The organism is Flavobacterium jejuense (genome assembly GCF_006491595.2).
Classification (GTDB): domain Bacteria; phylum Bacteroidota; class Bacteroidia; order Flavobacteriales; family Flavobacteriaceae; genus Flavobacterium; species Flavobacterium jejuense.
In genome coordinates this window covers 1-57,671 of record NZ_VEVQ02000015.1, presented here as the reverse complement: position 1 = coordinate 57,671, position 57,671 = coordinate 1, and the positions used below count along the sequence as shown (strand labels likewise).

Sequence of the window (57,671 nt, the reverse complement as noted above, 5' to 3'; positions counted from 1 at the left end):
AGTTTTGGTGCTGTATTAACTTTACCTGGTATTGCTGGTATTGTTTTAACTATAGGTATGGCAGTAGATGCCAACGTAATTATTTACGAAAGAGCTAAGGAAGAATTGGATTCTGGTAGAACTGTTGAAGAGGCTGTAAATTATGCTTATACATGGAAAGGTGCGATGTCATCAATTGTTGATGCCAACGTTACTACATTTATTACAGCATTAATTTTATTCTTATTAGGAACAGGACCAATTAAAGGTTTCGCAACTACTTTATTAATTGGTATTCTAACTTCATTAGTAACTGCAGTATTTATAACAAGAATATTCTTAGATTGGAGTTTATCAAGAAATGAAAAAATTGCTTTCTCTACTTCTATTACTAAAAATTGGTTTAAAAACTTAAACTTTGATTTCTTAGGAAAAAGAAAGATTGCTTATATTGTTTCAGGTATTTTAATTGCTTTAAGTTTATTCTCTTTAGTTACAAAAGGCTTAAATTATGGAGTTGATTTTGTTGGAGGTAGAACTTATCAAGTACGTTTTGATAAAGCGGTTTCTGCTCCAGATGTTACTAAAGATTTAGTAGCTATTTTTGAAAGTGCTGAAGCTAAAATATATGGTAATGATAATCAGTTGAAAATTACAACTAAATATAAAGTAGATGAAGAAGGTGAAGGAGTTGATAAAGAAGTTAATGATAAACTTTATAATGGTTTAAAGAAATATCTTCCATCTGACTTAACTTATGATAATTTTGTGAACCTTTATGAAGGAAAGCAAGTAGGAATTATGTCTTCTTCTAAAGTTTCAGGAACTATTTCTAAGGATATTAAAACGAACTCTTTATGGGCAGTTTTAGGATCTCTTTTAGTAGTTTTCCTTTACTTAATGATTTCGTTTAGAAAATGGCAATTTGGTCTTGGTGCAGTTGTCGCTGTTGCTCATGATGTTATAATTGTATTAGGAATTTTCTCTTTTTGCTATACAATATTACCTTTCAACATGGAAATTGATCAAGCTTTTATAGCTGCAATTCTTACTGTTATTGGATATTCATTAAATGATACCGTAATTGTATTTGACCGTGTGAGAGAGTATTTAGATTATAATTCATCTACTGATTTTAAAGCTTTAGTAAATAAGGCATTAAATTCTACCTTAAGTAGAACAATTAATACCTCTGCAACTACATTAGTAGTATTAGTTGCCATCTTCATATTTGGAGGAGAGACAATTAGAGGGTTTGTATTTGCTATTTTAGTAGGTATTTTAGTAGGAACTTATTCTTCATTATTTGTAGCAACTCCTGTAATGAATGATACAATGAGTAAAAAAGAAGCTAAGAAAATGGCTGAATTTAAAAAAGAAGATTAAATTAATCTTACTTCAATATAAATATAAAAAAGACCTGTATATCAGGTCTTTTTTATATTTATAGGTAACCAAAATAGTATAAATTTACAATTAATAAAGTTTGCTAAGGCAAATATAATGTGTGAAAAGGTGTTAACTGATTACTAAAAAGAGTATATATGAAATTTAAATATTGTTTGCTTGGAGTTTTTTGTATTTTCCTTTCTTGTGATAAGAATCGTATTTATAAAGAATTTGATTCTAATTTAGAAAATAATAGATGGAACTCTAATGATAGTAAAGAATTTTCCTTTGTCATGAAAAAGGAAGAAATTGTAGATGTAATTCTTCATTTAGGTCATATCTATGATTTTCAATTTGCTTCAATTCCTTTGCAGATGGCAATTACTTATCCTGATGGTCATACTGAGTTAATTCCAATTAATTTAAAATTGAAAAATGAAGAAGGGAAAGACTTAGCAGATTGTTCAGGAGATATCTGTGATTTGTATTATACCGTTAAAAATAAAGTTCCTCTAGAAAAGGGTAATTATTTAATTGTTATTACTAACAAATTTAATGGTGCATATTTACCTAATATTTTAGGTGTTGGAATTCAAATTAATAAATGATTGTGTAATTAATCAATGCATACAATTTTGTTTTTAATTGCATAAAGTACTAAACCTATTCTTGTTTTTATTTCTAATTTGCAAAATAAATGTTCTCTGTATCCATCTATGGTCTTTGGACTTAGGCACATTTCATCAGCTATTTCTTTATAAGTTTTCTCGGTACAAGCATGTTTTATAAAAACAATTTCTTTATCTTTTAATTCATGTTTCTGATTATTATTATCTAAACGATTAACTAAAAGCCCAGAAACTAATTCGGTAAAGAAAAATCCTTTATCAGAAACTGTTTTTAAGGCTTCTTCAAAAATTTGAGGAGAAGTATCTTTCAATAAATAGCCTTTAGCTCCATTTTTTATCATTTTAATGATCGTTTCTTCATCGTCATTCACAGATAAAGCAATTACCTTTAAATCTTCTTTATTGTTTTTAATCCATTCCATGGTTTTTAAACCATCTAAGACTGGCATATTTACATCAAGTAATACAAGTTCTATTTCATCTGTGTTAATTTTATTTGCCTGAACACTATCAATGAACTCTTTTCCATTTTCATAATTGTTAACTACTATAAAATCACTAAAACTATTAATTAAATATTTTAATGATTGAGAAAACAATAAATGATCATCAATTATTATTACTTTTTTCTTTGTTTTCATCTTGTTTGTTTAAGTTGTATTTTAGGAATATTTCAGTTCCTTTTTCATTGGAATTTAAAGCTAATTTTGCGCCTATTAATTTAGCTCTAAATTTAATATTATTTAGACCTAAGCCTTTGTGACTTTGGCTTGAATCAAAGCCAATTCCAAAGTCTTTTAGCATAATTGTAAGAAAATTATCTTTACAATCAATACTCATTTCTATTTTTTTACTCGAAGAATGTTTTAAACTATTGTGAATTGACTCTTGAAATATGCGATAAAGAATTAATTCATGTTCTACATTTATTTTAGGAAAATCACAATTAATTTCTAAATCACAAGTTATATTTTTTAATTTTTCAATTCTTTTAAAGTCATTTTGAATAGATTCAATAAAGTTAGTATTTATTAGATTATCTTTATTAATAATTCTTGATAAAATTCGAATTTCATCTAATGATTTAGCCATAATGCTTTTTAATTCATCTAATTCGATTTTAGAAATACTTTCCTCTTTTTGGGAATACATATTTAATTGCATAATTGCAACAGATATAATTTGACCTATATTGTCATGAAGTTCTTTACTTATTTCGGTTAAAGTTTGGTCTTTAATTTCTACTCTTGTTTTAATAAGTTCAGATTGGAAATGAATTTCAGATTCCATTTTGTCTATTAAGAACTGTGTTTTTTTCTTTTGAAAGTAAAAAAACAGTACAAAAAGGACTATCAGTAGTGTAAAAAATACAATACTAAGTAAGATAATTAATAATTGTGTTTTTTCTCTGTCCATATAAAGCCTATTGTGAAACAACTATTCATTATTAAATTAAGCATGATAATGATAATCCAATAAATTGTAGTACCATACGTTTCAGATTCCAAAAACCACCATTTTAAGGTTAACATAAAAGGTAGAAATGGAACATGAAATAGGAGTGAACCTAGGATAAACCAAAAAAAGATTGATTTTTTATAATTTAGAATATTGCTAGAATTAAATAATTCAATTAAATATAATATCGATAAAATAACAAGAAACAGTACACTTAAAGCATAAATTTCTGGGATAATTTCTAAACCTATTTTATTTTGATTGTAAATTAGACTAAATATAGTTGATATAAGGTATAGTATGATAAAAGCGAAAGCAATTATTTTATTGGTATATTTTCTCATTATGCTAGATAAAATGAAATAATAAATTAAAAATAATATTAGTGTATAAATATCATAGATAAAGTAGTTTTGTAGACCAGTCCATTTAGGAAAGTATATTGCTGAAATTTCTGTAAATACGGATAATATTACTGATAATAAAAACAATTTAGATTTGTAATTGGGTAATTTAGACCAATTTAGTAAACCTATAATAGTTGTTATAAAAGCAAAAAGACCTGGGATATATCTTAAATTTTCTAGCATTAATTTTTTAATAATTTTTTAAAAAATTAATAGAATTAAAAGAAAACTCTTTCAATTCTATTAATTTGCTACTTTTTTAATATTAGTTTGCTGATGGGTATTCCATTCTTGGTGGTGGTCCCATATTACCATAGTTCATTGGTTGTATTTCTTCAATGTCTGGATTTAATTCTTGAGTTTGCATCATTGCTGGTAGGTTTAATACACCTCCTTTTTGAATGTCTACTTTTTTACCAGTTGGTGTTAAAAAAACAGTAGTCATATTTGCTTTGTCACTGTATTTTTCAGGATTATTGGAGTAAGCTCCTAAATAAAATCGGATACCATCAACATTATACCCTTTGTTTTTTCCTTCTTTTTTTATGTAATAAATATAATTTTCTAATTCTTCAAGCGAATACCAAATTGCATTTGCATCTTCCTTTTGAATCGTTTCAGAAATAAGACGATGTCTAGTGCGATTATAATTGTCATTTAATTCTCTTGCTTCTTTATTAGTAATTAATTGTCTTGGTTCATCACGCTTTGGTGGAACATCATTACAGGACTGAAAAACCAAAAGGGTAAACAAACTTGTTAATAGTAAATAGTTAAATTTTTTCATAATTGTTTTTAAGTTTTATGTTTATGGGACAAATGTATTTGTAATGTAAAAATGATACAAGGGGAAAATCACCCTTTTTTGATTGCATGTTTTTACTGCTTTTAAATTTCTAATTGTAATAAATTAGATTATTTTTACAAAAAAATAGTAGATGGAATTTAAGATTAAAGAAAAAATAGAAAAAGGATATCCTTTAGATTTAGGAAAACTAATTGAAGATTGTTTTGAAATATTTAAAAAGATATTTTTAATAGCTGGATTGGGATATTTATTGGTAGGAATAGTTTTTGGTCTTTTATATTTTTTTCTTTTAATGGCTGTATTTGGAATCTCAAATATTTCAAATTGGGTTGTTGAAATGCAAAATATCCAGACTGGAACTACTTACATAATTTTTACATTTTTACTAACTATTATTCTAACAGCTTTATATGCACCTATCAATGCTGGTTTCTTAAAATTGTGTTTGTTGGCAAAGAAAAATCAAGAACTTAATTTAGGAGTTTTATTTGATTATTATAAAGGGAAACATGTTAAAGATATAATTATTGGTTCCATTATTGTTTCTTTAACAACAGTAGTTTTTAATACGCTATTTCAAATGATTAATTTTTCAATATTTGGATTTTTGGTGCAAATTGTAATTACTGTTTTTACAGTTCTATTTCTTCCATTGGTTATTTTTGCTAATCAAAATTATTCAGATGCTTTAAAAAATAGTGTGTCTTTAGTTGCTAAAAATCCTTTTTATATTGCTTTAGCTTTATTGATAGCTTTTATTGGTATTTTTGTTGGGCTAATTGCTATATGTTTAGGAGTTATATTTACTGCACCAGTATATTTGGCTATGAATTTCTCTATTTATGATAATGTAGTAGGGTTTGAAGAGCGGAGTGTTATTGACGAAATTGGTCAAATTGAAGAATAGTTTACTATAATTGTTGTGTTTATTTTATTAAATTTGAGGATATAAAAAACGATATACTATGAAATGGAAAGGTAGACGTCAAAGTGATAATGTTGAAGATAGGAGAGGAATGTCTTCAAAAGGGAAAGTTGTTGCAGGTGGCGGACTTATAGGTATAATAATACTATTACTCCAGGTTTTTGGAGGAGAAACAGGTCAAACTATTGCTCCTGTTTTAGAGCAAATGAATCAATCTAGTACGCAACAAGAAACAACTCAACGTGAATTAACACCTGAAGAAGATGCTTTAGGGCAGTTTGCAGCTACTGTTTTAGCTGATACAGAGGATATTTGGACTAAAGTATTCAATGACAATCAAATTGGTACTTACGAAAAACCGAAAATGGTATTGTTTACAGATGCTGTTCAAACAGCTTGTGGTAGTGCAAGCGCAGCTTCTGGTCCATTTTATTGTCCTGCAGATAAAAAAGTATACATGGATTTAGCCTTTTTTGAAGAATTAAGAACTAGATTTGGTGCTAAAGGTGGAGATTTTGCCATTGCTTATGTAATTGCTCATGAAGTAGGTCATCATGTGCAAACTTTATTAGGTACCTCTCAAAAAGTAAGACAAGCCCAACAAGGAAAAAGCAAGGCAGATGCTAATAAATTATCGGTTTGTTTAGAATTACAAGCCGATTTTTATGCTGGACTTTGGGCTCATTATAATAAAAAATATTTAGAAACAGGTGATATTGAAGAAGCATTAAGTGCTGCACATGCTGTAGGTGATGATGCTATTCAAAATAAAATGCAAGGACATGTAGTGCCAGATTCTTTTACACATGGAACATCAGAACAACGAATGAAATGGTTTATGAAAGGATATAACTCTGGTGATTTAAGGCAACACGATACTTTTAAAGAAGAATTGTAAAAAAAAATATCCCAAGTGTAAGCTTGGGATTTTTATTATTAATAATGAAATCAAAATCTCTAAAATATATCGCTTTAATAGTTTTTGGTATTTTGCTTATTAAAAATTATTTTCCGTTTGGAGACTATTGCAAAGGATTCATACAAGGACTTCAATTAATTTTATTTGGAGGGATTTTTGTTCTTTTATTTTCAATTCTTACAGTTGTAAATTTATTTCAAGTATTTAAAAAGAGAGCAAAATTTGATATTGTTCCAATGCTAATTTTTATTTTATTCTCAATGTCTCTAATTTTTTTAATGGAATTAGATCATAAAAAATTTTGGGTAAAGTCAACTTGGAAAGGAAGTATTCAGTTTGAGGATAGACCCCAAAGTGGTATGTTATTTTTGTATAAAAACAATACTTTTGAAGCGACACATAATTATGCCGATTTTAGTTGTACTTATGTTGGTGATTATGAAATCAAACAAGATACTTTGTTGTTGATTAGGGAAACAATCATTACAGATACTGATAGTTTGTTTGCCAATGTATATGTTTTTAATACAAATAAGACTAAATTAATTCCTATTCTACAAACTGAATTTAAGATTATTGAAGAAGACTTGTCTAAATAAAGGCTCCATTAATCATTACTTTTTCAATCAGGTTATTACCAAATTCATACGGTAATTGATAATAAGAGGTTAGTGGTTTAGTTAAGATAAGATTAGCTTTTTTCCCTTTTGTAATACTTCCATGAGTTTTACTAATTCCCATGGCATAAGCACCATTAATTGTAGCAGCATTAATAGCTTCTTCTGGAGTCATTCTCATTTTAATGCAGGCTGTTGCTACCACAAAATTCATGTTTCCTGATGGAGTAGTACCAGGATTATAATCTGTAGCTAAAGCTAAAGGTAAGCCAGCAGTTATCATTTTTCTTGCAGGTGTATAAGGTATACTAATGAAATAAGAGCAGCTAGGTAAAGCCACAGGTATAGTTTTACTGTTTTTGAGAGTTTCTATGTCTTCATCTGTAACAATTTCTAAATGATCTACTGATAAAGCTTCATTTTCAATACATGCTTTAATTCCTTGAATAGAGGTAAATTGGTTTACATGTATTTTTGGAATTAAATTATATTTTTTTCCAGCTTCCATTATTTTAATGGTTTCTTCAACAGAAAAATAACCTGTTTCTAAAAATGCATCAATATAGTCGGCTAAATTTTCTTTGGCAATTTTTGGTAACATTTCATCTATAATTAAATCAATATAAGCTTTATGATTTTCTTTGTAAATAGCAGGAAATGCATGAGCTCCAAGAAAAGTAGCTTTTATGGGCAAACTATAATTCTCTTTTAATCGTTTTATCACACGTAGCATTTTTAATTCTCCCTCAACAGTTAATCCATAACCTGATTTAATTTCGATAGCTCCAGTTCCCAATTGCATCACTTCTTCTAAACGTAATTTAGATTGCTCATAAATGACCTCTTCTGATGTTTCATTTAAATTTTTAGCCGAGTTTAGTATTCCACCACCACGATTAGCAATTTCTTCATAAGATAAGCCATTAATTCGGTCTACAAATTCCTGAATCCTATCTCCTGCATAAACAATGTGAGTGTGACTATCTACCCAAGTGGGTAAAATCACTTTTCCAGTTGCGTCAATTATTTCTGTATTATCTGGTTTAGGACAATTCTCCATTGCACCAAAATCTTCAATACAATCATTCTTTATTAATAAATAAGCATTATCAATTTTTGGCAAAATAGCCATATCTGAACCAGAAACGATTTCGATTTGTGTAGTTCTAACTTGTAATAATTCTTTTATATTGATGAAAAGGGTTTGCATGGCATAAATTTTTGGTAAAAATAAGTACGATTTTTTAAAAAAACTTACCTTTATCATTAAAACTAACTATTTTGAGAAAAATACGCTATAAAAAAGGAAGAAAAGTAAATACATTACCTTTAGAATATACAGGTATTTATACAAAGAGTGTAACAGAAATGCAGCTTTTTGTTTATGATGAAAATAAAGTGGAAGAATTGCAAAATATTTCTACAAAGAAGTTTAATGAGGTAAAAAGTGCATCTATAAATAATTGGCTAAATATTCATGGTTTAAATGATACAGAGTTAATAAAGTCTTTGGCTGAAACTCTAGAGTTGAACACAATCATAGTTTCTGATATTTTAAATATTTCAAGAGGTACTCGTTTAGATGAGCTAGATGATACGTTGTTTTTTAGTGTGAAATCTATCTTACCAAATGATGATGAAGATACAATTTTAATTGAACAAATTAGTTTTTTACTTCAAGATAATTTAATTGTATCTTTTCAGGAAAAGAGAGGTGATTTTTTTACCCATATAAGAGAACGTTTAAGACAAAATACAGGAATTGTTCGTAAAAAGAAAGTAGATTACTTATTGTATCTAATGCTAGATTCCATTATTGAAAATTTTTACGTAACAATTGAACATAAGGAAGATAAAATAGAAGCCTTATTATTAGCTTCAAAAACTTCCGATAGCCCGGAAATAATGGAAGAGATTGAACAATTGAGAGAGATTTTTCATTTGTTAAAACGTTCCATTACTCCTTTGCGTGATGCTTTGTTCACAATTAAAACTATCAAAGAAGATGATGAGTTTAATTGTATAGAAACTTCTAATTATATTTTTTTTGGTAGGCTACACCAAAAATCATTGGAACTTTTGGAACAAATCGATTATGATATGAAAACCTTAGATAGTGCCAGCAATTTTTTCTATACTGCTCAAAGTCACCGAATGAATGAGGTGATGAAAACCTTAACTGTTATTTCATCTGTGTTTTTACCACTAACTTTTATCGTTGGTTTATATGGTATGAATTTTAAATATATTCCAGAATTGAATTTTAGATATGGTTATTTCATTACTTTAGGTGTCATGTTTGTTTTGGTGTTACTCATGTTGTATTATTTTAAAAAGAAAAGATGGTTTTAATTAAATCATTTCTTTTGGATTAACCCAATGATCGAAATCTTCAGCGGAAACATACCCTAATCTAATTGCTTCTTCTTTTAAAGTAGTTCCATTTTTATGTGCTGTTTGTGCAATTTCAGCTGCTTTATAATACCCAATTTTAGTATTTAAAGCAGTAACTAACATTAGTGAATTGGTTACTAATTCTTCAATTCGTTTGGTATTAGGTTCTATGCCTTTTGCACAATTTTCGTTAAAAGATTGGCAAGCATCTCCCAATAATCGTGCAGATTGAAGGAAATTAGAGATAAGCATTGGTTTAAAAACATTTAGTTCATAATGGCCTTGAGTAGCTCCAACCGTTATAGCAACATCATTTCCCATTACTTGAGCACAAACCATCGTTAAAGCTTCACATTGTGTTGGATTTACTTTCCCAGGCATTATAGAAGAACCTGGTTCATTTTCTGGAAGTAATAATTCACCTATTCCAGAGCGAGGACCAGAAGCCATCATTCGAATATCGTTGGCAATTTTATTTAAAGAAATAGCTATTTGTTTTAAAGCTCCATGACTTTCCACTATAGCGTTGTGAGAGGAAAGTGCCTCAAACTTATTTGGTGCCGTTTTAAATGGATGACCAGTAAATTTTGAAATGTGAGAGGCTACTAAAATAGCATATCCTTTAGGAGTGTTTAAGCCTGTACCAACAGCAGTTCCACCAAGAGCTAATTCTGATAAACTTTCTAGCGATTTTTTTAGGGTTTTTAATCCGTTTTCCAATAGTTGTGTGTAGCCAGAAAATTCTTGTCCTAAAGTAAGAGGAGTCGCATCCATTAAATGGGTTCTTCCTATTTTTACAATATCTTTAAAATCTTTTGACTTTTTTTTGAATGTATTTTTTAAATTTTCAATTGAAGGAATGGTGTTTTCAATTAGTATTTTATAAGCTGCAATGTGCATTGCTGTTGGAAAAGTATCATTAGAAGATTGCGATTTGTTTACATCATCATTTGCTTTTAAGATAGGTTCTTCACCAATTTGTCTTTTACTAATCAACTGTGCTCTATTGGCAATCACTTCATTCACATTCATATTAGATTGTGTCCCTGAACCAGTTTGCCAAATTACTAATGGAAAATGTTGGTTTAGCTGGTCTTCCAAAATCTCTTCACATACTTGAGCAATTAAATCTCTTTTTTCAGTAGATAAGACCCCTAATTCTTCATTGGTGTATGCGGCTCCTTTTTTTAAATAAGCAAAAGCTTTTATAATCTCAAATGGCATAGAAGCTTGTGGACCTATTTTGAAATTATTTTTTGAGCGTTCTGTTTGTGCACCCCATAATTTATCATTTGGAACTTGAACTTCTCCAAGGGTATCTTTTTCAATTCGAAATTTCATGATGGTTGTTGTTCTTTTTTATAAAATTACAATTAAACCAATTTCTAAAGAAATAAAAACTGTTATTATATTGCTAAAAAAAATAATTCCTATTATCTTTGGCAAGAATTCATAAATTCCGGAAAACATGTTTGAATTTGATCAGTACTTAGGTTTTTTACTTTTCTTAACCATTTTAACGATAGGTTTTTGGTTAATGTTCTTTTTAGCTTCATTTGTACCTTATTGGTTAGGTGGTGCTATTTTCGAATTAATCAAAGAGAAAAGAGCAAAAAAACAAGCCGAAAGAGAATAATAATTCTTTTTCTTAGAAATAAAAAAGGGATGCAATTTGCATCCCTTTTTTATATTAGATTTATCCCATAAATTCATCTCCACCACCATCATCACCTCTTCTTTGATTGTCTCTCTCATTTTTCTTTTTATTGAAACGATAAGTAAAAGAAAGGTTGATTTGTCTTTGTCTCCATTGAAATTCAGAATAACTGTTTACTGTAGGTAAATTAACTTCTGAACGTCTTTTTCTTGAATTAAATAAATCACTTACGTTTAAAGCTATTGTGGCTTTATCTTTTAAGACATCTTTACTAAATGCTAAATTTACACTTGTCATAGAATAACGCTTTCCTTGAGCGCTATTTTGAGGTGCATAATAAGTTGCATTAGTTTGCCAATCAATTTTATAAGGTAAAGATATTTTAGATGAAATTCTAGTAAACCAACTTGTAGCTGTATTATCAAAATTTTGTACTACTAATTCATTTAATGAATTAGTATAACTGTAATCTCCTTTTGTTTCATTTCTAAATAAATTAAAGTTGTTATTTAATTTCCACCATTTAAAAGGAGAGTAATTCACATTAAATTCAAAACCAGCTCTAATTTCTGTAGCTAAATTGATAGGAGTAGATTCAATAACGGGAACTCCTTCTACAAAAAGCCCTGATTCTCTTCTAATAAATTGAAAAGAATCATCTGTCATGTTTATATATGCAGAAGTATTAAAGGTTACTTTAGTCCATCTTTTTAAATAACCTAAGTCAAAAGCGTTAGTATAAGCAGGATTTAAATCTGGATTCCCTCTAAAAATATTGATTCTACTAGAATAACTAGAAAAAGGATTTAAAAAACGACCTCTAGGTCTATTAATTCTTTTGCTATAACTTAAACTCATACTACTAGTTTCGGAAAACTCATAGTTTAAAGTAGCAGTAGGGAAGAAGTTGTTGTATTTTTTAGTATTGTAATCATTTGCAGAAATTGAATTTACTTCAATATTACTATCTTCAAAACGTACTCCGAAAAAATAAGAAAATTTATTAATTTTTGATCCATACTGCATGTATAATGCATTAACATTTTCTTTATATTCTAATAGGTTAGAGTAGATATCATTTCTTACCCAATTACCAGATGCATCTAATGCATCAATTTCAAAGTCAGTTAAATTCTTTTGAAAACTACCTCTATAACCTGCTTCAAACCTTGATTTTTCACCAATTGGCAATACATAATCTGTTTGGAAAAGATTACGGCTTTGGTTTTGTGGATTCAATGTTCTTTCTGTAAAAAAGGAATTTGGTTCACCAATAATCTGATCATAAATAATTGAATTTTCTTTATCTCTATTTTGAGAGAAAGACATGTCAACGGTTAGTTTATGGTCTTCTTTTTTAAAATTCTTAGTAAAATTAGTAGCATATTCAAAAGTAAAATCTTTACTTTTTTCATCATTAAGACGGTTTTGTGTAAAAGTAGGGTTTCTGTTTGCATCAAAATTGTAGAAGAAAACATTATCTGGATTCTCACCTCTTCTATTTTGTATAGTTAAAGAGTTAGTCCAAGTTGTTGTTTTATCTAAAAATAATTCGATACCAAAGTTAGAATTGTATCCTTTGTTTAAACGTTCATTGGTTCTTCTTTCGTCTAGAAAAATACTATTTGGATTGGCAGAAGCACTTATGTATTCTGAATTAGTTAATGAATTTCCTTTTGAGGTTCTATAATTATAACCAATATTTGAAAATAAATTAAACTTTTCGCTTCTATAATTTAAACTAGAGTTTGCTCCATATGTTTCAGGATTACCAGCTGATAATACAAACGATCCGTTTAAACCTTGTGCTTTACCTTTTCTTAGAATAATATTGATAATTCCACCACCACCTTCAGCATCATAACGTGCAGAAGGATTTGTAATTACTTCTACTTTTTCAACAGCGTCGGCTGGTAGCATTTTTAATGCATCTGCTATATTGATACCAGCTAAACCAGAGGGTTTGCCATCAATTAATATTTTTACATTTTCATTCCCTCTTAATGCTACTGTTCCTTCTGGATCTACTGTAACTGAAGGGACATTGTCTAAAACATCGCTTACAGTTCCACCTTTTACCATCATGTCTTTACCAACATTATAAACGCGTTTGTCTAATTTTATTTCAACCGTAGAACGTTCAGCTATAACTTCAACACCAGCTAATTGAGCAATATCAGCTTCTAGGTAAATAGTACCAAAATCTGTATTTGTATTATAGGTTGTATTTTTAACTTCTACAGTTTTGAACGATATGTATTCGAAACGAACATTATAGGTTCCAGCGGTTACTTCAAAACTAAAGTTACCATTTAAATCAGTTACACCTCCATTCAATCTTTCAGGATTTTTTGCGTCTTGGAAAACAACAGTTGCATATTCTAAAGGTAAAGTGGTTCCTTTTTCAAAAATTTTTCCAGAAATTTTTATTTTTTTAACATCAGGTTTTTGGGCTAAAACCATTGTAGTAAATAGGAATAGGGCGAAAATTTGTAGTCTTTTAAGCATGGTTAATTTATATTTTTCCTTATAAGACAGCAAATTTAGACTTAGGTTTAAGCTACATTTCCCAATTGTTTGTTAAATATTTCCTATGATTTTGTTAATCATCTCTTTTGGTCGTGCAATAATAGCCTTACCCTCATTAACAACAATTGGACGTTCAATTAATTTGGGGTGTAATAACATTGCTTCAATAATAGCAACGTCTGACATGTTTTTCCCTTTGTACTCTTGTATCCAAATTTTTTCTTTGGTTCGAACTAATTCTAGAGGCTTAATCTCTAATTTTTGAATCACTTCAGTTAATTCTTCTTTAGTAAAAGGTTCATCAATATATTTTCTAATAGCATAAGGTTTTTTAAGTGCCTCTATTTCAGCTAAACCTTCTCTAGATTTAGTACATCTTGGATTGTGGTAAATAGTTATCATGAGTTATAATTTTATACAAAGAAAATGATATTATAGTTTGTAGCAAAATATGTAACTTTATACCCTATCAAAAAAAGTAAAAAATGTATCTAGATCAAGTTAAAAATTTCAAAGCACATCCAATTTTATATTTTGTTTTACCAGTAGCTTTCCTTTTATTAATGGTGGTAAACTATATTTTTAGTATGGGTATAGATACTAATGATGTAATTGAACAAACAATCAATCAAATAGGAGTAAATGGTGCTTTTATTTTAATGATTTTCCCTTTGTCGATTGGTGTGTTTGTAGTTTGGTTTTGGGTAAAATTTGTTCAAAGACAATCTATTACAAGTTTAACTACATCTAGAAATAAAGTCGACTTCAAACGTATTTTCTTTTCATTTTTTCTTTGGGCTAGTATAACTATAATAATGACGGTTGTTGCCTATTATGCAGAGCCTGAGAATTTCGTTTTTAATTTTAAACCACAAAAGTTTCTCATTTTTTTAGTGATAGCAATTATTTTAATTCCACTACAAACAAGTTTTGAAGAGTACCTGTTTAGAGGGAATTTAATGCAAGGGTTAGCTTTAGTTACTAAAAGTCGAATTATTGCTCTTTTAATTCCTGCTGTAATGTTTGGTTTAATGCACTTGGCTAATCCTGAAGTGGGTAAAATTGGTCCTGTTATTATGGTGTATTACATTGGAACAGGTCTGTTTTTAGGAATATTGACTTTAATGGATGAAGGACTAGAATTAGCCTTAGGTTTTCATGCAGCTAATAATTTGATTGGAGCTTTATTAGTTACTGCTGATTGGACAGCTTTTCAAACACATTCTATTTTTAAAGATGTTTCTGAGCCTTCTGGTTCATTTGAAATTATAATTCCTATCTTTATTATCTTTCCATTACTTTTATTTGTTTTTTCTAAAGTATATAAATGGAATAACTGGAAAGAAAAACTATTAGGTACAATTTCTACTAATTAATCTAATTCTTATTACTATGGAAGCAACAGCAACATTAGATACTTTAACACATAAAAAAATTCACAATCGGTTTAAATTAAATGGTTTTCATTTAAATTATGAAGATATGTGTCGTGTAGCTTATAGTTTTATAAAAGAAGGAGATGATTATGAAAAACACATTGGTAATTTTTTGTTAGAATGGTTAGATGATGATTTGTATATTGAAGTTGAAACTTCTGGAACAACAGGAAAACCAAAGTTAATTCGCTTAGAGAAACAAGCTATGATTCAGTCTGCTTTAGCTACGGGAGATTATTTCAATTTGGAGCCTGGAAATAAAGCTTTATTATGCTTGTCTGCCAAATATATAGCAGGAAAGATGATGTTAGTAAGAGCAATGATACTTGGTTTAGAATTGGATATCAGTACAGTCGATAGTAATCCACTAGCTTTTAATGATAATAAATATGATTTTGCTGCCATGGTTCCATTGCAAGTAGAAAATTCATTGGATAAAATAAAAAATACTGAAAAAATAATAATTGGAGGAGCACCAGTTTCAAAAACCTTAATTGAGAAATTAACAAAGAGAAAAGTAAATGCTTTTGAAACTTATGGTATGACAGAAACGATTACTCATGTAGCAGTCAAAAAAATAGGAACAGATAGTTTTAAAACCTTACCTCATATTAATCTTTCCAAGGACGATAGAGATTGTTTGGTGATTCATGCTCCAAAAATTTTAACTGAGGATGTTATTACAAATGATGTTGTTAATTTAGTTTCTGAACATGAATTTCAATGGTTAGGAAGAATTGATAGTGTGGTGAATAGTGGTGGTGTGAAATTATTTCCAGAGCAAATTGAAACTAAGTTGCAAGACTTTATTACTGACCGTTTTTTTATTGCAAGTGAATCAGATGAAAAACTAGGACAGAAATTAATATTAGTTATAGAATCCAAAGAAAAAGAAATAGCTAAAAATATTTTCAACCATTTAGAAAAATTTGAAAAACCAAGATCCATCTATTTTGTCACAAAATTTGTGGACACAAAAACGGGAAAGTTAAATAGAAAGCAAACTCTAGATAAGATTGTAAAATAAGTAGAAGTTATTGCAAATTAGATTGGATAAAAAAATGATTCGTTAAGACTTTAATATCATTATAGTTGGTAATCAATTCACCTGCTTTTTGCCATTCATTTGTTGCGTTTAATCGTACTTTTCTATCTCCAATCATAATGTCAACTGGCATTTCAAAGTTAGGCTCATCTGTAACCCATCTGTATTGAAAACGTTTTTTGTAGCCTTTGATTTCTAATTTAGGAATTGTAGTATATTTCAAATACTGGTTGAATATTGGTGTTAAATTGCGACCAGTTTCTTTATTGAAAAAATCAATTACTGTTTGTGTGTCTATGATTTTCTTTTTGAAGGTATTGGAATATTTTAAAAGAATAGACCACCATTTGTTGTCATTATTAACTACATGTCTTAACGTATTTAAAAGTAAAGCTCCTTTATAATACATGTCACCACTTCCTTCATTATTAACTCCAAATTGTCCTATGATAGGTTTGTCATTCTGAACATTTCTTGACTGACCATTAATGTATTTCATAGCAGCTTCATAGCCTTTCTCGCATTCAATAAAAACCGTTTCACTATAGGTTGTAAAACCTTCATGAATCCACATGTCAGCAATGTCTTTACTAGTTACGCTGTTACCAAACCATTCATGACCTGTTTCATGAATAATAATAAAATCAAAATTCATTCCTTCACCAGTTCCTGATAAATCTCTTCCTAAATATCCTTTTTTGTATTTATTTCCATATGCAACAGCACTTTGATGCTCCATCCCCAAATAAGGAGTTTCCACTAATTTATAACCATCTTCTGCAAATGGATATTGTCCAAATTTAGTTTGAAAACATTCCATCATGGGTTTAACATCTGCCTTAAAATGTTCGATAGCTTTTTCTCTATTTTCTCTTAAAACATAATAGTCAAGGTCTAAATCTCCCAATTCATCATGAATATGAATATAATCGGCAATGTTTACAGTTATAGTGTAGTTGTTGATAGGGTTTTTAACTTCCCAATCCCAACGTGTATAGTCTTCACCAACAGCTTCTTTCTTGAGAAAACGACCATTAGAAACGTTCATTAAACCATTTGGAACAGCCACTTTTATAGAAGCACCATTATCTGGTTCATCTGTTTGTGAGTCTTTTACAGGATACCATAAACTAGCTCCAGTTCCTTGTACAGCAACTGCAATAAAGTCTTTTCCATTGCTGTCTTTTTTGAACACAAAACCACCATCCCAAGGTGCATTTTTTGCCACTTTTGGATTACCAGAATAATAAAAACGTACTTTTTCAGTACTGTCTTTCGCTAAATCTTTTGGGAAACTAATAAATACAGCATCAAAATCTCTTTTGTATTGTAAGTTTTGATTATTCCAAACGATAGAATCTACTTTCATGTTATCAAATAAATCCAATTGAATTTTTTTCGTTGGAGCAACCACTTTAAAAGTAATATCATTGAATCCAACAATACTTCTTTCTTCTGGATTAATCTTGATATTTAAATCATAACGTTGTACATCAAAACAGTTTCTTTCAAAACGCAATCCACCATGTAATGAATCTCTACGAGTAAAGTTTTGAGCAGAAAGATTTTGGGTTACTAATGCTAATAATCCTATAATAAGTAGTTTTTTCATTTTTAAATATAATTTTTAAACACAAAGTTCACTAAGAAAAGTTAACAAAGCACATTAAGCTTTTAAAATTATTTGTGCACTTTGAGAAGCCTTTGCGTTCTTTGTGGTTACACTAAAATTCAGCTGCTTCAAAAATAGTAATATTTTCTTTCAAAACAGGATGCTTGAATGTAATTTCTTCTGCATGTAAATGCAATCTATTAGATTTTGTACCATATAAATCATCTCCAATGATAGGGCAATTTAAGCCTAAGGAATGAGAAGCATGTACTCTTAATTGATGTGTTCGACCAGAAATAGGGTAGAAGTGAATGCGTGTTTTGCCTTCTTTTCTTTCAATAACTTTATATTTGGTCTGTGCTGGTTTTCCATGTTCGTAACAAACCAATTGATTGGGTCTGTTGTCCAAATCTACTCGTAAGGGTAAATCTATAAATCCCTCGTCATGAGGAACAATACCTTCAAGAAGTGCTACATATCTTTTTTGAATGGTTCGTTTTATAAATTGCGATTGTAAGTCTTTGTATACTTCTTCCGATTTGGCAATGAGTAATAATCCTGAAGTAGACATATCTAAACGATGCACGATTAAAGGTCCAGTAGCGTTTGGGTATAACTCTTTCACTCTTTGGTACACTGAATCTTTTACATTTTTTCCAGGAACAGAAAGGAATTCTGCGGGTTTGTTGATGACAGCCAAATAGTCATCTTCAAAAACTACTGTAATGTCTTTTCCTTCTGCTGGGTTTTCTAAAAACGGATTATCATCCATTGGAACACTTTCTAGCATATGGGCTAAAATAGGTTCGCACTTACTTCGACAAGCAGGATAAAAATGATTGTGCTTTCTTACTTCTGATTTTGGGGATTGTCCCCACCAGAATTCAGCCATTGCAATGGGTTTTAAATCGTTTTGAAAAGCATAGTGTAAAAGTTTAGGTGCAGCACATTCTCCAGCTCCAGCTGGTGGGTTGTTGTCAAATATTTGCCCCACACTTTTTAGTTTTTTATCTTTATTTAAAAAGGAATAACTGTCAAATAATTGTTGTTGTAAGTCTCCTGATTTTTGTTTGCGAAACTCCTTTAATTCAGAAATTCTATCAGTGAAAATGGCTACTTCTTTTTGTGCATTTTCAATTTGGTAGTTCCAGTATTTGGTCATTTTTTTTAACAAAATACTTTCTTTTTTACTTTCCTCTGATAATTCCAATTCCAATTGTTCTACTTCAACCGAAGTTCCATTTGCTGGAATTGCATTTCTTTTTTGATCACGCAATATTTTTAAAGCTTTGATTCTATCTTTTTGATTTTGAATATCTTCTGTAGCTTTCTTTTGGGTGGCAACCCAATTTTCCTTAGCTAATAAATAATCTGCAGATTTTTTAAGTTGTTCAATTTCACGGTTTATACTATTTAAAACTTCTTCTTCTTTTCTGAAAAAACCATCGTGTTGTAGCATATCAAAAACGGGTGGCACAAAATAATGATGATGATTGTTTTCAGCTAATTTTCCAGAAAAAGCCCATAAATATCCTAGTTTGCCTTCTTGATTTTGACAAACCAAAACCCCAAACATTTTTCCGATGACTAAACCTTCTTGGTTTTCTTGTAACCCAAAATTATGTTCAAAATCAGTTTGATTTTCTAAATAATTTTGCAATTCTTTTGCCGAAAGAATACTTAACTCATGCGGTTCATAATAAAAAGGAAAAGTAAATTTTTCAGGTAAGGAAATACTTGAAATATCGGTTTTGAATTCTTGGAAGTAGGTCTTTAACATGGCGCAAAGATAGGTAAATTTGCTATTTACTTAATTTCGTTTGCTAATTAGAATAGTGTCTAGAAATTTAAAATGACTTTTATAGCCCCGATAGAAGTGATATCCTTTTCTTTTAAAAAAAGAAAAGATATAACGGATAGCGGGAATAGATTTCTACCGAAGAACTATTTTTGTGCTCCAAAAATAAATTACTCCAACTTTACAACCTCTTCTGTTTGGGATTTTTTAATATCATCTAAAACATAATTCAGTTCTGGATCGTTGTTGTTGATACGGTCTTCTATTGTTGGTACAATGGTTACATCTGGATAAATACCATGTCCTTTAACGGTTGTTTTTTCTAGAGCACTTACATATAAAAGTCCAATTCTTATTTGTGCTTTTGAATGAGGTAGCTCTATTTTTGGCATAAATCCAGCTACGGTTCCATTGTATTCTCCACCTGTTTCTTCTCCAATAAATGTAGCTCTATTAGTGCCTTTTAATTTTGTAGCTAAAATACTGGAAGCGGAAAAACTTCCTCCATTAATTAATACATAAACAGTTCCTTCAAATTTATTTTCTTTAGCTTTCTTCTCTTTTGCATTTAAATTTACGTAATAACCACCTTTTTCATTTTTACGCACTTTAAAAAACATATAGGAATAATAAATAGGAGAAAGTATCCCTTTTACAACATAACTTATAGGTTTGGATCCTTTGAAGTAATCATTTTTTAGTAGACTCGTTCTTTTTGTAACCTGAGAAGGATTTACAAATTGATAAGTGGAATCCGTTGTTAAATAACTATATAAATCATCAATTTCAGTTAACCGCCCTCCAAAATTATTTCTTAAATCGATGATTAAGTTCTTGGTTTTTGCCTTTTTTAGGAGTTCGAATGTTTCTTTATAAAATCTTTTAAAGTTTCCTATGGTAAAGCCTTTAATGCTTAGTAATGCTGTTGTGCTGTCTTTTTCAATGAAAGTAAGTGTTCGATTGTTTTTCTTAGTTGCTTTATTATAACCGTATTTACTTTTTTCTTTATTGATTTTTATAAGACTATCTTTTTCAATTTTAGTTAGTTTTTTTGAATCCTTTTTAGAGGTTGCTGCAATAGTATCTTTCTTGATTCTTTTTATCCAAAATGTAGCCTCATTATTTAGCTCTAATTTTACACTGTCCAAAACACCTTTATTATATGAATAATAAGTTCCAAAACGTCTTGCAATCATTTTATCTTGAAAAGTAGTATTGTAGCCATCTGAAGTAATACGCGCTTTGTATGCTTTTAAAATACTATCAACTGGTTTCGAATTAATTTGTGTTATTTCATCACCCACTTGAATGGCTTTTACTTTCGAATTATTCTCAATGATATACAATTTATCATTGAAGATTTCATATTTAAATTGACTAAAACAACCAGTTTCTTTTTGTAATTGTTTTTTTTCTTCTTTAGTATATTTTTTTACATTAGGATAAGTAAATGTATGTCCTTGTTTAATTTCTGCGACGACCGGACTTAATTTAGTATAAAATTCGTAACTAGTTAAAGGAGTTTTTATGGATTTTTTTAAACTGTCAAATTTAAAATCGAGTTGTTCTTTATCAATATATAAATATAATTGTGGATGCATTTTTTGCAATTTTCGATAAGTATAATCGACATCTTTTTGCAATTCTTTTGGAGAAATAGGTTCCAATAAACTGGCATTGTGTTTTGAAACAGAACCGCATTTAATAAGTAGTATGGTAAAACATAAAAGAAGGTTTTTGTTCGTTATTAATTTTATAACTGAGAAGTAATTTCTTTTAAACGGTACTCGTTGTTTCATTCTATTTGTTTTATACTAGTATAGACGACTTTGTTTTTGAAAAGGTTGTATGAAGTTTCATTTTACTGAATGTTATTTTTTAAAAATAAATTATACCAATTGATAACTCAATACTAATCCTAAACTAAAAGTAAGCAATAAATTTAAATGGGTAGCTTCATAATGATACCCATCATATAAATAATTCCATAATCCTTTTAATTTTGGAAAACGATTGTCATAGCCAAACTCATTTTCTTTAATAAAAAGAATAGTAAATAAATGATATAAAATAACTGAGATTAGAAAACCAAACAGTATTGTTAAGAATATTTTGAATAAGCTATTTTGCAATTTATATAATTATTCATTTATACTTTAATTTAAAAAAATAGGTTTTTTTACATCAATAACTATTGTTTTTGCTGCCATATCACCCAATCTTTTTTTATTTTTATTGCCTAAAGAAACAAATAGACCAATTAAAAGACAATTGAAATCTATAATTCCAACAAAAAAACGAATAAAAGCTTATCCCATAGAAATGTCTTTAAAATTATCATTTACTACTTTTAACCCAACAAGTTTTTTGCCAATTGTTTGTCCGTTAAAACCTTCTAATACAGGCCATATTAAGAAGTTTAACAGAAAAAGAACAAAAGCAGGCAAGCCAGTGACACTGATCTCACCAGAATCGCTTTTGTCTCCCCAAAAATAATAGAAAGTTAAAAAAAGAAGAACCCCTATAGTAGCATCTACTAGAAAGGCAACAAAACGCTCCCGTCTTGTTGCTAATTTATATTCAATCATAAATATATTTTTTTTTTTAAACCTGTATCACTCCCAAATTAAAAGGTTTTTCAATAGGAGCGTGGTTAGCTGCTTCAATTCCCATAGAAATCCAAGTTCTAGTATCTAACGGATCAATAATTCCGTCTGTCCATAAACGTGAAGCTGCATAATACGGAGACACTTGAGCATCATAACGGGCTTTTATCTTATCAAATAATTCTTGTTCGACTTTCTCATCTACTTTTTTGCCTTGTTTTTTTAGCGAAGAAGCTTCAATTTGCATTAACACTTTAGCAGCAGAATTCCCACTCATAACGGCTAATTCTGCACTTGGCCAAGCAAAGATTAATCTTGGGTCATACGCTTTTCCGCACATCGCATAGTTTCCTGCTCCATAACTGTTTCCAATAATTACAGTGAATTTTGGCACTACAGAATTGGAAACCGCATTTACCATTTTGGCACCATCTTTAATGATTCCTCCATGTTCACTTTTACTTCCTACCATAAATCCAGTTACATCTTGTAAGAAGACTAAAGGGATTTTCTTTTGGTTGCAATTGGCAATAAAACGAGTCGCTTTATCCGCAGAATCAGAATAAATAACACCACCAAATTGCATTTCACTAGGTTTGGTTTTTGCAGCTGTTGTTTTTACAATCTTACGTTGATTGGCAACAATTCCAACAGCCCAACCATCAATACGAGCATAACCAGTAATAATGGTTTGACCATAACCAGCTTTGTATTCGTCAAATTCGGAATTATCTACTAAACGAGTGATAATTTCCATCATATCGTATTGTTCGTTTCTAGCTCTTGGTAAAATGCCGTAGATGTCTTTTGGTTCTAAAGCTGGTTTTTGGGCTTTCACACGATTGAAACCTGCTTTGTCAAAATCACCTATTTTCCCAACGATACTTTTAATTCTATTTAAAGCATCCGCATCATCTTTGGCTTTAAAATCGGTAACTCCTGAAATTTCACAATGCGTTGTAGCACCGCCAAGCGTTTCATTATCGATACTTTCTCCAATAGCTGCTTTTACTAAATAACTTCCTGCTAAGAAAATACTCCCAGTTTTGTCCACAATTAAAGCTTCATCACTCATGATAGGTAAGTAAGCACCACCAGCAACGCAACTTCCCATTACAGCTGCAATTTGGGTAATTCCCATACTACTCATCACTGCATTATTACGGAAAATGCGTCCGAAATGTTCTTTGTCTGGGAAAATTTCATCTTGCATGGGTAAATATACTCCTGCAGAATCTACAAGGTATATAATAGGTAATCTATTTTCTATAGCAATTTCTTGTGCTCTTAAGTTCTTTTTTCCAGTAATAGGGAACCATGCTCCTGCTTTTACAGTAGCATCATTGGCTACAACTATACATTGTTTGCCTTGGATATAGCCTATTTTCACGACTACGCCACCAGAAGGACAACCGCCATGTTCTTCGTACATACCATCACCAACAAAAGCACCAATTTCAATACTCTTTGCTTTGTCATCTAGTAAAAAATCAATGCGTTCACGTGCAGTCATTTTACCTTCTGCATGTAATTTATCGATACGTTTTTGTCCGCCTCCTAATTTGACCTGGGCAAAACGTTGTTTTAAATCGGAAACTAAAAGTTTATTGTGGTCTTCGTTTTTGTTGAAATTTAAGTCCATGTATGGTTTGTTGTTGTATTTTTTATTGGTTCGCTAAAGTACGAAAAGAAAAAGAGAAAGTAAATAGTGAATAGTGAAAAGTCAATTCAAGACTTCAACTTCATTAATAACTCATTTTGAATTTGTAAAACTTTAATTTCTTCTTTTAACGTTGCTATTTCCTCTTTTTTATGTTCGTTCACTGAGAAAGTATCTGGCAGTTGATTGGCTATGTCTTGAAAGAAGTTATGTTGTAAAGCATAGCACAGTTCAATTAAAATACCGGTTTGAATACTGCTATTTTGCGTATATTTTAGGATTGAAACACCGTCTCTATTAATGGTTTTACCTAATGTTGACTTCTTTATTTTGTTTTTTGAGATAAAATCACTCAATAATTTACCTGTGCTGATATTGTTTCTCCCTTTTTTCATATATTTATTTACTTTAATACTGTAAGTATTTACTTTAAGTAATAAATATAATACTTTTATACTATAATAAATAACTTTTATTGTGTTTAATTTTACTTTTAGTATTTAAAAACTTACTAAAGGTAATTATTTTATTACTTAAAGTAAATTAATTGAGTTTGAAAGTATGTTTCTTTAAGTAAATTGGATGAAAGAAATCCTTTTTAAAGAAAGAGATAAAGTAAAAATAAAGATTGGTTATGTGCGGAAAGTTTTGTTATTTAGAAAAGTTATTTCTTTATACTAATATTACAGATTAACTAATGATAAAATGAATATAATTTTTGAAAATAAACGAATCTCAATCTTTTTGATTTTAACTCTTCTATTATTTACAAGCTGTAAAGAAACAAAGGTTGAAAATTGCATTGTAGATATGCAAATTAAATTTATTTGTAAAAATCCTGGAGCAGATGTAGTAGTCTTTAAAATCATATCTAATCATGAACAATTAAGTTTAGATTTTGATAGTTTTAATTCTACAGAGGTAATTTTTAGTGATAGAGTCTTTAAAGCTAGTGCTCAATTTGAACTAGAAAAATGGGGAGAAAATGAGTATAGTTTAACATGGATGACACCTTATTTTGCTCAACATGATTGTCATACTGAAAAAGAATTTTATGATTTTTATAAGAAGAATTCATCTTTAAAAATTGTTTTATCTAATGAAAAAGAGACATTTACTTTTGTAAAGTGTACTAAATAAAAAATCATGAATACCATAACCAAAATAAATCTTTCCAATGTTAGAAAATGCCATCAGTATTGGGAAGAGATGCCTGAAAATGAAAAAGGAAGATTGTGCTTACAATGCAACAATACAATTATTGATTTTAGGAAAAGTACGGATGCAAAAATTGCTCACATGCACATTTTTTCAGAGCAAAAAGTTTGTGGTTTGTATAGAAAAGACCAACTGGAATTTCCTTCAAAAGGGATTGAAGAAAGAAAAGAAATTAGTTGGAGAGCCTTTTATATTGGGATATTTAGTTTTTTAAGTTGGAGTAACTTTGGTCAAGAAAAAAAAGCAGAAGTTATTATTGAACAAACGGATAAGAAACTGGATACTATTCCAAAAACAATTTTACAAAAGCATAGTCAAGATACTATTATTCCAAAAGAAAAAACAGTTATCTCTGGTATTATTACTGATGAAAAGCAAGTACCACTTCCAGGAGCTTATGTAATTATCAAAGGCACTAAAAAGGGAGCAAGTTCTGATCGAGATGGTTTCTATAAATTAGACATAACTGATGTGTTGGAAAGCCAAGATAGTTTCCAGTTATCATTTGGATATATAGGTTATAAAGAAATAGTTTTAAGTTATGACAAGCTTTTTATTGAAGACATCAAAAATAGAAATATAGACGTTCAATTTACAGAAGAGAATGTTGATTTGATAGTTTTCTCAGTTGGGGTGAAAGCACCACTTCATAAAAGAATATGGTATAAAATAAGAAATGTATTTAGAAGGAAATAAAAAATAAAAGCACCTTGCTAATTAAAATAGTAAGGTGCTTTCCGAATTAATTAAGTAACCTAAGTTCTAAACTATATTTTTCTATTATTTTGTCTTTGTCTAAAAAGTTCTAAATTTTCAGCATTTATATTGCCATCAAAATCAATTACATTATTCATAAATAATAATTGAATAATCTCTTTGAAATTTTTATTGATCAACAAAGTAGATTCTATGGTTACATCATTTTTTGGGAAAACCATTCTTACATAATCATCATTTAAAAAAGAGATAGTGTTGTTGTTGTTTATTTCTATATAGATCACTTCGGTTGTGGTATCTAATTTAAAAATAGAAATTTCACTACCCATTTTCCTTTTATCAAAATTGAAAATATTTTTATGGTCAGCTAAAATTTTACCTTTTTTAAAATCAATATCTTGTGAATAAACAGTAATGCTTACTAAAAGCATAGTTAACAGTAACATGTAATTTTTTCTCATGGGTGATTTTGGTTAATATACGGATTTCGGAGTGCAAAATTAATTCTTTTAATTCAAATAAAGGATATTGAAAGCACTGATTTTAAAATAAATAACTAAAAAGATAAATGTAAAAATCAACAAATAACTAAAAAGTAAAACGAGAAAATATTAAAATAATAACTTTAAGTTGGTTTGGGTAATAAAAATACTTCATTTTAGTTAAAATTTTATTTTTTTGAATAAAAAATAAAATTTATTGATAAAGCTTAAATTATAGAATGGGGTTAAATAAAAAGCCAGTTTTACTTCTAGGGCAGAACTGGCTTTAAACTTTTAAGAAAGGGAAACTATCTTTGTATAATTAATTTTTGAGATGTAGAATTTCCGTTGTAAATAGTTCTTACTATGTAAATTCCAGTTTTTAAATAATTTAAATCTAATGTGATCATACCATTAGAAGAGAATTCTTTTTGGAAGACTATCTTTCCTAATACATCAAATACTTGAATAGTGGTAATAGCATTTATTTCTAGTGAAGTTAAACCTTTTGTAGGGTTTGGAAACAGTTTTTTAAAGCTATTTTTCTCAGAAATAGCAGTAGTTATTTTTCTAGCCACACCATCCACTCGCTCAAAGAGCCATTTTTGATTATCACCACCACCATAAGACCATTGTTGAATATTGGCTCCATCAGTAGTTCCTGCACCATCCATAGCTTTTCCACTTCCAGTATTAATTACCTTATAGGCACCGTCACCTGTCGATTCAATATTCCATTGTTGATAGCTATGGTTTACATAATCCCATTGTTGTATGTTTCCTCCATCTGCATTTGAATAAGCACCAACTTCCAGACATTTTCCACTAGATATACTAATTAGTTTCCAATTTCCATTAGCTGCACTTTCAGCTCTCCATTTTTGATTGTCACCACTACCATAAGACCATTGTTGAATATTGGCACCATTAGCATTGGAAACATCCATTATATCGACACTTTTTCCGCTTTGTTTACCTATAATTTTATATATAGCTCCATTAACGATACCAGTATTTGTAGGTGGATTTACTACTGGTGAACCTGGTAAATAAAAATTACCACTTAAAAAAAATAGATAAATGGTTTTAAGAGTTTGATTGTAATAAGAATAAGGTTCGCTAATTCCAATTAAATCAGAATAAGAATTGTTTAGATGGGATTGGTTTTCACCTGCAACAGCAGCAGAAGCAAAAGCACCAACAAAAGTTGAATTGTGATATTGTCCAAAGTTGCTTCCGTTTTGGTTATAACCATCCACTATATTTTGTGAACCATTTTTAGTAACTCTAATAAAATCAGAAGATTTTTTAGAATATGTTTTTGCTTGATTGTCTCCATGCCAAGCATAATCAACAGCAATTCGCCAAGGAGTACGTGCGGCATCATAGGTATACTTTGTTCCGCCATTAGCATAACCACTTGCTTGACTGGAATGATTGCCAGATGCAGTACACCAGTCTGATACTAAACCACCTGAAGCATTGTTTACAGAAAGATTATTATTGATTACTTCATAACATTTATTGGCTACAGTATTCCAAAATGGATCATTCATAAAAGAAGCAAACTTTCTAAAATAAGCTGGAGCAAAGTAGGAAGGATTGGTAATTGAGCTGCCTCCAAATTCTCCGGGTTTTAGTACAAAAGTACCAGCTTCTATCTCATGAGTTTTTATAGCATTAATTAAAGTTTTAGCATCACTATTATAATTAATATTACCAGCAGAACCCCATTGATAATCAGCTACAATAAGAGCCATAGCAGCATCAACTTCAGAATCAGTAGCTCCACCAGTTCCAGCAGCTCCTCCATTACAACCATTAATTTTCCAGTTCATTAGGCCTGCAGCATTTCTGTTGTCTTTATAGTAATTCCAAAGACCATCAAATATTGATCTTTCTCCAGTATAAGCTGTAAGTAACAAGCCATATGCAATGCCCTCAGAAACAGTTTGACTAGGATTATCAAATTTAACTCGATAACGACCATTGCCACATTGTTCTAAAAAATTTGTTTTCCAAATGTTGTAATTGGCAATAGCGTCCTGAGCGTTTCTATTAGTTGGCATAAGGCCAAAAGAGTAGGTTTTGTTTGCAGGAAATGGTTGTGTTTGGGCAAAAGAAGGTAAACACACTGAAGTGAATAGAATTAGGAAATAAATCCTAATTCTTAGATTTGGGTTTTTCATGTTTTTGTTTATTTGTTTGTTGTTGTAAAGGTATTTTTTTTAAATCAGAAAACGTGTTAATGTATTTATAGTAAAACTGTAAATTTATTTAAATAAAAAACTGTAAAGTGGTTTAATTAGCACTCATTAAATAGATTTAACTACTTAATAAATCTTAAAGTTTTCGTAAGACTTTTGCACCTGATTTCATTTATTTTAATTTTACTCCTAAATCAGAATTTAATTATTAAAATGAAACACTTTACTTTTCTTTTATATTTTTTCTTGTTGGAAATACCTTTTGTCTTTAGTCAAGAAAAAAGTTATGAGATTAACAATACGATTGTAAATTCAATTCCTGAAAATGTAACGATAGTTGGTTTAGGTGATCCAACTCATCAAGAAAGTACCATCACAAAATACCGTATTGATTTGATTAAAAAAATGGTAAAGGAAAAGGAATTTAAAGTGATTGCTATTGAAGGAAATATGTATGAGTTTTACAAGGCACATCAACTTTTTATTAAAGATAAAGACATTTCGCATTATGAAAAAGCCATGTACAGAATGTTGAATGCTAAAGAGATGGAAGAATTGTATTCCTTCATCTATACAGAAAATAAAAAAGGAAATGAATTACAGTTTATAGGTTTTGATCCTGCTTTTTCAGGAGTTAGTTTTGCTCAAAATATTGCTGAAGATTTAGAAGGAATAACCTCACTTTCTCAGGAGGAAAAAGACGACTTTATTAAGTATATTAAAAAAGCAAATATAGTTTCTCTTAAAGCTTTATTTCGTAATAATAAAAAGGTAAAAGAAAAGATTGTTTTTTATTCAGAAAAAATATTGGCTACTTTTAATCCTAAAACTCAGAATGATTATTTCTTTTCTGAAGCCCTTAAAAATATGATTTTTTTGTTCACCAATGACCCCGAAATTGTAACTTATGGTGCTAACAAAAGAGATATAGGAATGGCCTTGAATGTAGATTTTATTCAATCTCAATTTCCAAATGAAAAAATTATTCTTTTTGGATCAAGTACCCATTTATTAAAAAATCCGAATGCTATTGAAGGAGCCTTTTTTCAAAATAATCGCATAACTTTTGGACATAAACTATCGGAGAAATTTAAGAGTAACTATTTCTATATTGCCTACACTGCGTTATCGGGTACAAAATACAATTATTTAAACAAGAATAAACCAAAGCATATTCCAGAAGCTGCAGAAAACAGTATTGAATATAAAATAAATCAAGAATTTAAGGCTCCAGCAGTGTATATTACAAAAGAAACAGATTATCCTATGGACAAAGTTTTAGCCTCTAGATTTATGGGACATTCATTTTTGACTTTGCAACTTTGGGAAGTTATGGATGCATTGGTTTTGATAAAAGAAGTGGAGTCTTTTGAAATCAAGAAGTTGTAGATACCCTATATTTAAAAATAAAAAAACTTATGCAATCGAACTACCAATTTAGAAAAGCAACACTTACCGAAATTCCTCAAATATGGGAAATTTTAAAACAAGCCATACAAAGAAGAAAAGAAGAAGGTAGTAATCAATGGCAAGATGGTTACCCGAACCAAAAAGTGATACAAAATGATATTGAAAACGGTTATGGTTTTGTGTTAACGGAAAAAGAAGTAGTAATTGGTTATACAGCTGTTTTAATAAATGACGAACCAGAATATGAAAGAATAGTAGGGAAATGGCAAACCAATTCTGATTTTGTTGTGTATCACAGAGTAGCCATTGCTGAAAAAAACCTTGGTAAAGGGTTAGCTAAAATAATGTTAGGTTTTATTGAAACATTTGCTTTAGAAAATAATATTTATAGTGTAAAAGCAGATACCAATTTTGATAATAAAGGAATGTTAGCCATTTTTGAAAGACTTGGTTATGTTTATTGCGGAGAAGTCTATTTTAGAGGAAGTGCTAGAAAAGCCTATGAGAAAGTTTTGTTAAAAGCAATTTAACTTTTTAATAGTCATGTGTATGAATAAATCAATCAGTTTATTTCTGTTTTCTTTTTTAAGTATTTCTTGTTTTGAACCAAAGGAAAATAAAACTGACGAAGCCATTTCAGATGGGAAAAGCAATCAAATAAAGGAAAAGAAGCTTGCTCTAAATAACGAAGACAATGAAAGTTTAAAAGAATGGTTTGTTTATTACAATAATAGAGAGGTTAATTTTTCATTAGAAAGTTTTACTTTTTTAAGTACTGATTCTTTAAGAGTTGTAAAAGGTACTGTTTATGGTGTTTTTGATAAAGAATATGACACTATTTATACTGATTTTTTAGTATTCAATGCTAAAAAAGATAAGTATATAGATTTTGATAGTTATAATTGGCTTGTAGATAATGAAAAAACAGTTGTATTTTCACCAGATCAAGAAATTAATTTGGTCGATATTGAAAATAAAACAGTCAATAGAATTGGTTTTAGAGGATCTTTACAATGGGTGGAAGAGGCTTTTTGGAAAAAGGACAGTATTATTTTTTTACTAGAAAACACTATAGAAAATCAACCAATCATAACAGAAATTAATTTGAAAAACAATATTATAAATAGTTATCAATATAAAAAGAAGCTAAAATTTAAATCGGAATATTGTAAAATGAGATTGAAGAAAAGAGGATTGATTATGGAATAATTATCTACATTTGAAATTAAAAGTTTAATCAAGCATAAAATGATAAAAAGATATTTGTTTATCATCATTATTTCTACAGGGTTTACAGTTTTTGGACAAGAATCTCAACAAGATAGTATAAGGCCTTTACTTTATAGTCGTCAGTTTACATCAGAAAAACAAATTTCTATTAGAGTAGGAGGTGGAATACAAAAAAAACTATTCACTGAAATAGGATTAGCACTGCACAAATGTACTTATGGTGATACAGGATTTTTTTCAAATGATTTTTATACCGCTTTAGAATGGTTTCCAAATAGAGAAAGCAATCTTTATGCCTTAAAAATGGGTTGTGAAGCCAATGCTAACTTGATTAATGTAGCACTAGAAGTAAAATATCAAACCGATTTTCAAGAAAAAGATGTGGTAATCATTCCAAAAATAGGATTAGGATTATTTGGAGATGTAAATATGTTTTATGGATATAGTATTTCTACAAATAATGAACCGTTTTCGGATATAATTGGGAAACATCAAGTATCAATTGTATTCAATTTTAATAACCATTTCTTAAGATATAAATAGTACTTTGATCATAGAAATTCTGATTATATGTAAGAAGAAAAACATCTAATTTAGTTTGTGTTCAAAATAACAGAAAAAGGAATTCTATTTGAAAATTTTAATGTTGCAGAGTAAACTTTGAAAATAAGGAGTAATTATTAATCTATGTAAATGTATGATTACCTATTTTTATAATTAAAAAATAACTTTTAGTTCATTTTAACTTAATATAGAACACGGTCATTTGTAAGTTAATTTCAATCACTAAGAATGATAAGTCGTTTTATATTACTGCTACTATTTACCACCTCTCTTTTTGCACAAAATGAACCTGTATCTCATCAATTACAAAATATAAAAGAGGCTTTAGAATTAGAAATTAAAAAGGAAAATAAGCAAGGGATTGCTGTTAAAATGTTGGAATTAGGTGAAGTATATAACAACTATGGTTTATATGCTAATGCTTTGGTCTACTATAATGATGCTTTAAAAATTACTCAAAATAAACAAAAAGATACTTTATATGTACTTATAAATAATGCAATAGGCAGTGTAAATAAGACTATGTATAAGTATAAAATAGCAGAAACCTTTTTTTCAGAGGCATTAGTCGTTTCGAAAGAAATAAAATACGCAAAAGGACAGGCAAAAGCATTAAGTTTATTAGGAGCAAATGCAGAAAAACAAAGTAAATATAAAGAAGCCTTGCAATTTGAAAATGAGAGTTTATTGTTTTTTAATCCTGTAAAAGATAGTCTCGAAATTGCCATCGTATATGAAAATATTGGCAGTATTTATGAAGATTTGTTAGATTTTGATAAAGCATTTCTCTTTTTCGAAAAAGCCTTAGCTATTTTAAAGAATGCTAATTCTAAAGAAAAAGCAAGCGTATTAAACAATATTGGAGATGTTTATAGAAAAAAAAGATTTATAGAAAAAGGGATAGATTTTACGAAACAATCCCTTGAAATTGCCACAAAAATAAGCGACAATCATTTATTAGAGAGTGCTAATAAAGATTTGGCAAAAGCGTATGCATTACTTGGTAAGTATGAAAAAGCATACCAATATAAATTAATTGCAGAAGAATACAAACAGGTATCTATTGCGAATGAAAACAAAAACCTAGTCAATCTTTTACAAGCCGATTTTAAAATCAATCAAAAGGAAAACCAGATAAAGTTACTACAAGAACAGCATAAAACTAATATGGCTAATCAAAACTTAGTAATAGTTTTATCAGCATCTTCTTTAGTAATAACTTTTATCGTATTTAGTTACTATAGAAAGAAAAGAAAAGCAAGTATTAAAATTCAAAACTACAAACAACAAGCTTTAAAAATCGAGTTGGAAAAAAAAGAAATTGAAGAGAAAAACTTGCAACGCGATTTAGAATTAAAAACTGCAACACTTTCTCGCTATAGCTTACATATCGCTCAAAAAAACAAAATGTTATCTGAACTTTCTTTAAAATTAAAAAACATAGTAGCACGAAAAAATGATCTTTTTGAAGTTAAAATAAAAGAGGTTTTCAACGAGATTGATTTTGCATTACAGCAAGAAAATGAATGGGGAGAGTTTGCAGTATTTTTCGAAGAGATTCATCCTAATTTTATTAAAAAACTATCTAAAATAGCAACAGAAAATTTATCACCAGCCGAATTGAAATTAGGCATACTATTACGACTTAATTTATCTTCAAAAGAAATTGCTTCCATCTTAAGAGTTACACCAGACAGTGTTCGTGTAGCCAGACATCGATTTAGAAAAAAATTACCTATAGATTCTAAGAAAGAATTAGTTGCTTTTTTACTAGAATTATAAATAAAAAACACTTGTTTTTTCTTAGTGTTACTTTAATGTAAGGAAAGTGTTATTGTTGCCTTGTTGTAGCCTTTTAAAAAAAACTTGTTTCCTCTTTGTTGCCTTGTTGAAAAATAATGAAACCCTTATGAATACTACATTTGTCCTGAATGTAAAACTATACAAAATGAAAAACCAATACCTTTTTAAATGGCTATTTGTTACGTTGTTTTTAACGATGGCAACACTAAAAATGAGTGCACAAAACGGCTCTATTTCTGGAAACATTGTCGATGAAAACAACTTTTATTTACCAGGAGCAAATGTGAGTATTGCATCCTTAAAAAAAGGAGCTATTACAGATTTTGACGGAAATTTTTCAATTTTATCCATTCCTACAGGAAATTATAAATTGGAAATTTCTTTTTTAGGTTATGAAGATATAATACAAGAAGTTGAGGTTTTGGAAAATAAAACAACAACACTAACTATTAAGATGAAACAAAAAAGTTTACTTTTAAACGAAGTTGAAGTAGTTTCTTATGGTTTAAGTGGTCAAGCCAAAGCCCTAAATACACAGAAAAACAATATCAATATTACGAATGTAGTTTCAACAGATCAAATAGGTAAATTTCCTGATGCTAATATAGGCGATGCTATGAAACGTATTTCGGGTGTTACCATGCAGGTAGATCAAGGAGAAGCTCGAAATATAATTGTAAGAGGATTATCTCCACAATTAAACTCAGTAACTTTAAACGGAAGTAGAATTCCATCAGCAGAAGGAGATAATAGAAATGTACAAATGGATTTAATTCCATCTGATATGATTCAAACTATAGAATTAACTAAAGCGGTTACTCCAGACATGGATGCTGATGCACTTGGAGGTTCGGTAAATTTAGTAACAGCAACAGCTCCCCAAAGTTTTAGATTGTCAAGTACTTTTGGTTCTGGAATAAGTTTTATAACGAACAAAAGAATTTTAAACGGTTCACTTTTAGTAGGAGATAGAACAAAAGATAAAAAATTCGGATGGATGGTTTCTGCTTCTGTAAATGATACCGATTTTGGTTCGGATAATGTAGAAGCCACTTGGTCAGACGAATTTGAATACTACACAGGTCAAGACGATACAAACGGTGACCCTATTCTTGATGATGTAGCAGTAAATCCGTATACGAACAGTTTTGAAATTAGAAAATATTTGGTACAAAGAGTAAGAAGAAGTTTTTCAGCTAACTTAGATTATCAAATAAATCCCAATCATAATATCTACTTCAAATCAATGTACAATTGGAGAGATGACAGAGAAAATAGATATCGTGTAAAATATGAAATGCAAGATGCTGAAGATATAGAAATGGGCGATTTTACCATAACAAACGGTGTACCTTCTCGTTTTCCTGCTAAAGTTTCCAGAGAAACAAAAGGAGGAATAGACAATAATAGAAACAAAAGTAGACGTTTAGAAGATCAAAGAATGCAAAATTACTCGTTAGGTGGAAAGCACTTTTTTGGAAAACTAAAAGCTGATTGGATGGTTTCCTATGCTAAAGCTTCAGAAGAAAGGAAAAATGAACGCTATGCAAAATACAAGACAAAATTTTCAGTAGTAAATGATTTTTCAGACTCTGAATTTCCTTTAATGTATGCAGAATTTGCAACAGATGAAAATGATTTTGAAAGTTTTGAATTCGGTGAAATAACCGAACAGTATCAATACACCGAAGAGAAAGATGTCAATTTCTTTGCACATTTTGAATTACCTGCTAACTTTTTTGATAACGAAAATGGTAAAATTAAATTTGGAGCAAGAGGAAGGTTTAAAAACAAGAATAGAGATAATAATTTTTTTGAATATGATTTAGAAAATGTTTATCCAACTATGAATTTAACAGGATTAAAAGATCTTTCAAATGATGATTTTTTAGCAGGAAGCCAATATCAACCAGGAGGTTTTATCGATGCAAATTGGTTAGGAAAATTGAACTTAATAAACGGAGAATCAGTGCCAGGAGAGTTTTTGAGAGCTAATTTTGATGTAACAGAAAATGTTTGGGCGGGTTACGTAATGACCACACAAAACATAACAGAAAACTTCCAAACTTTAGTTGGAGTTAGAGTAGAAGCTACTGCATTAGAAGCTACAGGAAATAAAATTGAAAATGAGGAAGATTTAGTAGGAACAATAACAGAAAAGAACAACTATACGAATGTTTTACCAGGAGTACATTTTAGATATACACCTAATAAAAATACAGTACTACGTTTTGCTTGGACTAATACTTTAGCAAGACCTAATTATGTAGATTTGATTCCAACAATAGACGTAGTGTCTGGTGACGAAGAAATTTTTGTAGGTAATTCCAATTTAAAACCTACAACGTCAATGAACTTTGATATATTAGGAGAGTATTATTTCAAAAATGTAGGGATTCTTTCTGGAGGTGTTTTTTATAAAGAAATCGATAATTTTGTGTACCAATTTCAATCAAAAATTAATTCAGATTTTTATGGTTCTGGAACAATAGGTTATCGAGTATATCAACCTTTAAATGGTGAAAAAGCAAATATACTAGGAGCAGAGTTTAGTTTTCAAAGACAATTGGATTTTTTACCTAGTTTTGCAAAAAAATTAAGCATATATGTAAATTATACATTTTTAACTTCTAAAGCAGAAGGAATAAGAAATGAAGATGGAGAAGAGCGTCAAGATTTAGACTTACCAAATACATCTCCTAATATGTTAAATGCTTCATTAGGATATGCAGATAAAGTATTCAATGCTCGTTTTTCAACTAATTTTTCAGATGCGTACATCGATGAAATAGGAGGGAATGCTTTTGAGGATCGCTATTATGATCAACAATTGTTCTTAGATTTCAATTTTGGAGTAATACTATCAAAAAGACTAAGACTATTTGGCGAACTTAAAAATATTACGAATCAGCCTTTACGTTATTTCCAATCGGTTAGATCACGCACGCAACAAATGGAATATTATGGACAACGACTAACATTTGGACTTAAGTATGACATCTATTAAATAATAAAAAATAAGAACCTTTTTTCTAAAGGCTAATTCCAATACAATACAAATGAAAAAAATAATATACACAATAACAGTAATCGCATTATACAGTTGTCAAGAAAAAGCAACAGAACTAACACCTATTCTACCAGATGTTATTACAGAAACGACTATTAATGATACAGATGATCCAGCCATTTGGATAAACCCAAAAGACGCTTCAAAAAGTATCATTTTTGGAACCGATAAAGAAACAAATGGAGCAATATATGCCTTCGATTTAGATGGAAAAATAATAGAAGACAAAACCATTAGAAACATTAAAAGACCTAATAATGTAGATTTAACTTATGGTTTTGCAACTAGCGATTCTACAAAAGTAGATATCATTGCGTTTACCGAAAGAGAAAAGAATCAAGTACGTGTGTTTTCAGTCCCAGATATGAGACCTTTAGACAACGGTGGATTTAAAGTTTTTGAAGACGAAACAAATCCCGAATTCAAAGCACCAATGGGAATTGCTATTTATCATTCTCCAATAAACCAAAAAATATACCTTATAGTAGGTAGAAAAACAGGACCTAAAGAAAATTATTTGTACCAATATGAATTAGTAGCAAATACAGAAGGAACAAACTTAAAATTAGTTAGAAAATTTGGAAAATTTAGCGGTAAAAAGGAAATTGAAGCTATCGCTGTAGATAACGAAATGGGTTATGTTTATTATTCAGACGAACAACATGGCGTAAAAAAATACCATGCAGAACCAGAAAAAGGAAATAAAGAAATAACTGTTTTTGGAATAGGTAAATTTGAAAGTGATATCGAAGGAATTGCCATAGCAAAAACAACAAGTAAAAAAGGCTATATCATAGTATCTGACCAACAAAGAGGACAATTCAATATTTTTGATAGAGAGACAAATGAATACCTAACCGCGCTTAATCTTACCACACTAGAAACAGATGGTTGCGATGTAGTAACAACGCCTTTAGGTAGTAAATTTCCAAAAGGAATATTTGTAGCCATGAACGATGCTAAAAACTTTTATGTGTATGATTTTGAAAAAATTGAAGCTGCAATTATAGCTGCAACTACTTCAAAATAACATATTTTGTTGATTTTTTTAAAACTGTCTATTTACTTAGACAGTTTTTTTGTTTATTCAAAATACCAAATCAAAAAAGAAAAACGCTTTACAAACAAGTTTGTATTCCTCTATTTTGCAATACTTAAAAATCTTAATACAAAAATTATTATTTAAGAAAAGAACTTCTTAATTTTTATAAAAGCAAAAACAAACAAAACAAACCATAAAAAATCCTTTTGTAAATTATTTACCCATTATTAAGTATAAATTCGTATTAATATGTATTGCAAGGATGAAAAGAATAGTTTAGATTTGAAAGATAAAAACAATAGGAGCTGAATAAATCTATACAAAATAAGGAAGCTATGCTCAACTAAATTGCAAAAAACTGTGGCAAATTATGTGTATAATTCATTGCTGTTTGAGCCTACTTACGAAATATTAGCGGATTTTCTATCTGTGCTTATTTGCTAACTTTTGTGCTTAAACACGCAACGAAATCATACACTTTACTGTTATAGACAATTTAAACAGACAATGAAAAGATACATTTCAATAATAGTTATAATTCTAACTCTTTGTGTTTCTTGTAAAAACAAAACCAACTCAAACAGCACAAAGAACTCGTTGGAAAAAAGACTTGAATTCTATATTGACGAGTGTAATAAAAATGGACTTTCAGCAAGCATTTTAGTTGCCAAAGATGGAGATATACTTTACTCTGGTGGAGTTGGACTAAGAAACAAAACTGAGAAATTTCCTGTAACGGAAGAAACCATTTTCACAACGGGTTCATTAACAAAACAGTTTACAGCAACCGCTATTCTAAAATTACAAGAAGAAAATAAATTATCGGTAAACGATTCTATTTATAAATTTTTTGAAGGCGTACCTAAGGACAAGCAAAATATTACTATTCATCAATTACTGACACACACAGCAGGAATAGTTGGAAATCTGGGTTATGGAGTGGATTTCGTTCCCATCTCAAAAAAGAAGTTTTTAAGTGAATTTTACAATTCACCATTAGATTTTGAACTAGGGAAACAGTATAATTATTCCAATGTGGGTTACAGTATTTTGGCTATGATAATTGAAAAAGTTACGCAAACAGATTACGAAACCTATTTGCAGGAAAATCTTTTTCAAAAAGCAGGTATGAAACATACCGGTTATCTTTTCCCTAAATGGAATACGACCCAAATTGCTCACGGTTATAAATGTGGAGAAGATTGGGGAACTCACCTCATAAAATGGAAAGCAGATTCAAATAACATATCATGGCATTTAAAAGGAAATGGAGGAATACTTTCTAATCCTTTTGATTTGTATAAATGGTACATTGCTTTAAAAGAAAACAAAATTATTTCCAAAAAATCATTTGAACAACTCACTTCTCCATACGTAAAAGAAAATGAATTAGGAGATTCACATTATGCATATGGATGGACAATAATGAATAGTGATAGAAATACGAAAATTATTGCACACAATGGCTCAAATGGTGTTTTTTATGCCGATTTCCTACAATTACCAGAAGAAAACACTGTAATCATATATATGACAAATGAATTAAGATACGATACTCAAATTGTAGCATGGGAAATAGAGCAATTACTTTTTAAGAAAGACTACACACCCATTGTACCCAAAATGAAAAGTATAAAACATGGTAGTACCGATATTGCAAATAAACAACTTGATATCATACATCAGTTTGTAAAATTAATTTTGACGGATGATGAGCACATTGATGATTTCGTCAACGAACATGTCGCTAGTAAAGAAAGAGAACAAAGATTCAAAATGTGGATTAAGGACATGAAAAAAGAGTTTTTGGGATATCAATTGAAACATATTTTAGAGTATGGGGATATGAGCTACGATATTGTTTTGGAATCGGAAGATGGAAAAGTTGTCGATTTAGTTCCATGTTTTGACTTTCAATTTAATGAAAGTAATCAAATTGTTGCTTTTGGATGGTAAATCAAAAACTGCCCATAACAATATATAAAAATAATAGCCGCTTCAGTAGTAAATTCAAGGGTTATTGCTATTGCAACCTGACAGGAATAAAGCCCGAAATCGGCTACTATTCTTATACAAACACATTGAAGCCAATTAAAAAAAACTGATGATCACATTAAATCTATCCCAAAACGAATTTAAAATTAACAATGTTTTATTAAGTTTTCCCATTGAAGTTGAAATCTTAAAAAAGACATTAAAAGCTGCAGAAAGAGTTAATAAAAAAAAATATAATACAATTTACACTTGGGATGAATTAGGAATTTTAGCTTACTCAAAAAATGGTGAATTGATAGAAAGTCTATCTCTAGAATTAAAAAATGGGGATTTTGATTTTAGTTCTAAGCAGATTTTTAAGGGACAATTTTATTTCGATAATGAAGAAGTTATAAACTATTATGAAACAAATAAGGACAAGAGAATTAAGCTTTTTAACGGTGACTCATCTGGAGCTTTAGTTCTAAATAATATTAGTGTTTGGTTCGACTCTAATGAAAACAGCATTGAAGCAATTGAAATAACTGCTTTTAAAGGCTCTTCAATTAAAGAAGTACCTAAAGATAAGTACATTATTAAGGAGTTAAATGAAGAACAGATTGAATTTTCAGATTTTGGTTTTAAATTATCCATAATTCAAGAACTTATGTATAATAAGGAATTGATTACACCTAAGTTTGACTTATTTGAATTTGTCATTTGGTATCCTAAAAGAGATATTGACCTTGAGAAAGAAGGTTATGACCCAATAGAAGAGGTGACTCAATATTTTAAAAATTTACCCATTCCCAAAAGTTTAGCTAGCGAAGTAACAGAAATATATCAAGATGGAGGAAATGATATTTATATGCAACTTTTGCGATTTGGTGAAGGTTGGGAAGATTATTGGGACATTGAAACAGTAAAAGATGTAAAACAATTTCCTAACTTGAAAAAGGCAACATTATGCTATGCTAAAGAAAATGTACTTGATGAATTGAATAACATGGGAATAAAATCAGAATGGTTATAAAGAACTGGCTACAAAAACATGCGAACATTATTGGACATTTTTTTAGAATCTGCATGGAAAAGACAATAATCATAATTTTAGGAATAACACTTTTTTTGTTTACATCTTGTGGGCAAAGTCAAATTAAAACACCAATTAAAGCGATGGAGAATTTTGAAAAATTTAAAAACAAAGAAAAGTTTTTGAAAGACATGAAAATCCTTTACCCTGGAATTGGAGACAAAAAGTTAAAATCAATTTTAACTGAAAAGATTAATTTGGTTGCCGAAGATTTTGAAAAAGTTGCCCGAAATGGAAACGCTACCAACAAAGATTATCAAGATGTAATAGAGAAAGGTTTGGTGAGGTTTGGTAGTATTTATTTAGAAACCGACATAGAAGATAGAGAAAGAATTTGTAGTTACTTTGAAGAGTTAATGGATATTGTTGGACTTGAAAATTCAGATGGACAATTGAATAATTTTATGTACGGATTTGACCCAACAGAAAAATAAAAACGCCCTACATAACAGCAGTTATTCAAAATAATTTTATATTTACTATCGTTAGTTTTGGAATTCCATCATTGAGGGTCAGTAGCAATCTTAAAATGACACTCTAAACATTATACAGCCTTTCTAATAAAAAAAATGCACGACCTATTATTAAACCTCATAATTCAAAAAGTTGTATTTACTGAAAAGGATAAAGACTTATGTAGAAAGTATTTTGAGCCTGTGTTATTTCCTAAAAATCGAATTATTGAACATGAAGACAAAGTTCCAAAATATTTATACTTTGTTGTATCGGGTTTTATGCGACTGTTTTATTATAATAATTTAGGTGAAGAAGTAACAACACATATCAACTGCCCTCCAGGATTTTTGACTTCGTATCAAAATTTCATCAACCAAACAATATCAAATGAAAATGTAGAGTGTATTACTGAGTGTGAACTTTTGAGAATTAGAAGAAACGACTTAGAGTTTCTCACTCTAAATAGTTCAGCATTTAAAGATTTCAGTATTTGGGTTTTTCAAGAATCATTAACATATAACGAAAATCGTTCAAAAGAATTAGCAACCTTGTCGGCAGAACAACGATACCTAAACCTAATGAATAACTATCCAGAAATTCTACACAATGTACCACTTCAATATATTGCTTCTTTTTTAGGAATGAACTCTAAAAGTTTGAGTAGAATTAGAAAGCAAATAATTAAGTAACATTTGCGAAGTGCATTTGAAAAATTATAGATGAATTTTGTGCCATCAATTAAAAATATTAAATATGACACAGAAAAATTTAGCTTTGGTTACAGGTGCGAACGGACATCTTGGTAATAACTTGGTAAGATTGCTTATCAATAAAGGAATTCCAGTAAGGGCTTCGGTTCGAAACATCAAAAACAAAGAACCTTTTGTTGGTTTAAATTGTGAAGTGGTAGAATCGGATATTAGCAACAAACAATCTTTGGTAAATGCATTACAAGGCGTAGAAACATTTTATGCCGTAGGTGCAGTTTTTAAGCTTTGGGCAAAAGACCCCAAAAAAGAAATTTATGATGTGAATATAGAAGGTACAAAAAATATGGTGGAAGCTGCCGTAGAAGCAGGTGTAAAACGAATTATTTATGTAAGTTCTATTGCAGCTTTAAATTATTCAACACTTCCAACCAAAGAAAGTTACGGACAAAATCCTGATCGTAGGGATATGTATTACAATTCAAAAAATGATGGAGAAAAATTAGCTTTTGAATTGGCAAAAAAACACAACATTGAGTTGGTAGCCGTTTTACGGCAATACAGCTTTCACACCATTAAGTGTATCGTACAACATCATTAATCTAATCTTAAAAAAAGAAATACCTGTTGAAACTAAAATTACTTTAAATTGGATTGATGTAAAAGACGTTGCTAAAGGTTGTTATTTAGCTGCAATAAAAGGGAAAAATGGAGAGCGTTATATTTTAGCCAATGAAAAATGTACATCGATAAAAGCGACAACACAAATAGCACAAGAACTTTTTCCTGACTTAAAAATAAAATTACCTATAGTTGTGCCTAAACCAATCTTATTTATCATTGCTTGGTTTATGGAAATTGGAAGTAAAATAAGTGGCAAAGCTTCTTTGTTAAGTACAAAAGATATTGCTATGTTTTCAGGCCTTCAACAAGATTTCGACATCACAAAAGCGAGAACAGAATTAGGTTTCAATCCAAAAAGTTCAAAACAAGCAGTAACAGAAGCAATGAAATATTTGAAAGCAATGAAAAAAAAGTAAGGTGATGCAAAAAGGAGCAACCGTTAACAAAAAGGACATCGTTTGTAACAATTGTTAGGCTTGTTTTGTGTTCTAAATTTTCTCCAAAATTCCACAAGGAGTTTTGTACTTATAATCTTTTATTATAAATTTACGCAACCGCTACAAATGGTAAAATGTTGTAACCAATTTTAAATGAAAACTATTGAAAAAAGTATTAATAATATTAACATTTATTTCTATAATAGTTCTTTTGTTTTGGTTCGGAATAGAAGTAATTAGAACAATAAATAGTTTAGACGAAATTGGAAAACCTTTATTTGAAAAAAAAATAATTAAATTTCAGAATAAGAAAACTGAAATTTATCTGAAAAGCAAAAACTGGGGATTAACTGGAGATCATAAAATTTCAGTAATTTCTACAAATCCAGACAAAGAATTTCAACCAGATTCTATCTCTGAATATATTTTTAAAGGTTTTGAGGAAATTATTTATAGTGTAGAAAAAGACACATTGAAAATATTTGCAAGACATTTACCAACAATTCCTAAAAAATTTGATTCTGAAATTCAGATTAAAGTAATGAAAGTCGAAAATAATATTGAATGGAATAAAATTAAAGAAAAAACAAAAAAGAGTTACGAAACATTTGAATAAAACTAATTGTTAGGTTCTTGCTTATTTCCAAAAATCCTTGCAGTCTATTTGCTAAATTAGATGCTTAAAATACACAAATACCATATCTTATAAAAGACTGTTAGTAGGAATTGTACCTAAAAACTGAAAAATTATTAACGCAATGCAATAAAATACTAATGAAAAAAATAAACTTAACCAATTGGAAAAGAAAAGAACACTTTGATTTTTTTTCTAAAATGGCAAGCCCAACTTTAGGAATAGTTACAGAAGTCGATTGTGACGAATGCTTTAGGAATTCCAAAGAAAATAAAAAGTCATTTTTTGCAAATTATTTACATAAATCCATGATTGCCGTTAATTCTGTCAATGAGCTAAAATATAGAATAGTAGATAATGAAATAATAGAATTTGAAGAAATTCATGCAGGAATAACTATTGGAAGAGAAGATGAAACATTCGGATTTGGCTTTGTAAATTATTCTTCAGATTTTGAAACTTTTAATGCAGAATTAGAAAAAGAAATTATAGCAGTAAAAAATTGTTCTGGGTTAAGACTTAATAACGATAATATTAAAAAAAATTTAATAAGACATTCAACAATTCCTTGGAATTCATTTAGTGGATTATTACATCCAACAAATTTTGATCAAAAAGAATCAGTACCAAAAATAACTTTTGGAAAATTTATAATTCGAGAAGGTAAAAGAATGCTGCCAATTTCTATAGAAGCACATCATGGATTAGTTGATGGTTTTCATATAGCAAAATATTTAAATGAATTCCAAAACCAACTTAATACAAAATAAAAACTTCCATTAAAAAAATGAGGGAAATTACATTAGCAATACTAACTTATTTCTTAAAAAACAACCCTCTAAAACGAATAAAAAGTCAGAAACAAAAGTTCTCGAAAACTTTATTGATATTTTAAATCAATTAAAAGAAAAAGATTTAAGTTCAGAACAACAAGAAGGGAACACTAAAGAAAACCCTAGTAAATTTTCTATTCGGTTTGTACTTGTGAGCTTTTGTTATAAATTTACGCAACAACTACAAGCAGCAACACATTACCAGTTACCAAAGAAAGAAATGAGTAAATAAATGAGAAAACAATACCACATTCTAAATGGTGATTCTTTAAAGGAGCAATTTCCTGAAAACATTCAAGGTGAAATTTTAGTAGCTAGAGAATGTTTAGTAGACGGAAATGTGAATGGTAATAGTTTGATTGACTTTTTTAAAGTAAGAGCCGAATTTATCAGCAACAACTATGATGGATTTAAGGAACAAGACTATTTCGAAAAGACAGTTCCTGAATTCCAGAAAATCCAAAACATTCCTGACAATGTAGATATTAATTTATGGTTTGAGGATGACTTGTTCTGTCAAGTGAACTTTTGGTTTGTAATCAACCTATTAATTAAATCAAATAAGAATAATAAACTATTTCTTATTAGACCCAAATCACATAGCCAATATGGTTTTGGTGGGCTATTAAAATCAGAACTAATTTCTATTTTTGAGAACAGATTAGAGTTAACAGAACTCGACAAATTGTCATTACTTTGGAATTTTTATCAAATCAATGACACTGAAAAATTGATTGAAACGTCAAGACAATTGAAAAACTTATACCCATTCATTTTTACTGCTGTTAATGCTCATTTCGAACGAATACCAACAAATGGGAGTATGGGAAGACCGAGTCAATCACTAGTTCAAATAATGGAAGAACTTAATACCTCTGAATTCGGACCTATATTTAAAGAGTTTTGCAAAAGAGAGTATATATATGGATTTGGAGATTTACAAGTGAAAAGATTACTTGATGAAATAAATAACAACTGCTAATCGCCCTTCCTAAGTAAAGCACTGCTACAGCAAGCATCTTGTTCGTGGACACAAACACGGAAGAAAAAGACAAACACAGATAAAAAAGATACACACGAAAAAATCCTAAAAGAGACATTCAATTATAAAAACACAACAACAAAAGGAGGTATAAAGCCTCCTTTTATAGTTTTAAAGATTGTTTTTTAAGCACAAATAAGGGAAGCACACACAAAATGAACCACTTCTTTGGTTAGCGTAAAAGAAAAAGTTTACATTTGAAAATTAAAACCAAAACACCAGCGTTTAATTCTTGTTTTTTAGAAGCACAACAACAAACCTTCGACAGAAAAGTAGTCCCGCTATCCGTTCTATCTTTTCTTTTTTTTAAGAAAAAAGAAAAGGATGCCACTACTATCGGGGCTATAAAATACGGTATTAATTTTTAGACAATTTATTCGAAAAATTTAGAAGAAATAAATATAGAAACTCAATTGAGTAGGATATAACTTCAAGGAGATTGTAAATTTAAAATGAATAGCATAGAGTTATGGATAAAAATACAGAAGAAAGACTAAAACTTCATACTGCAGGAGCAACAGTAATTACTACTTCACCATTTGATGATTTAGTTTCACATGTCAATTCAAAAGAATTAGAACAAGAATTTGTAAAAAAATGGGTGATTCCTTTTTATATGACTATAGACCGTTATCACGAACTTTCCTGGGTAGACAAAATTAAAGAAATTAAACCTCAAATTACTCCAGAAATTACGTTGCAGTTACTAGGAGATTTTAACTGGAGAACACGATTAGTTGGTGCTTATTTTTCTGCTGTGAAAGGTTTTGAAGAGCAAGTTGATAGTATTGGAACACATTTTTTAAAAAGCGAAGTGTGTTGTGTTGGCCATATTTATGCACTTGTTTTAGCATTTTTCAATAGTGAGAAAGCGATTCAATATTTAGAAGATTATTTAAATTACTACTTACAAAAACCAGGATTATATTTTGATCAAGAAAGTGCTCTGCAGGCTTTATTTTATTTGGATACAGTTAACAAAACTAGTAAAGCAAAAAAACATTTTTTAGATTGGGAAAAACTTAAGATTGCTAGACTAGGGTTTTCAAAAACACAAATGGATATTTCAACCAATGAGAATAATGCAAAAAGCGAATTAGTAGAAGATTATTTAAAGCAATTGTCAAAAAACAGTGTCGATTTGAACATTGATATTTCTTTTTTTGAAGAGAAAATAAAAATAGTAAACGAACTGAATCAATATTAAGCGCAATTTAACTTCACTACATTTAAGTAATTATGAAACATTTACTTGCAATACTTATTTTCACTCAACTCATGAGTTGTAAGCATTCAAAACCGTCAATTATTGATGAGGTCAATAAACAAGCAAATAGTAATGAAAAAAATAGTGAGAAAGCATTGATTCTTTCAAATGAAGTACAAATAGTGTTTCCAAATTGGATAAAAACAATAAAGAATACAAAAAATAAAGTATGGAGTCGTTATGGAAATAATCACGAAATAAACTCTCTTAATCAACTAAATGATTCTTTAAGTTATGCTATTTTTTCAATTACTGATGGAGTTTGCTTGATGAGTGAACTTGAAACGTATTGGAATAAAAGAAAAGTGGATTCTTTAGAAATAGGAAAGAGTTGCGATCACGACTTATCTCTTCCCACACATTCCTGGAAAGAATATAAGTTTATAACGACTACTAAGATTAAAATTTCAGAATTTACTGAATTTGTGCCTGATTCCTTAATAACTGAAGAAGGTCATGTCAAAGAAGGTTACGATTTTATTAAATCAGAAACAAAAACTGATACTATCTTTAAAACGTATAGGATTAGTAATGAAGGTAATATTATAGAAATGAATTAAATACAATTATAGAGACAGTATTATTTGGTTTATTCTACTACAATAAAAACATTTTTTTATTATAAACACAGTTTTGATTTTGTACTTGTAAACTTTTATTATAAATTTATGCAACCATCACAAACCTGAAAATCTTAATAAAAATAGCATGGCAATAAATTACTCATTTGGTCTTCCTCTAAAATATAACTTTGCAGAATTCATTTATTATACGGGATTATTACTACCACAAGAAATAGATAAAATACTCAGTTTTTGGGAAGAAGATAAAACGATAAAAGCCACCATCTCAGGAGAGGATAAATATAATGACGAATTGCGAAAAAGTTCAGTCATGTTTATTGATAATACACCCGAAAATGATTGGATTTACAATAAATTGGCAGGTTTAGCTATTGCTTCTAACAATGAAAGATATTGGTTTGATTTGTTAGGCTTTCATCAAGAATTACAACTAACAAGGTATTCAGAAGGCGATTTTTTTGACTGGCATTTAGATTTTGGTGCGGGAGAAATTTCAGCTCGAAAACTAAGTATGACCATTCAATTATCTGATGAAGATAGTTATGAAGGAGGCGATTTACAGTTTATGATTAATAATAGAATTGAAAATGCTCCAAGAAAAAAAGGAACCATTATCATTTTCCCTTCTTTCATCATGCATCGGGTTACACCTATTACTAAAGGCACACGACAATCTATAGTGGGTTGGGTTTCTGGACCACCTTATCGATAGCAGTAAAGCTTTGACTAATGAGTTGAGATTATCATCTTTCAATAAATGACTACTAGTACTACAGTAATTTTATAGAAAGAGTTTACAACTTATCTTAATTAATTCTTAAACCATTTTTATTTCCATTAAGTTACAAGTAAATTTGTATATACAAATGAAAATAAGATAATGGAAAATACACTTAAAGTTCAAATATGGTCAGATGTCATGTGTCCATTTTGTTATATAGGAAAAAGAAGAATAGAAGGAGCATTAGCGAAATTTAATCACAAAGACAGCGTCGAAATAGAATGGAAAAGTTTCCAGTTAGATGCGAACTTTAAAGCTTCACCAGATGATAATATCATAGATCACTTATCAGCAAAATATGGTAAAGATAAAGCTTGGGCACAAGAAATGACAGATAATATGACCCAAAATGCTAAAAATTCAGGATTGGATTTTCACTTTGAAAAAGCCATTTTAGCTAATTCACACAATGCACATCGTTTATTACATTTAGCAAAGAAATACAAGTTAGGTAATGAACTAAAAGAACAATTGCTAAAAGCTTATTTGACAGATGGTAAAGATGTTAATGATTTAGATACTTTAAGTCTATTAGGACAGCAAGTAGGTTTAGAAAAAAAAATTACTGAAGAAGTTCTTCATTCTGATGCTTATTCTGATGAAGTGAAAAAAGACATAGCTATGGCACAGCAAATAGGAGTACAGGGTGTTCCATTTTTTGTGTTTGATAACAAATATGCCATTTCAGGAGCGCAACCAGAAGAAGCATTCTTACAAACTTTAGAAACAACTTGGAAAGAAGGTAGTTTTGATTCTAAAGTAACTTTAGTTAATACAATAGAAGGAGATAATTGCGGAATTAAAGGTTGTAATTAAATTTTAAAAACAAATAATTTTAGTTGGTTAATTTTAATTCAGAAAAAATCCAAATTCCACTATTTAAAAGGAATTTGGATTTTTTTATAATAATCGATTTGAATTTAGAATAATTCTTATTCTTCCTCTTTTTGTCCCATCATCATTAAATAGGCTTTTAAGAATTTGTCAATATCACCATTCATAACCGCATCCACATCACTAGTTTCTGCACCTGTACGAACATCTTTAACCAATTTATAAGGTTGCATTACATAGTTACGAATTTGAGAACCCCATTCAATCTTCATTTTACCTGCTTCGATATCGGCTCTTTGTGCTAATTGCTTTTTTAATTCAATTTCATACAACTGAGATTTCAACATTTGCATTGCGCGTTGACGGTTATCATGTTGAGAGCGGGTTTCCGAACATTGAATTTGAATACCTGTAGGTTTATGAACCAATTGTACTTTGGTTTCCACTTTATTCACATTTTGACCACCTGCACCACTAGAACGAGCCGTTGTAATCTCAATGTCAGCAGGATTAATTTCGATTTCAATCGTATCATCCACCAAAGGATAGACATAAACGGATGCAAAAGAGGTATGACGTTTCGCATTACTGTCAAAAGGAGAAATACGCACCAAACGATGGACACCATTTTCACCTTTTAGATAACCAAAGGCAAAATCTCCTTCAAATTCTAATGTTACGGTTTTAATTCCAGCAACATCTCCTTCTTGAAAGTTCAATTCTTTGATTTTGTACCCTTGTTTTTCACCCCACATTAAATACATTCGCATTAACATAGAAGCCCAGTCACAACTTTCTGTTCCACCAGCACCTGCCGTAATTTGTAAGACCGCACTCATGCTATCTCCTTCATCAGAAAGCATATTTCTAAACTCTATATCTTCAATATGAGCAATGGTTTTGACATACAATTCATCAGCTTCTTCTTCTGAAATATCTCCATCTTTTAGGAAATCTAACATAATTTGAAGCTCTTCGGCCATTTCAAGTCCTTTATTGTAATCTTCTACCCATTTCTTTTTGGAACGGATATCACGAACAATAATTTGGGCTTCTCTAGCATTATCCCAAAATCCAGGAGCAAACGTTTTTTCTTCTTCGTTTGTTATTTCGATAGTTTTTCTATCGATGTCAAAGATACCTCCTTAACGCACCAAGGCGATCAATAATATCTTTTACTTGTTCTGTATTAAGCATAAATATTGTAGTTTTACAGCACAAAAATAGAACATTCCTTTTGATTTTATGGAAATAAATTTAATTAGTGATACCGTAACCAAACCAACACCTGCAATGTTAGACGCAATGTTTAAAGCAGAAGTAGGTGATGATGTGTTTAAACAAGATCCAACTGTCAATGAACTAGAGCGTTACACTGCCGAATTGTTTGGTAAAGAAGCGGCTTTGTTTTTTCCAAGTGGTACAATGGCAAACCAAACGGCAATAAAATTACACACACAACCAGCTGACGAAGTAATTTGCGATAAATGGGCACATATTTTTTTATACGAAGGTGGTGGAGTAGCTGCTAATAGCGGTGTTTCTTGTCATCTAGTAGATGGAGATAGAGGTAAAATTACTGCGGAGCAAGTACGAAAAGTAATCAATGATCCCGAATTCTATCATGCACCAACAACTCGTTTAGTAAGTTTAGAAAATACTACTAATAAAGGAGGAGGAGCTTGTTATGAATTAGATGAATTACATAAGATAAAACAAGTTTGTGTCGAACACAATTTAAAATACCATTTAGATGGTGCTCGATTATGGAATGCATTAGTAGCTAAAAACCAACAACCTAAAGATTTTGGAAACCTTTTTGATACCATTTCAGTTTGTTTATCAAAAGGACTCGGAGCACCAGTAGGTTCTATTTTAGTGGGAAGTGCTGCTGATATTAAGAAGGCTCTTCGCATTCGTAAATTGTTTGGAGGAAATATGCGTCAAGCGGGTTATTTGGCTGCAGCCGGATTATATGCTTTAAAAAATAACATAGAGCGCTTGGCACAAGATCATCAAAAAGCAAAGGAACTAGGTCAAGTACTTGCAAAAAAATCTTGGATTAAGGAAGTTGCTCTTGTAGAAACCAATATTGTCATTTTTACTTTACAAGCAGACATAGACGAAAAAGCTTTTATGGATAAATTAAAACAAAAAAGCATTTTAATAACTTCAATGGGACAAGGTAAATTAAGAATGGTGACACATATGGATTATAGAAGTGTGATGCACGATTATGTTTTAGATGTTTTAGGACGAATGGAGTTTTAATAAATGAGGTTTCAAAAAGAAACTTCTTACAAAACGCATTTAATCGGTAAAAATAATCACTTAATCGATGAATTTAACATTTTTGGTATGGTTATTTCATTTTTTTGATTTACTTTTATAATGAGTTTCAATCTAAATATTAATTTTAACCTACTAAATTATGCCTAGAATGATATACGATTACACGAAAAGTGTATTAGAAAAAGTAAGTTTTGACCTTGATCTTTTTATTAAAGAATTGAAAAAAGCGATTAAAAAATTATTACCATACGAAGTAGAACATTTACGTAATTGGTTAGTTTATTTTACTGCTCAAAATCCCCAATTAAAGCCTTGTTTAGAATTAGTTACAGAAGATGAATAATTTAATTTTTGTTTTAAGCTATTGATTTTTTCTACTTAATTTATAAATGCGTTATAATTAGGTTTTTAAACGAAGAACCATAACCGCTAAAGTTATGGTTCTTTGTTTTATGTATGTTAAGTTTAATTAAACTACTTTCTTAGGTCTTAATATATAATATAAACCTGCTATTATAAAAGGAATGCTCAACCATTGTCCTGTTGAAAGAGAAGAAAATATAGGGTAATTTTCAAAACCACCTTGACTTTCTTTTACATATTCTACAAAGAAACGAACCGTCCATAATAATAGTAAGAACGTTCCAAAAAGTAAACCTGCTTTATTTCTAGCCTCAGTTTTCCAATACATATAGAATAAAATTGCAAACACAATAACATAACCCAATGCTTCATACAATTGAGCAGGATAACGATACGGGATTTGCTCTAAAATATCTTTATATTGTGGGTCATGCGTTATAGCATTGAAAGCATCATTAGCATTGTTCATTTGTGTTTTGGCTACTATCGCTCTTTCTCCTAATGGACCATTGTATTCTTCTCCTCTAATGAATTTTATAGCCATAAAACTATCAGGTGATGTTGGTTTACCAATTATTTCCGAATTAAAGAAATTTCCTAATCGTACAAAAATAGCACCGCTGGCAACAGGGATTACAATTCGATCTAAAATCCAAAGAATTGGTTTATGAACTATTTTTCTACTGTAATAAAACATTACAATAATAATTGCAATCGCTGCACCATGACTAGCTAAGCCTGCAAAACCAGTAAAGTGAAGAGTGGGTTTTGTACTAATAGGTAAAAGAATACTCAATGGATCTTCATGAAATAATTCCGATTGATAAAAGATAACATGTCCTAGTCTTGCTCCTAATAAGGTAGCTAAAACTGTGTAAATAAAAAGTTTGTCTAGTTTTTCTATAGCAATTCCTTCTCGGTTGTAAATGTTTTTCATTATGTACCAACCTAATCCAAAAGCAACTACAAACATTAAACTGTAATAACGAACCATAAAAAATCCTAAATCTATTCCTTCTGACGGATTCCAAACCATATTTAATGCGTAATTCATAAGTGTATTGTCTTTTTTGATGGGTAAAAATAAATATTATTATTGGTTTAGTTGTTAAAATAAATTAAAGATTTCAATTAAAAACTTACAAAGAAACTTATAACCTACAACTTACAACTTTTCTTTATGGAACAGGATCATAACCGCTTTTCCCCCATGGGTGACAACTAAAAATACGTTTAACTGCTAACCAACCGCCTTTAAATAATCCGTGTTTTTGTAGTGCTTCAACAGTATAATGCGAACAAGTAGGCTCAAACCTACAAGTAGCTGGTGTATAAGGGGAAATAGCTACTTGGTAAAACCGAACTAGTATGATAAATGGGAAGATTAATATTTTTTTTAATCTATTGATTTTTAAAGGATTATTGTTGTTGTGCATATAACATATTATTATGTTGTAAAAGTACCATTTTATATTTTTTTAAGTCTAAATTTTATAATGAAAATAAAATTTAAACTATGATTAATATCAGTTTTTTTAACAATTGTTGACTATAAATTTGTCTTATAATTTTTAAAATAAAAATAAAATGAAAAAAATATTATTAGCAGGTATCGTATTATTAGGTTTGAATGTAAATGCTCAAGAAGAGAATAAAGGTTTAGAAGGAACTTGGTGGATTGCTGGTCAAGTAGCCTTTTCTTCAACAGATAATGGTGCAAGTGAAACTAAATCAAACACGATTGTTCCTATTGCAGGTTATTTTATTGCACCAACTACAACTGTAGGTTTGGGAATTGGTGTGATTAACTCAACTACAGATACAGGTTCAGTTACTGTTGCTGAGTCAAACACTTTTATTGTTCAGCCTTTAGTTAGAAAATACTGGGGATTAGGAGGTAAATTCTTCATGTATGGTCAAGCATCTCTACCAATGACATTTGGAAAAGACAAAATTACTGATGACAAAACTACTTCAATAGGTGTAGATATTGCTCCAGGTTTTGATTTTTTAGTTAACAGCTGGATGACAGTTGAAACTTCATTTTCATTATTAAACATTACTTCATCGACATTAAAACCAAGCTCTGGAGATAGCACAAACAGTTTTAATTTTAATGCAAATCCATTTGATTTAAATCCAGGAAGTAGAAGTATTGGTGGATTAAGAGTGGGAGTAAAATTCTTATTCTAATATTTTAGTTGATACTAGTTGAATATAAAGTAGAGTTATTCTGGTAAAATAGCTCTACTTTTTAATTAAAATAAGTACAGTTCTAACTAACAGTTGTGTTTATTTATAAGTTAAATATGAGAAAAACTATATCGAAAATCCAGTTCCCTCTTTACCATCTTTTAACTGAATACCAAGAGTTGCTAATTTATCTCGAATTTCATCTGATAAACCCCAATTTTTATTAGCTCTAGCCTCATTTCGCATCTCAATTAGCATGTTAACTACACCTTCTAATTTGTTAGTATTTGCTCCGTCATTAGATACCTCTAAATTAATTCCTAACACATCTGCTAAGAAAGTACGTAAAGTATCATTTAAAAGTTGTAAATCTTCTGCTGTTAATGTAGCTTTTTTATCGTTTATCAAATTAATAAAACGAACACCTTCAAACAACTGTGCAATTAATATAGGAGTATTAAAATCGTCATTCATAGCATTATAACAACTTTGTTTCCAAGCTGTAATGTCTAGTGTAGAAGTGTTACTGGCTATAAGATTTCCCCCTAATTTATAAGCTTCTAGTAATCGATTGTAGCCTTTTTCACTAGCTAGCATAGCATCATTAGAAATGTCTAAAACACTTCTGTAATGCGCTTGTAAAAAGCAAAAACGAATGATATTCGGTTCAAATTTCTTTTCAAAGAAAGTATTATTACCTTCCACTAAATCCATAGGTAAAACATAATTACCAGTTGATTTACTCATACGTAAGCCATTCATAGTAAGCATGTTGGTATGCATCCAAGTTTTAACTGGAGAGTGACCAAAACAACCTTTAGCTTGCGCTACTTCACATTCGTGATGAGGGAATTTTAAATCCATTCCACCACCATGAATATCAAATGTTTCTCCTAAATATTTAGTACTCATAGCTGTACATTCAAGATGCCAACCAGGAAAACCTTCCCCCCAAGGAGAATTCCATCGCATAATATGTGCTGGTGAAGCTTTTTTCCACAAAGCAAAATCCTGAGGATTTCTTTTTTCACTTTGACCGTCTAAATCTCTAGTATTTGAAAAATCATCATCATTATTACGGTTACTCAATTCACCATAATTGAGTCCTTTTTTATTATAAGCAGGAACATCAAAATACACCGAACCTTGACTCTCATAAGCAAAACCATCTTCTAGTAATTTTTGAGTCAGTTCAATTTGTTCTATAATATGACCTGTAGCCGTGGGTTCAATAGTTGGAGGAAGAAAATTAAAAGTATCCAAAACTTTATGAAAATCGACTGTATATTTCTGTACGATTTCCATAGGTTCCAGTTTCTCTAATCGAGATTGCTTTACGAAACGATCATTATCCACATCACCATCGTCTGTTAAATGTCCAGCATCAGTAATATTTCTTACATAGCGAACTTTGTAATCTAAATGAAGTAAGTATCTGAAAATAACATCAAAACTCATGAAAGTACGTACATTACCTAAGTGTACATTGCTGTAAACTGTTGGTCCGCAAACATACATTCCAATATTTCCTTCATGAATAGGTTTAAAAGTTTCTTTTTCGCCTGTTAATGTATTGTATATTTTTAAGTTTTGGCTTTTATATAATTCCATGTTATTTTAATTCCTTATTATATATCTTTTATTATTTGTAGCTAATCCTGCTATTCATTACAAGTTTTTGCAAATTACCCTTTTTTTGCAAATTATAAAAAGAGCTTCTAAAGTCGCTTTTTTACAATAACAAAAATAGGCTACTTTAACAAAAAGCTTTTTATTACTATCAGGGCTAGTTTGTAAGTATTCAGTTTTCATTTGATATTGTTTTTTATAACTGCCTTCATACTTCGAAATTGATTCAGCAATCAAAAAAACAGATATCTTTTCCCTAAAACTTCGTGTCTAATTTAATGTAATCTAAGAACTCTCTTCTTGTTTTGTCTTCTTTAAATTTTCCACCAAATTCTGCTGTAACAGTACTGCTTTCAATATCTCTTATACCTCTTGAATTCACACATAAATGTTTGGCATCAATCACACAAGCTACATCTTCAGTTCCTAGTACTTTTTGTAATTCTTGTACGATTTGTATATTTAAACGTTCCTGTACTTGAGGTCTTTTTGCAAAATAATCCACAATTCGGTTCATTTTAGAAAGTCCAACAACCGTTCCATTTGAAATATAAGCCACATGAGCTCTTCCTACGATAGGTAGTAAATGATGCTCACATGTTGAATAAACCACTATATTTTTTTCAACAAGCATTTCATTGTATTTGTACTTGTTTTCAAAAGTAGAAGAACTAGGTTTTTTTGTTGGATTTAATCCTCCAAAAATTTCTTTCACAAACATTTTTGCTACTCGGTTAGGAGTTCCTTTTAAACTGTCATCAGTTAAATCCATCCCTAAAGTAGTCAAGATATGTTCTACATCTTTCTTTATACTTTCAATTTTTTCATCATCAGACAAGTCAAAAGCGTCTTTTCTTAATGGGGTTTCAGCACTAGTAGCAATATGATTATTACCTATTTCTTCTTGAAATTCCTCGTTTTGAATCATTATTCTTGTAAATTATGTAATATATTTTTGAGAAGAGCAAAGATAAATTAAATATCATAAAAAAAGACTTTGAATGTTAATTATTAAAGAAAATATTAGCATAGAATTAATATTTTGTTAAATTTGTGACAACAACAATAAACCACACAATAAATTGCTATAACAATGAAGAAAATACTACACTTTTTTATAATAATTACACTTTTAACTTTTAATCAAATTTATTCTCAGTCTCCTACGTGTGATACAGCTTCTGGGATATGTTCTGGGCAAGGAGGTCCATATAATAATACAAATACCACAACTCCTGGAGGTAATGCAGCGGGTTATGGACAAGTTAACTGTTTATTCTCTACACCTTATCCTGCATGGTTTTATATGCAAGTAGGTACTTCAGGTTCTATGGATTTTACACTTATTCAAACTACTTCGGGTAATTCAGATGTTGATTTTGCATTATGGGGACCATTTAATAGTTTGAACAATGTATGTGATAATTTATCTGGCTTTTCTCCCGGCTATACTGGTCCTGTTAATCTTGTTGATTGTAGTTATTCTGGTTCTGCAACTGAAAATATAAATATTACAAATGGAGTACATGGTGAATATTATATATTATTGGTAACTAATTTTGGACAACAACCGGGTACTTATACTATAAATCAAACAGGAGGGACAGGATCGCTTTCCTGTGATATTGTTTGTGGAGTTGATTTAGGACCAGATGAATTATATTGTTCTACAACCATAAACAATACTACTTTAACAGCTACCTTTAATCAAGAACCTACTTTAGCAGGTACACCAACTTATGAATGGTACTTAGATGGTGTTCTACAAACTACTACTACTACAAATACTTTAAATGTTACTCAAAATGGAACTTGGGAAGTAAGGGTGGTTCGTCCAGGTTGTTCTGACTTAGCAATTGACCAAATTGAAGTAGCTTTTACTTCAGAACCAGTTTTAAATACTCCCGTGGATTTAATTGGCCCTAATAATGATTGCTCTCCTGTTTTTGATTTAACATCTGTTATTCCAGCTATGCTTAGCCCAGCGAGTCCAAGTGATTTTGATGTTTATTTCTACTTAAGTCTATTTGGTCCAGGAGGTTCGCTTGCAGGTAATTATGCTTCAGCAATTCCTAACCCCACTGCTTTTACTCCAAATCCAGTTGGTAATACCACCATTTATGTTAGGGTAGAGAATGATCTTAATCCTACTTGTGCAGAATTTACTGAATTTCAAGTAATTGTAAATTGTGGCATTGTGATCGTCCAACCTTCAGATTTATATGCGTGTGATGATATTAGTAATGATGGTTTTGAGATTTTTGATTTAACGAGTCAGAGTGCTACGGTATTAGGGACAAATAATCCTTCAAATTAC

At 29.8% G+C, this 57,671-nt stretch carries 56 protein-coding genes and 1 pseudogene (1 of these 57 running past the window's edge); 35 read left to right on the top strand and 22 right to left on the bottom strand.

Translation table 11 applies throughout. The features are described from left to right. A protein-coding gene (gene secDF, locus FIA58_RS17895) for a protein translocase subunit SecDF (RefSeq protein ID WP_140964068.1) crosses the window boundary here: on the top strand, positions 1–1,365 show its 3' end. Its footprint begins 1,611 nt before the window's first position; the window shows 1,365 of its 2,976 coding nt (coding positions 1,612–2,976); the start codon falls outside the window, past its left edge; its stop codon occupies positions 1,363–1,365. A gap of 158 nt (positions 1,366–1,523) precedes the next feature. After that, positions 1,524–1,976: a gliding motility lipoprotein GldH family protein gene (locus FIA58_RS17890; RefSeq protein ID WP_140964067.1), complete on the top strand. Its 453-nt coding sequence runs from the start codon at positions 1,524–1,526 to the stop codon at positions 1,974–1,976. 8 nt (positions 1,977–1,984) lie between these two features. Here the strand turns inward: FIA58_RS17890 and FIA58_RS17885 are convergent, their stop codons facing one another. The 4 genes from FIA58_RS17885 to FIA58_RS17870 all read right to left on the bottom strand — a co-directional run bounded on the left by FIA58_RS17885 (position 1,985) and on the right by FIA58_RS17870 (position 4,649). Beyond that, positions 1,985–2,638, bottom strand: a complete 654-nt coding sequence (locus FIA58_RS17885) for a response regulator transcription factor (protein WP_140964066.1) — start codon at positions 2,636–2,638, stop codon at positions 1,985–1,987. Beyond that, positions 2,607–3,287 (bottom strand): sensor histidine kinase, encoded by a 681-nt coding sequence (locus FIA58_RS17880; protein ID WP_243754700.1) that lies wholly within the window; start codon positions 3,285–3,287, stop codon positions 2,607–2,609. Before FIA58_RS17880 ends, FIA58_RS17885 begins: the two co-directional genes overlap by 32 nt. A 98-nt stretch (positions 3,288–3,385) precedes the next feature. Next, positions 3,386–4,045, bottom strand: coding sequence for a hypothetical protein (locus FIA58_RS17875; RefSeq protein WP_140964064.1), 660 nt, complete (start codon positions 4,043–4,045; stop codon positions 3,386–3,388). 82 nt (positions 4,046–4,127) lie between these two features. Then, positions 4,128–4,649: a hypothetical protein gene (locus FIA58_RS17870; protein WP_243754699.1), complete on the bottom strand. Its 522-nt coding sequence runs from the start codon at positions 4,647–4,649 to the stop codon at positions 4,128–4,130. A 151-nt stretch (positions 4,650–4,800) separates the two neighbouring features. Here FIA58_RS17870 and FIA58_RS17865 point away from each other — a divergent pair, with 151 nt between their 5' ends. The 3 genes from FIA58_RS17865 to FIA58_RS17855 are packed head-to-tail and all read left to right on the top strand — an operon-like array spanning position 4,801 to position 7,113. After that, the gene (locus tag FIA58_RS17865) at positions 4,801–5,577 is read left to right on the top strand and encodes a hypothetical protein (protein ID WP_140964063.1); all 777 of its coding nucleotides are present in this window, start codon (positions 4,801–4,803) and stop codon (positions 5,575–5,577) included. A gap of 58 nt (positions 5,578–5,635) precedes the next feature. After that, positions 5,636–6,493: a KPN_02809 family neutral zinc metallopeptidase gene (gene ypfJ / locus FIA58_RS17860; RefSeq protein ID WP_140964062.1), complete on the top strand. Its 858-nt coding sequence runs from the start codon at positions 5,636–5,638 to the stop codon at positions 6,491–6,493. Between the two features lie 44 nt (positions 6,494–6,537). Continuing rightward, on the top strand, positions 6,538–7,113 hold the full coding sequence (locus FIA58_RS17855) for a hypothetical protein (RefSeq protein WP_140964061.1): 576 nt from the start codon (positions 6,538–6,540) through the stop codon (positions 7,111–7,113). Here FIA58_RS17855 and hutI read toward each other — a convergent pair. Further along, positions 7,106–8,341, bottom strand: a complete 1,236-nt coding sequence (gene hutI / locus FIA58_RS17850) for an imidazolonepropionase (protein ID WP_140964060.1) — start codon at positions 8,339–8,341, stop codon at positions 7,106–7,108. The two genes, FIA58_RS17855 and hutI, sit on opposite strands and share 8 nt — an antisense overlap. A gap of 71 nt (positions 8,342–8,412) precedes the next feature. Here hutI and corA point away from each other — a divergent pair, with 71 nt between their 5' ends. After that, the gene (corA, locus tag FIA58_RS17845; RefSeq protein WP_140964059.1) at positions 8,413–9,483 is read left to right on the top strand and encodes a magnesium/cobalt transporter CorA; all 1,071 of its coding nucleotides are present in this window, start codon (positions 8,413–8,415) and stop codon (positions 9,481–9,483) included. Here the strand turns inward: corA and fumC are convergent, their stop codons facing one another. Next, positions 9,484–10,866 (bottom strand): class II fumarate hydratase, encoded by a 1,383-nt coding sequence (gene fumC, locus FIA58_RS17840; RefSeq protein ID WP_140964058.1) that lies wholly within the window; start codon positions 10,864–10,866, stop codon positions 9,484–9,486. A 127-nt stretch (positions 10,867–10,993) separates the two neighbouring features. On the opposite strand from fumC, the gene FIA58_RS17835 reads away from it, so the two are divergent. Next, complete coding sequence (locus FIA58_RS17835; RefSeq protein ID WP_165928948.1) at positions 10,994–11,161, top strand: hypothetical protein; 168 nt, start codon at positions 10,994–10,996, stop codon at positions 11,159–11,161. Between the two features lie 60 nt (positions 11,162–11,221). Here the strand turns inward: FIA58_RS17835 and FIA58_RS17830 are convergent, their stop codons facing one another. Continuing rightward, a complete protein-coding gene (locus tag FIA58_RS17830; protein WP_140964057.1) occupies positions 11,222–13,690 on the bottom strand; it encodes an outer membrane beta-barrel family protein in 2,469 nt (822 codons plus the stop codon). A gap of 72 nt (positions 13,691–13,762) precedes the next feature. Continuing rightward, positions 13,763–14,113, bottom strand: a complete 351-nt coding sequence (gene arsC / locus FIA58_RS17825) for an arsenate reductase (glutaredoxin) (protein WP_140964056.1) — start codon at positions 14,111–14,113, stop codon at positions 13,763–13,765. Positions 14,114–14,196: 83 nt separating this feature from the next. On the opposite strand from arsC, the gene FIA58_RS17820 reads away from it, so the two are divergent. Then, positions 14,197–15,087: a CPBP family intramembrane glutamic endopeptidase gene (locus tag FIA58_RS17820; protein WP_140964055.1), complete on the top strand. Its 891-nt coding sequence runs from the start codon at positions 14,197–14,199 to the stop codon at positions 15,085–15,087. A gap of 16 nt (positions 15,088–15,103) precedes the next feature. Beyond that, a complete protein-coding gene (locus FIA58_RS17815) occupies positions 15,104–16,174 on the top strand; it encodes an AMP-binding protein (RefSeq protein ID WP_140964054.1) in 1,071 nt (356 codons plus the stop codon). 7 nt (positions 16,175–16,181) lie between these two features. Here the strand turns inward: FIA58_RS17815 and FIA58_RS17810 are convergent, their stop codons facing one another. The 7 genes from FIA58_RS17810 to FIA58_RS17780 form a co-directional block, all read right to left on the bottom strand. Continuing rightward, positions 16,182–17,804 (bottom strand): M1 family metallopeptidase, encoded by a 1,623-nt coding sequence (locus FIA58_RS17810; protein WP_140964053.1) that lies wholly within the window; start codon positions 17,802–17,804, stop codon positions 16,182–16,184. A gap of 112 nt (positions 17,805–17,916) precedes the next feature. Then, positions 17,917–19,584 carry an RluA family pseudouridine synthase gene (locus tag FIA58_RS17805; protein ID WP_140964052.1) on the bottom strand — a complete coding sequence of 556 codons (1,668 nt, stop codon included), beginning with the start codon at positions 19,582–19,584 and terminating at the stop codon, positions 17,917–17,919. A gap of 188 nt (positions 19,585–19,772) precedes the next feature. Beyond that, positions 19,773–21,401 (bottom strand): S41 family peptidase, encoded by a 1,629-nt coding sequence (locus FIA58_RS17800; RefSeq protein WP_140964051.1) that lies wholly within the window; start codon positions 21,399–21,401, stop codon positions 19,773–19,775. Between the two features lie 90 nt (positions 21,402–21,491). Further along, complete coding sequence (locus FIA58_RS17795; protein ID WP_140964050.1) at positions 21,492–21,734, bottom strand: hypothetical protein; 243 nt, start codon at positions 21,732–21,734, stop codon at positions 21,492–21,494. A gap of 177 nt (positions 21,735–21,911) precedes the next feature. Next, on the bottom strand, positions 21,912–22,190 hold the full coding sequence (locus FIA58_RS17790) for an RDD family protein (protein WP_140964049.1): 279 nt from the start codon (positions 22,188–22,190) through the stop codon (positions 21,912–21,914). Positions 22,191–22,206: 16 nt separating this feature from the next. Then, positions 22,207–23,850 (bottom strand): acyl-CoA carboxylase subunit beta, encoded by a 1,644-nt coding sequence (locus FIA58_RS17785; protein WP_140964048.1) that lies wholly within the window; start codon positions 23,848–23,850, stop codon positions 22,207–22,209. Between the two features lie 86 nt (positions 23,851–23,936). After that, positions 23,937–24,263 carry a hypothetical protein gene (locus FIA58_RS17780; protein WP_140964047.1) on the bottom strand — a complete coding sequence of 109 codons (327 nt, stop codon included), beginning with the start codon at positions 24,261–24,263 and terminating at the stop codon, positions 23,937–23,939. 415 nt (positions 24,264–24,678) lie between these two features. On the opposite strand from FIA58_RS17780, the gene FIA58_RS17775 reads away from it, so the two are divergent. Together FIA58_RS17775 and FIA58_RS17770 are read left to right on the top strand one after the other, a co-directional pair. Further along, on the top strand, positions 24,679–25,008 hold the full coding sequence (locus tag FIA58_RS17775) for a hypothetical protein (RefSeq protein WP_140964046.1): 330 nt from the start codon (positions 24,679–24,681) through the stop codon (positions 25,006–25,008). Positions 25,009–25,014: 6 nt separating this feature from the next. Further along, positions 25,015–25,782, top strand: coding sequence for a carboxypeptidase-like regulatory domain-containing protein (locus tag FIA58_RS17770; protein ID WP_140964045.1), 768 nt, complete (start codon positions 25,015–25,017; stop codon positions 25,780–25,782). Between the two features lie 71 nt (positions 25,783–25,853). Here FIA58_RS17770 and FIA58_RS17765 read toward each other — a convergent pair whose 3' ends face one another. Next, positions 25,854–26,264 (bottom strand): hypothetical protein, encoded by a 411-nt coding sequence (locus FIA58_RS17765; RefSeq protein WP_140964044.1) that lies wholly within the window; start codon positions 26,262–26,264, stop codon positions 25,854–25,856. 329 nt (positions 26,265–26,593) lie between these two features. Beyond that, a complete protein-coding gene (locus FIA58_RS17760; RefSeq protein ID WP_140964043.1) occupies positions 26,594–28,474 on the bottom strand; it encodes a glycosyl hydrolase family 8 in 1,881 nt (626 codons plus the stop codon). Positions 28,475–28,705: 231 nt separating this feature from the next. Between FIA58_RS17760 and FIA58_RS17755 the strand changes: the two genes are divergently transcribed. From FIA58_RS17755 to FIA58_RS17665, 20 genes are all read left to right on the top strand, one after another. Continuing rightward, complete coding sequence (locus tag FIA58_RS17755) at positions 28,706–29,881, top strand: erythromycin esterase family protein (protein ID WP_140964042.1); 1,176 nt, start codon at positions 28,706–28,708, stop codon at positions 29,879–29,881. 29 nt (positions 29,882–29,910) lie between these two features. Then, complete coding sequence (locus FIA58_RS17750) at positions 29,911–30,432, top strand: GNAT family N-acetyltransferase (protein ID WP_140964041.1); 522 nt, start codon at positions 29,911–29,913, stop codon at positions 30,430–30,432. Positions 30,433–30,451: 19 nt separating this feature from the next. Then, positions 30,452–31,111: a hypothetical protein gene (locus tag FIA58_RS17745; protein WP_140964040.1), complete on the top strand. Its 660-nt coding sequence runs from the start codon at positions 30,452–30,454 to the stop codon at positions 31,109–31,111. A 39-nt stretch (positions 31,112–31,150) separates the two neighbouring features. Then, on the top strand, positions 31,151–31,675 hold the full coding sequence (locus FIA58_RS17740; RefSeq protein WP_140964039.1) for a hypothetical protein: 525 nt from the start codon (positions 31,151–31,153) through the stop codon (positions 31,673–31,675). A 249-nt stretch (positions 31,676–31,924) separates the two neighbouring features. After that, entirely contained in the window at positions 31,925–33,478 is a 1,554-nt protein-coding gene (locus FIA58_RS17735; RefSeq protein ID WP_140964038.1) for a tetratricopeptide repeat protein, read from the top strand. Positions 33,479–33,644: 166 nt separating this feature from the next. Next, entirely contained in the window at positions 33,645–36,506 is a 2,862-nt protein-coding gene (locus FIA58_RS17730) for a TonB-dependent receptor (RefSeq protein ID WP_140964037.1), read from the top strand. A 52-nt stretch (positions 36,507–36,558) separates the two neighbouring features. Beyond that, entirely contained in the window at positions 36,559–37,599 is a 1,041-nt protein-coding gene (locus FIA58_RS17725) for a phytase (RefSeq protein ID WP_140964036.1), read from the top strand. Between the two features lie 519 nt (positions 37,600–38,118). Beyond that, complete coding sequence (locus FIA58_RS17720; protein ID WP_140964035.1) at positions 38,119–39,567, top strand: serine hydrolase domain-containing protein; 1,449 nt, start codon at positions 38,119–38,121, stop codon at positions 39,565–39,567. Between the two features lie 148 nt (positions 39,568–39,715). After that, positions 39,716–40,618: a DUF6892 domain-containing protein gene (locus FIA58_RS17715; RefSeq protein ID WP_140964034.1), complete on the top strand. Its 903-nt coding sequence runs from the start codon at positions 39,716–39,718 to the stop codon at positions 40,616–40,618. A gap of 53 nt (positions 40,619–40,671) precedes the next feature. Then, entirely contained in the window at positions 40,672–41,112 is a 441-nt protein-coding gene (locus FIA58_RS17710; protein WP_140964033.1) for a DUF4844 domain-containing protein, read from the top strand. 135 nt (positions 41,113–41,247) lie between these two features. Further along, positions 41,248–41,823, top strand: coding sequence for a Crp/Fnr family transcriptional regulator (locus tag FIA58_RS17705; RefSeq protein ID WP_140964032.1), 576 nt, complete (start codon positions 41,248–41,250; stop codon positions 41,821–41,823). A 64-nt stretch (positions 41,824–41,887) separates the two neighbouring features. Next, positions 41,888–42,442: an NmrA family NAD(P)-binding protein gene (locus tag FIA58_RS21520; RefSeq protein ID WP_243754698.1), complete on the top strand. Its 555-nt coding sequence runs from the start codon at positions 41,888–41,890 to the stop codon at positions 42,440–42,442. A 214-nt stretch (positions 42,443–42,656) separates the two neighbouring features. Then, positions 42,657–42,881: a Rossmann-fold NAD(P)-binding domain-containing protein gene (locus tag FIA58_RS21515; RefSeq protein WP_243754697.1), complete on the top strand. Its 225-nt coding sequence runs from the start codon at positions 42,657–42,659 to the stop codon at positions 42,879–42,881. Positions 42,882–43,065: 184 nt separating this feature from the next. After that, positions 43,066–43,518: a hypothetical protein gene (locus FIA58_RS17695; protein ID WP_140964031.1), complete on the top strand. Its 453-nt coding sequence runs from the start codon at positions 43,066–43,068 to the stop codon at positions 43,516–43,518. A gap of 158 nt (positions 43,519–43,676) precedes the next feature. Next, the gene (locus tag FIA58_RS17690) at positions 43,677–44,306 is read left to right on the top strand and encodes a chloramphenicol acetyltransferase (protein ID WP_140964030.1); all 630 of its coding nucleotides are present in this window, start codon (positions 43,677–43,679) and stop codon (positions 44,304–44,306) included. A 295-nt stretch (positions 44,307–44,601) separates the two neighbouring features. After that, positions 44,602–45,351, top strand: a complete 750-nt coding sequence (locus FIA58_RS17685) for a DUF1835 domain-containing protein (protein ID WP_140964029.1) — start codon at positions 44,602–44,604, stop codon at positions 45,349–45,351. 529 nt (positions 45,352–45,880) lie between these two features. Then, positions 45,881–46,618, top strand: a complete 738-nt coding sequence (locus FIA58_RS17680; protein WP_140964028.1) for a DUF6000 family protein — start codon at positions 45,881–45,883, stop codon at positions 46,616–46,618. Between the two features lie 32 nt (positions 46,619–46,650). Then, on the top strand, positions 46,651–47,238 hold the full coding sequence (locus tag FIA58_RS17675) for a hypothetical protein (protein ID WP_140964027.1): 588 nt from the start codon (positions 46,651–46,653) through the stop codon (positions 47,236–47,238). Positions 47,239–47,386: 148 nt separating this feature from the next. Next, positions 47,387–47,974, top strand: coding sequence for a 2OG-Fe(II) oxygenase (locus tag FIA58_RS17670; protein WP_140964026.1), 588 nt, complete (start codon positions 47,387–47,389; stop codon positions 47,972–47,974). Between the two features lie 168 nt (positions 47,975–48,142). Continuing rightward, the gene (locus tag FIA58_RS17665) at positions 48,143–48,859 is read left to right on the top strand and encodes a DsbA family oxidoreductase (protein WP_140964025.1); all 717 of its coding nucleotides are present in this window, start codon (positions 48,143–48,145) and stop codon (positions 48,857–48,859) included. Between the two features lie 116 nt (positions 48,860–48,975). Here FIA58_RS17665 and prfB read toward each other — a convergent pair. Further along, a protein-coding gene (gene prfB / locus FIA58_RS17660) for a peptide chain release factor 2 (RefSeq protein ID WP_140964024.1) occupies positions 48,976–50,074 on the bottom strand; the annotation gives its coding sequence in 2 pieces (ribosomal slippage) (positions 48,976–50,010 and positions 50,012–50,074; 1,098 coding nt in all). A 48-nt stretch (positions 50,075–50,122) separates the two neighbouring features. Between prfB and FIA58_RS17655 the strand changes: the two genes are divergently transcribed. Further along, positions 50,123–51,148, top strand: coding sequence for a threonine aldolase family protein (locus FIA58_RS17655; RefSeq protein ID WP_140964023.1), 1,026 nt, complete (start codon positions 50,123–50,125; stop codon positions 51,146–51,148). Positions 51,149–51,308: 160 nt separating this feature from the next. Beyond that, positions 51,309–51,512 carry a hypothetical protein gene (locus tag FIA58_RS17650; protein WP_140964022.1) on the top strand — a complete coding sequence of 68 codons (204 nt, stop codon included), beginning with the start codon at positions 51,309–51,311 and terminating at the stop codon, positions 51,510–51,512. A 126-nt stretch (positions 51,513–51,638) separates the two neighbouring features. Here the strand turns inward: FIA58_RS17650 and lgt are convergent, their stop codons facing one another. Both lgt and yidD read right to left on the bottom strand, forming a co-directional pair. After that, positions 51,639–52,586 carry a prolipoprotein diacylglyceryl transferase gene (gene lgt / locus FIA58_RS17645; RefSeq protein WP_140964021.1) on the bottom strand — a complete coding sequence of 316 codons (948 nt, stop codon included), beginning with the start codon at positions 52,584–52,586 and terminating at the stop codon, positions 51,639–51,641. A 124-nt stretch (positions 52,587–52,710) separates the two neighbouring features. Continuing rightward, positions 52,711–52,968, bottom strand: a complete 258-nt coding sequence (gene yidD / locus FIA58_RS17640; RefSeq protein ID WP_140964020.1) for a membrane protein insertion efficiency factor YidD — start codon at positions 52,966–52,968, stop codon at positions 52,711–52,713. A 151-nt stretch (positions 52,969–53,119) separates the two neighbouring features. Between yidD and FIA58_RS17635 the strand changes: the two genes are divergently transcribed. Continuing rightward, positions 53,120–53,725 carry an outer membrane beta-barrel protein gene (locus FIA58_RS17635; protein ID WP_140964019.1) on the top strand — a complete coding sequence of 202 codons (606 nt, stop codon included), beginning with the start codon at positions 53,120–53,122 and terminating at the stop codon, positions 53,723–53,725. Between the two features lie 126 nt (positions 53,726–53,851). Here FIA58_RS17635 and cysS read toward each other — a convergent pair whose 3' ends face one another. Beyond that, positions 53,852–55,336, bottom strand: a complete 1,485-nt coding sequence (cysS, locus tag FIA58_RS17630) for a cysteine--tRNA ligase (protein WP_140964018.1) — start codon at positions 55,334–55,336, stop codon at positions 53,852–53,854. Positions 55,337–55,610: 274 nt separating this feature from the next. Further along, positions 55,611–56,282, bottom strand: a complete 672-nt coding sequence (folE, locus tag FIA58_RS17625; RefSeq protein ID WP_140964017.1) for a GTP cyclohydrolase I FolE — start codon at positions 56,280–56,282, stop codon at positions 55,611–55,613. A 165-nt stretch (positions 56,283–56,447) separates the two neighbouring features. Between folE and FIA58_RS17620 the strand changes: the two are divergent. Next, positions 56,448–57,671 (top strand): annotated as a pseudogene (locus FIA58_RS17620) (hypothetical protein); the annotation flags it as partial.

Excerpts from the sequence above, each read along its gene's own strand:
- FIA58_RS17885 (WP_140964066.1), bottom strand. The coding sequence starts at position 2,638 with ATGAAAACAAAGAAAAAAGTAATAATAATTGATGATCATTTATTGTTT.
- FIA58_RS17690 (WP_140964030.1), top strand. The coding sequence starts at position 43,677 with ATGAAAAAAATAAACTTAACCAATTGGAAAAGAAAAGAACACTTTGAT.
- FIA58_RS17830 (WP_140964057.1), bottom strand. The coding sequence starts at position 13,690 with ATGCTTAAAAGACTACAAATTTTCGCCCTATTCCTATTTACTACAATG.
- FIA58_RS17775 (WP_140964046.1), top strand. The coding sequence starts at position 24,679 with ATGCAAATTAAATTTATTTGTAAAAATCCTGGAGCAGATGTAGTAGTC.
- FIA58_RS17835 (WP_165928948.1), top strand. The coding sequence starts at position 10,994 with ATGTTTGAATTTGATCAGTACTTAGGTTTTTTACTTTTCTTAACCATT.
- FIA58_RS17760 (WP_140964043.1), bottom strand. The coding sequence starts at position 28,474 with ATGAAAAACCCAAATCTAAGAATTAGGATTTATTTCCTAATTCTATTC.
- FIA58_RS17805 (WP_140964052.1), bottom strand. The coding sequence starts at position 19,584 with ATGTTAAAGACCTACTTCCAAGAATTCAAAACCGATATTTCAAGTATT.
- arsC (WP_140964056.1), bottom strand. The coding sequence starts at position 14,113 with ATGATAACTATTTACCACAATCCAAGATGTACTAAATCTAGAGAAGGT.
- FIA58_RS17880 (WP_243754700.1), bottom strand. The coding sequence starts at position 3,287 with ATGGAATCTGAAATTCATTTCCAATCTGAACTTATTAAAACAAGAGTA.
- cysS (WP_140964018.1), bottom strand. The coding sequence starts at position 55,336 with ATGGAATTATATAAAAGCCAAAACTTAAAAATATACAATACATTAACA.
- FIA58_RS17670 (WP_140964026.1), top strand. The coding sequence starts at position 47,387 with ATGGCAATAAATTACTCATTTGGTCTTCCTCTAAAATATAACTTTGCA.
- FIA58_RS17780 (WP_140964047.1), bottom strand. The coding sequence starts at position 24,263 with ATGAAAAAAGGGAGAAACAATATCAGCACAGGTAAATTATTGAGTGAT.
- FIA58_RS17740 (WP_140964039.1), top strand. The coding sequence starts at position 31,151 with ATGATAAAAAGATATTTGTTTATCATCATTATTTCTACAGGGTTTACA.
- FIA58_RS17655 (WP_140964023.1), top strand. The coding sequence starts at position 50,123 with ATGGAAATAAATTTAATTAGTGATACCGTAACCAAACCAACACCTGCA.
- FIA58_RS21520 (WP_243754698.1), top strand. The coding sequence starts at position 41,888 with ATGACACAGAAAAATTTAGCTTTGGTTACAGGTGCGAACGGACATCTT.
- yidD (WP_140964020.1), bottom strand. The coding sequence starts at position 52,968 with ATGCACAACAACAATAATCCTTTAAAAATCAATAGATTAAAAAAAATA.
- FIA58_RS17875 (WP_140964064.1), bottom strand. The coding sequence starts at position 4,045 with ATGCTAGAAAATTTAAGATATATCCCAGGTCTTTTTGCTTTTATAACA.
- FIA58_RS17855 (WP_140964061.1), top strand. The coding sequence starts at position 6,538 with ATGAAATCAAAATCTCTAAAATATATCGCTTTAATAGTTTTTGGTATT.
- FIA58_RS17680 (WP_140964028.1), top strand. The coding sequence starts at position 45,881 with ATGGATAAAAATACAGAAGAAAGACTAAAACTTCATACTGCAGGAGCA.
- FIA58_RS17745 (WP_140964040.1), top strand. The coding sequence starts at position 30,452 with ATGAATAAATCAATCAGTTTATTTCTGTTTTCTTTTTTAAGTATTTCT.
- FIA58_RS17800 (WP_140964051.1), bottom strand. The coding sequence starts at position 21,401 with ATGAAACAACGAGTACCGTTTAAAAGAAATTACTTCTCAGTTATAAAA.
- FIA58_RS17665 (WP_140964025.1), top strand. The coding sequence starts at position 48,143 with ATGGAAAATACACTTAAAGTTCAAATATGGTCAGATGTCATGTGTCCA.
- FIA58_RS17865 (WP_140964063.1), top strand. The coding sequence starts at position 4,801 with ATGGAATTTAAGATTAAAGAAAAAATAGAAAAAGGATATCCTTTAGAT.
- FIA58_RS17705 (WP_140964032.1), top strand. The coding sequence starts at position 41,248 with ATGCACGACCTATTATTAAACCTCATAATTCAAAAAGTTGTATTTACT.
- FIA58_RS17785 (WP_140964048.1), bottom strand. The coding sequence starts at position 23,850 with ATGGACTTAAATTTCAACAAAAACGAAGACCACAATAAACTTTTAGTT.
- FIA58_RS17820 (WP_140964055.1), top strand. The coding sequence starts at position 14,197 with ATGTATCTAGATCAAGTTAAAAATTTCAAAGCACATCCAATTTTATAT.
- FIA58_RS17720 (WP_140964035.1), top strand. The coding sequence starts at position 38,119 with ATGAAAAGATACATTTCAATAATAGTTATAATTCTAACTCTTTGTGTT.
- FIA58_RS17635 (WP_140964019.1), top strand. The coding sequence starts at position 53,120 with ATGAAAAAAATATTATTAGCAGGTATCGTATTATTAGGTTTGAATGTA.
- FIA58_RS17685 (WP_140964029.1), top strand. The coding sequence starts at position 44,602 with ATGAGAAAACAATACCACATTCTAAATGGTGATTCTTTAAAGGAGCAA.
- FIA58_RS17810 (WP_140964053.1), bottom strand. The coding sequence starts at position 17,804 with ATGAAAAAACTACTTATTATAGGATTATTAGCATTAGTAACCCAAAAT.
- FIA58_RS17735 (WP_140964038.1), top strand. The coding sequence starts at position 31,925 with ATGATAAGTCGTTTTATATTACTGCTACTATTTACCACCTCTCTTTTT.
- fumC (WP_140964058.1), bottom strand. The coding sequence starts at position 10,866 with ATGAAATTTCGAATTGAAAAAGATACCCTTGGAGAAGTTCAAGTTCCA.
- FIA58_RS17715 (WP_140964034.1), top strand. The coding sequence starts at position 39,716 with ATGATCACATTAAATCTATCCCAAAACGAATTTAAAATTAACAATGTT.
- folE (WP_140964017.1), bottom strand. The coding sequence starts at position 56,282 with ATGATTCAAAACGAGGAATTTCAAGAAGAAATAGGTAATAATCATATT.
- ypfJ (WP_140964062.1), top strand. The coding sequence starts at position 5,636 with ATGAAATGGAAAGGTAGACGTCAAAGTGATAATGTTGAAGATAGGAGA.
- hutI (WP_140964060.1), bottom strand. The coding sequence starts at position 8,341 with ATGCAAACCCTTTTCATCAATATAAAAGAATTATTACAAGTTAGAACT.
- FIA58_RS17755 (WP_140964042.1), top strand. The coding sequence starts at position 28,706 with ATGAAACACTTTACTTTTCTTTTATATTTTTTCTTGTTGGAAATACCT.
- FIA58_RS17870 (WP_243754699.1), bottom strand. The coding sequence starts at position 4,649 with ATGAAAAAATTTAACTATTTACTATTAACAAGTTTGTTTACCCTTTTG.
- lgt (WP_140964021.1), bottom strand. The coding sequence starts at position 52,586 with ATGAATTACGCATTAAATATGGTTTGGAATCCGTCAGAAGGAATAGAT.
- FIA58_RS17890 (WP_140964067.1), top strand. The coding sequence starts at position 1,524 with ATGAAATTTAAATATTGTTTGCTTGGAGTTTTTTGTATTTTCCTTTCT.
- FIA58_RS17750 (WP_140964041.1), top strand. The coding sequence starts at position 29,911 with ATGCAATCGAACTACCAATTTAGAAAAGCAACACTTACCGAAATTCCT.
- FIA58_RS17770 (WP_140964045.1), top strand. The coding sequence starts at position 25,015 with ATGAATACCATAACCAAAATAAATCTTTCCAATGTTAGAAAATGCCAT.
- FIA58_RS17710 (WP_140964033.1), top strand. The coding sequence starts at position 40,672 with ATGGAAAAGACAATAATCATAATTTTAGGAATAACACTTTTTTTGTTT.
- FIA58_RS17675 (WP_140964027.1), top strand. The coding sequence starts at position 46,651 with ATGAAACATTTACTTGCAATACTTATTTTCACTCAACTCATGAGTTGT.
- FIA58_RS17730 (WP_140964037.1), top strand. The coding sequence starts at position 33,645 with ATGAAAAACCAATACCTTTTTAAATGGCTATTTGTTACGTTGTTTTTA.
- FIA58_RS17650 (WP_140964022.1), top strand. The coding sequence starts at position 51,309 with ATGCCTAGAATGATATACGATTACACGAAAAGTGTATTAGAAAAAGTA.
- FIA58_RS17790 (WP_140964049.1), bottom strand. The coding sequence starts at position 22,190 with ATGATTGAATATAAATTAGCAACAAGACGGGAGCGTTTTGTTGCCTTT.
- FIA58_RS17725 (WP_140964036.1), top strand. The coding sequence starts at position 36,559 with ATGAAAAAAATAATATACACAATAACAGTAATCGCATTATACAGTTGT.
- FIA58_RS17765 (WP_140964044.1), bottom strand. The coding sequence starts at position 26,264 with ATGAGAAAAAATTACATGTTACTGTTAACTATGCTTTTAGTAAGCATT.
- FIA58_RS17815 (WP_140964054.1), top strand. The coding sequence starts at position 15,104 with ATGGAAGCAACAGCAACATTAGATACTTTAACACATAAAAAAATTCAC.